This window comes from Algibacillus agarilyticus, assembly GCF_003286125.1.
In the GTDB taxonomy this organism is placed as follows: Bacteria; Pseudomonadota; Gammaproteobacteria; order Enterobacterales; family Alteromonadaceae; genus Algibacillus; species Algibacillus agarilyticus.
On the sequence record NZ_QMED01000006.1, the window covers coordinates 173,015 to 214,094 of the forward strand.

A 41,080-nucleotide genomic window follows, 5' to 3' on the forward strand; every position below is an offset into this window, starting at 1 on the left:
CTTGTACCCCACAAAACGGACACGGTTCTCAGCATCTCTAATCGCGGTAACAACACGGCCCATTTTTGAATTAACAATAAAATGACAAACAAAAAAAGCAAAGGCTAAAGCAATCGCAGTGACAATAAACAAGCCTAACTTCGTACTTTCGGATTGCAGCGAGAAGCCAACAATCTCTTTAAAGTCAGTTAAACCATTATTACCGCCGAAGCCCATTTCGTTTCTAAAAAAAGCTAACATTAACGCGTAAGTCACGGCTTGTGTCATAATCGATAAATACACGCCACTCACCCGTGAGCGGAACGCTAACATACCAAACACAAAAGCTAAAATAGCGGGTGCAACAAACACCATGACTACCATCCAAGCCACACTATCAGAACCCGCCCAATACCAAGGTAATGCATCCCAGTTTAAGAACACCATAAAATCAGGGAGTTCAGGGTTACCATACACACCCCGATCGCCAATTTGACGCATTAAATACATGCCCATGGCATAACCGCCTAACGCAAAGAATGCACCATGTCCCAAGCTTAAAATACCGCAATAACCCCAAACTAAATCAACGGCTAACGCTAGCATGGCATAACATAAATACTTACCAAACAAGGTAACGGTATAACTACTCACATGGAATATACTGCCTTCGGCAAACACTAAATTACAAAAAGTAACGTAAAAGGTGGCAATAAATAAACTGGCCACCACCCAGTGCAATGTATTGAACTTGTTTTTTAGATCTAACAAGATTGATCCGCTTTTATTTGACATGATTAATCCGCCGCTCTACCTTTTTGTGGGAACAATCCTTTAGGACGTTTCTGAATAAATAACACCAAACCAACTAACACAATAATACTGGCTAATACCGACCCCGTGACAGGCTCTAAGAACTTATTCACCGTGCCTAATGTCATTGCGGCCACTAACGTACCCCATAAATTACCCACACCGCCAAACACAACCACTAAGAACGAATCAATAATGTAAGCTTGCCCCAGGTTAGGTCCAACATTAGTTAATTGACTTAAAACAACACCGGCAATACCCGCAATACCCGAACCTAAACCAAAAGTTGCGGCATCAACCCAATCACTTTTAATACTTAAGGAACGTGCCATATCGCGATTTTGCGCAACCGCACGCACATGTAAACCTAAAGATGATTTTTTCAAGATAAGCAGTAAAGCCACAAACACCATTAACGCAAACACAATGATGTATAAGCGATTGTAGGTTAAAGAGAAAATCGGATTAATCTGCCATGATCCACTCATCCATTCTGGCGCAGCCACTTGACGATTTAACGGCGAAAACACACTACGCACTAATTGCTGTAAAATTAAACTAATACCAAAGGTGGCAAGTAAGGTTTCGAGCGGTCGACCTTTCAAATGACGAATAACCCCACGCTCAATTAAAATGCCCACAAACCCCGACACTAAAAAAGCCGCCGGAATAGCCATAAATAATGAATACTCAATCCACTGTGGAAAAACCTGTTGAATAACATAAGTGGTATAGGCACCCAGCATGATCATTTCGCCATGCGCCATATTAATAACGCCCATCACACCAAACGTGATAGCTAAACCAATCGCGGCCAATAATAAAACAGAGCCTAAACTCAAACCAAAAAATAAGTTTTCGATAATAGAAAAAATGCTGCGCTTTTGTTCAATTTTACTGATTGCCGTTTCGAGCGCTTTACGTAGTTCAATATTTTTGATGTCAGTTGCGGCGAGTGTTTTTTCTAATGCATTTTTAACACTGGGTTCTAAGCTATTTTGCAGCGCTTTGGCCGCCTCTAGTTGCAGCGCAGCGTCAGCACTTGAAAGTTGTTGAACATAAATAACGGAATTCATCAACGACAATACATCTTCGTCTTGCTCTTTTAAGCTGAGCTTTTTAACTAAAGTAACCGTTTCATCACTGGGTTTACTTAACAACTCTTGCATTGCTGCTAAACGCACTCCTTTATCAGGGCTCGTTAAATCTAGCTGCGCCAGCAGGCCTCGAATGCTCTTACGGATCGCATTGTTCGTTTTAACTTTTTTGAGTGCTGAACGCTTAACATTTGGTAATGCGGCTTTTGAAATACCGTGCCAAATTTTATAGCTGCCGTCGGTATCTTTTTCACGCGTGACGATTTGTTTGGTGGCTTTAACGTAATATAAATCACCATTCATTAATTGGGTTAGTACGTAACGTACCTTAGGATGCTCAATTTCAGCAAATTGTTTAACTTGAGCTGGCATTTTACGTAGGCTTGATGCCGCTAGTTTTTTGCTGGCTTGTATGATGAGCGCATCGTTTACAACAGAAGGGGTTTCTGTTGTTTCATGCATATTAGCTTTTGGTGAAGTGCTTACATCAGCCTGACTGGAAAACACACTTAAGCTAAGAAGGAGAATACAAAAAAATCGCATCATTGCGAGTTCCTTTAATTTGATGAAAGCCGCCAACGCTAAACTAGATAACGCTGGCAAACTTGATAGGACGGGTTGGTAGGACAACCCTAGTTACAATTTAAAGTGACAATTTAAATTTAAGTGTCCTTGTGATTAGCCCTAATAAATCAGCCAATTAGCATGACGATTTATAGGTTGAAGGCTAATCACAAGGTTTATTAACTACCTGCAGGGAGGTCAAGTAGTTAACAAAGACTGACTATTTAGAAGTTTTGACCAGAACATTTAGCCGTTTTAACATCAAAGTTGCCGCATTTAACCGGTGCTGTCCAATCTGAAATTAAGTTCTTTGAGCTTGGTAAGAAATCAGACCATGCATCACCAATAACGGTATCAGGCGTTTCCCAAACCACTTCAAATTGACCATCTTCTTGGATTTCACCAATTAATACAGGCTTAGATAAATGATGATTTGCATTCATAACGGCGGTACCGCCGGTTAAGTTAGGCACAGCAACACCAATAATGCCTTGTTCAACAGCATCAACATCAGTCGTACCGACTTTTTCTACCGCTTTAGCCCACATTTTGAAACCAATATAAGTCGCTTCCATTGGGTCATTAGTTACGCGCTTGTCATCACCGATGTATTTTTTCCAATTAGCGATGAAGGCTTCATTTTCGTCAGACTCAACACTTTGGAAGTAGTTCCAAGCCGCTAAGTGACCCACTAATGGCTTAGTATCAAAACCAGAAAGTTCTTCTTCACCCACTGAGAATGCAACAACTGGGATGTCTTCAGCTGAAATACCTTGGTTACCTAATTCTTTATAGAAAGGGATGTTTGCATCACCATTAATCGTTGATACAACCGCCGTTTTCTTGCCTGTTGAACCAAATTTCTTAATGTCAGATACGATATTCTGCCAATCTGAATGACCAAAAGGTGTGTAGTTGATCATGATGTCAGCATCTTTAACCCCTTTCGCTTTTAAATATTCTTTTAATATTTTATTCGTCGTGCGTGGATAAACATAATCTGTACCGGCTAACACCCAACGTGTCGCTCCGATATCATTCATCAAGTAATCAACGGCTGGGATCGCTTGTTGGTTTGGCGCAGCACCGGTGTAGAATACATTTTTAGACGATTCTTCACCTTCGTATTGAACGGGGTAGAACATTAAACCGTTAAGCTCTTCAATAACCGGTAAAACAGATTTACGCGATACTGATGTCCAACAACCAAAGATAACATCAACCTTTTCTTTAGCTAAAAGCTCGCGTGTTTTCTCAGCAAATAGAGGCCAATTTGATGCAGGGTCAACAACAACCGCTTCAAGCTTTTTGCCTAATAAACCACCCGCTTTGTTTTGCTCTTCAATCATCATTAAAACCGTGTCTTTTAGTGTAGTTTCACTGATAGCCATGGTGCCTGATAATGAGTGTAAAACACCGACTTTAATCGTGTCGGCAGCAAAAGTAAGGTTTGAAATAAAACCACTCGCGACAATTGAACTTGCTATTAATAGCTTTTTAAGTTGCATAATATTTTCCTATATAATTAGATAGTTCCTGAATACGCTAATGACTCTATGAAGCCAATTAGGTATCCAGGTCGATAAGAGGTTTAGATTAGAATGTTACTAATGCTTCAATGGCTAACTCGTCTACATCCGCACCAGCACCGTTATCATTCATACGGTATTCAAACACCATCAATAAGTTATCATTAACTACATAGCTAGGAGATAAGGTAATTGCGCTTTGCTCTACGAAAGTTGCACCTGCCGCGTCTTCTACTTCATAGTCGTGATATCGAACTGTAAAGCCCCAATCATTACTAAAGCCGTAATTCGCCATTAATAGATATCCGCTAGCGTCACTTCCCACGAACATACTATCTTCTGCTGTATTATATTCAGCAGCTAATGTCAGTGAATCAACAGAATAACTTGCCCAAGTGTTTAATAATTCAACATCACCGTCTTTTGAATAAAAACCCTTGATAGTGATAGAATCAGAAGGCATGAATGCAACCATTGTTTCTACCGCAGGGTGCTCAGTGTCAGTTCCTTCACCACCAAGGTCGTTAACAATAGAAACTGCAGCAGAGAAGCCGTCACCACTATATAGTGCAGATACACCTTGTTGGTAACCACCGTAGAAAATGCCGCCATAACCAGTGCCTGAATATTGGAATAAGCCCGTTGGTTCTTCTGTTTCCCAACCGCTATAACTTAAAAAGCGACCGGCTTTAATTGATACTGAATCAGAAATAGCATAATTGATAAATGCTTGTTCAATATCTACTTCTTGATTATCTTCTAAATCGTCTGATTGATCTTGGTATTCAATATCAACAGCTGCTGTTAATTTATTGCCAAAGTCATAACCGACATTGATTTCAACTTGATCAATACCTGCATCATGAGTTGAACTGCCACCGTCTGTATCAGACGCGTAATAAGACATGTCGATAAAGCCGCCAATGCTTAGCTTGTCACTTAATACAGAGTCACTTGCTTGTGCAACAGACATTGAGCCTAGAGTAAGTAAAACCATAGAGGCGATTGGTGTTAGCTTTTTAGTTAGTTTCATGTGATATACCCTTCATTTTTTTAAGATTCGAATGCTGAACAGTTCGTCGTGACTGTTTTTTAGCTGCGGTCAGTATCTGTTATTTTGATAAAGGTTCATATTCGCGAATGTGCGCACAAGACATACGCGTTTATACGTATATTTAAAAAACTAAAAATGTGTTTAGAATATTTTTTAGACGTAGGTATGATACAAGTTGCTGACTCTAGCTCAATTATTTTAGCCACTTATGATTTACCGATAAACAGTCAACAAGGCCTCTATTACTCACATGCCATCTAATCAAAAAATTCTTCCTACGCGCAGAACCTATAACAAGTTTGTTGCTAACGAACTCATGGAAGACTTTGCTTTACGTTTTACTTCAAAGCGAGCTAGACAATGGTCATTAGGCTGGATAGCCAATACGGCACTCGGCATTGTGTCATTTTTAGTGCTCGAAGCGATTGGGGGGGCCATTACCTTAAATTATGGTTTTACTAATTCGGCTTGGGCTATTTTAGCTATCGTATTTGTGATCTTTTTTAATGGCTTACCCATTAGTTATTACGCGGCTAAATATGGCGTTGATATTGATTTACTCAGTCGCGGAGCCGGTTTTGGCTACATAGGCTCTACTATCGCTAGTTTGATTTATGCCTCATTCACTTTTATCTTTTTTGCACTCGAAGCGGCCATTATGTCAATGGCACTTAAAATGTCATTGGGCATTCCGCTAGCGGTTGGTTACGTTATTAGCGCGCTCATTGTTTTACCTTTGGTTACGCATGGTATCTCGTACATCAGCCGTTTTCAGGTTTGGACACAACCCATTTGGTTAATTTTACAAGTCGCCCCACTTATTTATGTTTTTAGCCACCCCGAAACCGATATAAAAGGCTGGTTAAATTTTACGGGAGTGAGTGGTGAAAATAGCCAAGGGTTTGATTTATTATTATTCGGCACGGCTTCGGCTGTACTTTTATCACTCGTTGCCCAAATTGGTGAGCAAGTTGACTTTTTACGCTTTTTACCTGAAAAACCACAACAAAAACAATGGCATTGGTGGTTAGCGCTAACCGCGGCAGGCCCAGGTTGGATCATTTTTGGTGCGGCAAAATTATTTTTAGGTTCTTTTTTAGCCTATTTAGCCTTACAACATGGCTTAGCACCCGACGTCGCAGATGATCCTGCGCATATGTATCAAATTGCCTTTGGTTATTTAACCAGTAATCAAAGTTTAGCCCTTATATTAACCTGTAGTTTTGTGGTTATTTCTCAACTAAAAATTAATGTCGCCAACGCATACGCCGGTTCTTTAGCCTGGTCTAATTTTTTCTCGCGCGTGACCCACAATCACCCCGGACGCGTCGTATGGATGGTTTTTAATGTCGGGATCGCATTATTGTTAATGGAACTCGGTATTTATCAAACCATAGAAAACATGCTGTCGGTTTATTCCGTTGTCGTATTGGCTTGGTTAAGCTCGGTTGTGGCTGATCTTATTATTAATAAACCGCTAGGTATTAGCCCTAAACATATTGAGTTTAAACGTTCGCATTTATACGATATTAATCCAGTGGGTGTGGGCTCTATGCTTATTGCTTCATTTTTTGGTTTTACTGGGCATTTTGGTTGGTATGGTGAAACGGTTGAAGCATTAGCGTCTTATATTGCGTTTGCATTACCTTTTATTACCGTGCCCATTATTGGCTATATAACCCAAGGTCAGTTCTACTTAGTTAAAAAAGAGTCACCCACTCTCGCTAAAATCACGCACTGCTATATTTGCGAAAATGCGTTTGATCATGAAGACATGACCTATTGCCCTGCTTATGCTAAAGCTATTTGCTCACTTTGTTGCAGCTTGGATGTACGTTGTGGCGACTTATGCCGCCCCGAAGCAACACTACTGGCACAATCACATCACTTTTTTAATCGTTTTTTAACCACGTCATTGCTCAAAAAATTAACCACACCTTTAATGCAATTTATCACCGTAACATTAGGGCTTAGTTTAATTGGCGCAGCCATCTTATTTTTGATTTATCTGCAAATTCCGGTAGAAGATGCAAACCTAAAACACGTTTTTGCCAGCACGCTCATCAAAATATTTTTCTTGTTAATGATTATTATCGGCATTATTAGTTGGTTATTTATTTTGGCGCGCAGCAGTAACCGCTCAGCATTAAAAGAACTCCGGTCGCAAGCTCGCACATTGGCACACGAAATTAATGCCCACGAGCAAACCTCTATGGCATTACAAGATGCCAAAAATGTAGCCGAATCGGCCAATGATGCTAAAAGTCGTTATTTAGCGGGTTTGAGCCATGAGTTAAGAACCCCGCTTAATGTGATGCTCGGCTATGCTCAATTGCTCAGTCAAGATAGCTCGATCCCAGAAGACAAACGCAAAACGCTCAGTATTGTTAAACGCAACGGCGAACATTTAGCTGATTTGATAGAAAGCCTGCTCGAAATTTCAAAAATTGAAGCAGGTCGTATGCAATTACATCGTGACGAAGTGCGTATTAAAGTCATTATCGATCAATTGGTCGATATGTTTAAAATGCAAGCCAGTAAAAAAGGCTTAACCTTTATTTATGAATGCAGCCCTTTTTTGCCCGATTATGTCGCGACTGACAAACAGCGCTTTAGACAAATTTTGATGAACCTGCTCTCTAATGCCATAAAATACACCGAGCAAGGTCAAATTAAATTAAGTATTATTTACCGCAATGAAGTTGCACAATTTATCGTTGAAGATTCAGGCGTCGGCATTTCGCAAGACCAGCAAGATTTAGTGTTTAAACCTTTCGAGCAAATACGAACAACCCATACCCAATCGATTGGGGGGACTGGCTTAGGTTTAACTATTTCACGCTCTTTGGCTGAGCTAATGGGTGGAGAGATCACGTTAAAAAGTACGATTGGTCGTGGCAGTACATTTACTTTAAAATTAATGTTAGCCAAAATAAAACAGACATCAACAGAACCAGAACACGTAACTAGTAATGCAATTGGGTACGATAAAAATGCCCAGCATATATTAGTTATTGACGATGACGATGTACAACGCCAACTCATGTTAGATATATTGCAGCCCAAAGGCTTTCGCATGCATTTAGCCGCAAACGCATTAAAGGGGTTTGAGTTTTTAGCGCAGCATCCGGTCGATTTAATTTTGCTCGATGTGCGTATGCCTGAAATGAACGGCTGGCAAATGCTAGAACAACTAAGGAACAATAAAATATCAACGCCGGTTATTATGGTTTCGGCTAACGCCCGAGAAGAAGCAACTAGTCAGCAATCTCAATTACAGCACAGCGGCTACATTGCTAAACCGATTAATATTGATAATTTATTAGAAAAAATAGGGGCGACGCTCAATTTAGATTGGCAATATCAAGATACTCTAAGCGATAACAAGGCAATGATAGAACAAAAGCAAACACAAGTGTTAGGGCCAAGCAAAAGCCAATATCAGTCTTTAATTGCCCTTGCCGAAATTGGTTATTTATCGGGTTTTAATCAGCAATTAGACGAGATAAAATCGAATTGCAAAGTGCCTCCTGTTGTCGCATCCCAATTAGATGATTATGTGCAAAGCTGTAATTTTCCTAAAATTTGTCAGTATTTAAGTGAGTTAATAGATGAACAGCACAATTAACAATGTAGTACTCGTTGTCGATGATTCACCCGAATCACTCGGCATGTTAAATGTCGCCTTAAATACGGCTGGGTATACAGCTCTTGTCGCACTTAATGGTTTACAAGCACTTTCGATAGCCGAAAAAGTAACACCGGATGTGATATTGCTCGATGCCATCATGCCCGAACTAGATGGCTTTGAAACCTGCAAACGTTTAAAGGTATTGTTACCTAACACGCCCATTATTTTTATGACAGGTTTAACCGACGTAGAAGATGTTGTAAAAGGGTTTGCCGCTGGTGGTATCGATTACGTCACCAAACCTATTAGCCCAGATGAAGTGCTCGCCCGTATTAAAAGTCATATTCAAACGGCTAAATTAGCGCTAAGTGCGCAACAAGCTTTGGATCATGCCGGTAAAAACGTTTTTTGTGTTAGCTCGCAAGGTATGCTGGCGTGGGCGACACCACAAGTGCATCAAATAATTGATGATATTTCGCAACAAGACACGACGCCTTGGGCGACGTTAGCACAGGCAATTTCACAGTGGTTAATCATTGATCACTCGCAACCTTTGCGCCTTAACGTATTTTCACAACCGATAGAAATCGTTTACGATCGCCAACAAGACAATTTGCACCAATTACATATACACGAAAGCAAAATAGACAAGAGCCCAGCAGATTTAAAAAAAGCCTTGCCGATCACCAAACGCGAATCTGAAGTTTTATATTGGGTATCGCACGGTAAAACGAATTGGGAGATTTCACAGATCTTAGAAATGAGCCCACGCACCGTTAATAAACATTTAGAGCAACTGTTTAAAAAGATTGGCGTGGATAATCGAACAGCCGCCGCCGCTATTTCGATTAGAATCTTAGAATCTTAACAAACGACACTAAGCAAAAATACGCGAATATAATAAACAAAGAGAGCTTAATGAAAACCGTTCAACAAACTGAACGGTTTTATCATCAATGCCTTAATGATTCATTTATACATTCAAATAATCTTTTAACGGTAAATCACGATATCGCTGACCCGTTGCAGCAAAAATAGCATTTGTGATACTCGGGGCAACAGGCGGTACGCCTGGTTCGCCTACACCGCCAGGGTAATGGTTACTTTTAATAATATTCACGTTCATCGTTGGGCATTGATTCATTCTAAGCAATGGATAATCATGAAAGTTAGATTGCACCACCGCCCCCTTTTGAATATCAATACGCCCCGATAAGGTAAGTGAAAGGCCAAATATCATCGCGCCTTCCATTTGAGATTGCACCCGATCAGGGTTAACAGCCACGCCACAATCAACAACACATTGCATATCGAGCACGTTTAAACGGCCGTTTTTAACTTCTACTTTCGTGGCTACGCCAACATAACTAACAAAACTGCGATGAATGGCTAAGCCCCACCCTTGCCCTGCAGGTAATTCAGCATTGAAATCAACTAACGTGGTTAGTTTATCTAACACACCTTTAAAACGTGCGGTGAGGATTGGATGTTTTTTAAATTTCTCGCTGTAGTTGCCGTACTTTTTAAAATTAAAATCGTTAAACGGATTAACTTGACGGTTTTTACCATAGGCTAAACGCAAAAAGTCAGGCGTTTTCATCTTTTGACTATGGGCTAACTCATCAATAAAGCTATGCAATGCAAAAGCATGTGGAATATTTAACACCGAGCGCATCCAACCAATACGTACCGGCGTTTCAGCCCCTGTTGCTTCACTTTGCAAGGTTTCAATATCAAACGGTAAATCGTTAAAGCCCATAGACAATTCAAAGTTTTGTGGCGCAAAGGCTTTAGCATTAAACGTAGAACCAATGGTTGGAATAACCGTGCGCTGTAACCAAGCCACTATTTTTTGTTTGTCATCTAAACCGGCTTTCATATATTGTGCGGTTCCCGCATGAAAATAGCCCGATTGAATATCATCTTCACGGGTCCATACCACTTTTACCGGTCGGCCTGATTGCTTAGATAAAAATGCCGCTTCTAATGCAAAATCGGCTTTCGCTTTTCGGCCAAATCCGCCGCCTAACAACGTTACATTTACTTTTACTTTATCTTCAGTTGTGCTTAATAATTTGGATACGTGCTTCATCACCGCTTGTGGGTTTTGTGTAGCAGCCCAAATTTCACATTGATCACCTTGCACCCATGCTGTAGACGCGGGGGGTTCCATCGGTGCATGCACCTCAAATGGCACACTATATTGTGCTTCAATAACCTGTTTAGCTTTTTTAAAACCTTCGGTTACATCACCTTTGTGAGCGACACGCTTGGCTGGTTGAGTCACCCTTTTAGCCATGGCTTGCATTGCTTGATTAGAGGCATAACCGGCGTTTTCGCCTAAATCCCAATCAATATTAAGTGCTTCTCGCCCTTTTATTGCGGCCCAAGTATTCGTAGCGAGTACCGCCACGCCACTCACGGGGTTAAATAATACGGGCTTGGTAGTAGCCGACATTTGAATAACATCAACCACGCCCGGTATTTTTCGGGCTGCGCTGTCATCAAATGATTTGACTTGCCCATGCAAAACAGGGCAACGCGCAATCACGGCAACCACTAAATCAGGAAATTCAACATCAATACCATAAGTTGTGTTACCCACGCTTATATCGTGCAAATCAACAATAGGTACCGGTTTATTAATAAAGTTAAAATCTTTCGGTTTTTTAAACGTTAAAGTTTTAACATCCGGAACGGCTTGCTTGGTCGCCAATTCTGCTAAGTCGCCATACGCCAGTTCAGCGCCGGTTTGCTTGTTGCGTACCCTACTGTTTTTTGCACTGACATCAGCTAAGCTCACTTGCCAATAATCAGCCGCGGCTTGCTCTAACATGGTACGGGCTAACGCGCCTACTTGACGCATTTTGGTATAAAAACCCCGAATACTGCTTGATGCATCTGTGTTTTGACTGCCATAAGCTTTATCACCCAAACCTTGGATCACATTAACGTTTTGCCAATTAGCTTCAAGCTCATCCGCAATTATTTGTGCAATACCGGTTTTACTGCCTTGCCCCATTTCAGAACGATGATTGATAATATCAACCGTGTTATCAGGCCGTATCGACACAAATAAGTTTAAAGTTTGAGGATCGTTATTTTTGCCAAATTTAGCCACGTCACTTGAGCTAGGGCTTGAACTAAGGGTTGAGTTACACCCAAGTAATAAGCCACTGCTTGCGACTCCGGTAAGCGTTAAAAATTCACGACGATTGAGTTTTAATAAGTTCATGATTGCACTCCTTCATCAGCTGACAATTGATTAACGCTTATTTTTTCATTGTTTTTGGCTAGGATAGAAGCAGCTTGCTTGATTGCTTTTTTAATACGAGGGTATGTACCACAACGGCATAAATTACCTGACATGGCATTGTCTATATCGCGATCAGATGGCGCAGCCTTGTTTTCAAGTAAGTTAATCGCGCTCATTATTTGCCCTGATTGGCAGTAGCCGCATTGCGGTACGTTATTTTCGCGCCAAGCAATTTGAATAGCATGTTCGCCTTGTTCATCAACCCCTTCAATCGTGGTTATTTCAGCGCCTTTAGCCACCATTACAGGTGTAATGCAAGATCGTATTGGTTGGCCATTTAAATGCACCGTACACGCCCCACACTGCCCAACACCACAACCAAACTTAGTGCCTTTTTTATTCAATAAATCACGTAACACCCACAAGATAGGCATGTCGTCTGGCGCATCTACTTGATAGGTTTGGTTATTAATTTTTAGATCAATCATGATATAAATCTCACGTTAGAGTAATAGGCTGTGGTGTAAAATGATTTGTCGCTGTGAATATAAAGCTAACAAATAATAAACCTATGCTACCGCAATAAACATCACTTTTAAATAAAGATCATATGTTTTGTTAATATTTTGTTTAAGCCTATAAAATCGAGAAGTGTAAATTTAGCTTAATAAGGTCGTGGGACGACCTTGGGTATACAACCTGAACAACACCGAAAGCCGGAAGCGGATGGGTGAAAAGAGGGTAAAACAATAAGGAATACAAAAGCGCAGTGCGTTGTGAGTTGTGCGCCTTTGTTTCGTTATTTATGATGTGTTTTTAATATTGATTATTCCCAAGCAAAGACCCCTTGTTTGGTCTCGCACTTTTCAAGTAATTCACTGGCGTTTTCTATGTAAATTTGTTGGGCATCTGAAACAGGATACGTTAAATATTCTGAGCACTGTGCGCTTTGGCCTGTTCCTAACACCACTTTAACACCGGCTTTTAATGTGCAAGTTGACATGACATCTAAAGGTGACCATTGATAGCAAATTTCGTAATCTTGACGATAATCAGCCACTAAACCCGTCGGTTTGCTATGTGCCCACCAACGGCCAAGTTGGCTATTAGGGTTAGTGCTGTTCCATGCTCTAAACAGGGTTATCGCTTGAGTTGTTTCATATACCTGACCTTGGCATAACTTACCCGCATTAGGCTCACCGATTGAATTATTCAGTAAAGTGGTATCTTGAGCTTTGACCATTGAATTTTTTAAATGAGCGGGTAAACCCACACTGCCAATACAAGCTTGAGTGACCTGAGTTTCGGGCTCATTTTCAGTAATCAAGCCATGAGTCGAAATAGTTGATTCATTAGTTAACACACAAGCCGTTAACGTTGTACTGATCAAACCAAGCATTAATAAGCGCATTGATAAATCCTTTATTTTATTTATTAGTAGGGGTATTTAATGAGATTAATTGACCCATGCTTTAAGAGCTAAGGGTTAAGGGTTAAGCGATATAGCACAACACCGATTTATGGACTGATAGTTTAAGGCAGAGCGCGCATTTTGTTAATCATAATTTCATTTTATTTCAGTGGTTAATTTAGGTTAAACAAAATAATTTAACAGGCGACTACACAAGCGTAAAAATGATGTTATATTATTACATTTAATTATGCTTGAAGGGTTGACATTGAACTGTTACATTATAACATAACACGCAATTGAAATTTTATTGTGTACTGTTATGCCTTTTGTAAAGCCCAATTTTTTAACCTTATCTATTGCGACCGTCTTATCTTCAGGTATCGCCTTACCCACGCTAGCGTCTTCAATCACGGGTACGGTTTTAGATCAAAAAAACAACCCAGTCAGTGATGCAACAATAAAACTCGAAGGCACAACCAAAGTTGTGAAAACCGATGAAAATGGACGCTACGTTTTAAAATTAAGCGAACGCGAACTGCAAGACCATATCCATATTCATGTGCATTCAAACAATCATTTACACGATGATCATGATTTTGGTTATGTTAAAGCTGACCAAGTTCTCGACTTTTCGTTAGTCCCGGTTATGTTCGAAAACGTTTTGGTAACAGCGACAATTTTAGAAACAACCACGATGGAATCAATCACGCCCATTTCGGTATTGGGTGCTGAAACACTCCGTAAGCGCCAAGCAGCAACGCTGGGCGAAACATTAAAGATGACACCCGGCGTGCACAGCACGTATTTTGCAGGTGTTGCAGCAAGCCCTGTCATTCGAGGCAATGATGGCCCCCGCGTTAAAATTGTACAAAATGGGTTAGATACAGCCGATGTGTCTCGTATTGGCCCTGATCATGCAGTAGCCAGTGATGCCAGTAGCGCGACACAAGTTGAAATATTAAGAGGACCTGCAACATTACAATATGGCAGTGGCGCCATTGGTGGGGTTGTTAATATTGTTGATAATCGCATTCCGGCTTATGTGCCATCTGAGCTTGAGGGCGAAGGAGAGTTACGTTATAGCAGTGTAAACAATGAACGTTTTGGTAAAATCGATTTAACCACGGGCAGTGATAATCTCGCTTTTCATTTAGATGCGTTTAAACGTGAAACTCAAGATGTAGAGATCCCTGGTTTTGCTGAATCAACACCTCACGATGGCGATACCAGTGGCATAATTGAAAACTCTGCGGTTAAAACTGATAACGTGGTAGCCGGTTTATCTTGGGTTAACGATCAAGGCTATATTGGTTTTTCTGTTCAAAAGATGGATAACGTTTACGGGGTGCCAGGCCACGCAGCACACGCGGATGATCATGACGAGCATGATGAGCATGATGAGCATGATGAGCATGATGAGCATGATGAGCATGATGAGCATGATGAGCATGATGAGCATGATGAGCATGAAGAGCATGAAGAGCATGAAGAGCATGAAGAGCAGGTTAATATTGATTCATCATTACAGCGTTATCAACTCGCTGGTAAGTTGCATACACCTTTTCACGGTGTATCAGCCATTGAATTTAGCGGAGCATACTCTGACTATCAACATACCGAGCTAGAAGGTGATGAAATAGGCACCACTTTTGCTAATGAGGCGATAGAAACACGCTTAGATTTTCATCTTGAAGATATGGCCGGTTGGCACGGTGTTATTGGTTTGCAAGTAAGCAATAATGAATATAAATCAGTCGGTGCTGAAGCCTTTTCTCCGCCAGTAGAATCAAGCCAATACGCTTTATTCATTTTAGAAGAGCAAAAACGAGAAGATTTTACCTTACAATTTGGTGGCCGCATTGAAAAAGTTGAATACACTACCGAACCAATGGATGTAAATTTATCGCTGACTCATCATGACGCAGATGACCATGACGACGATCATGGTGATGACCATGACGACGATCATGGTGATGACCATGACGATGACGATGACCATGATGAAGAAACAGTAGAATTCCACTTCGACAAATATGAATTCACGGCCTTTTCATTATCATCTGGTGCTAACTGGCACTATAGTGATCAAGCATCTATAGCCTTATCATTATCTTACGCGCAAAGAGCGCCTAGCCAACAAGAGTTATTCTCGGGTGGTGCGCATTTAGCAACCAGTACTTATGAATTTGGTTTAGTATTTGATGCAAACGATGAAGGTGAGTTATTAACGACTCTTCGTGATGTAAATGAAGAAGTGAGTAAAAATATCGATATCACCTTTAGACAGTTTTCTGCAGACTGGGGGATAACGGCTTCAGTATTTTATAGTGATGTGGATGATTACATTTATCAAGAAGATACTGGATTAACCTTTAACGCTGAAGATGTTCACAACCATGGTGCAGATGATCATGACGACGATCACGCTGATGAAGCCCATGTTGAAGATGGTCACGATGAAGATGGTCATGATGAAGATAATTTCCCAATTCTTCGTTTCCAACAAAGCAATGCTAAGCTTTACGGGTTTGAATTTGAAGCTCATTATCAAGTAAACAATGAATTACGTGTAAACGTATTCGGTGATTACATACGAGCGAAAATAGACACTGAAAACTTACCGCGCATTCCGCCTTTACGTTTAGGTTCAGGCTTGCAATATCAGTGGAATAAGTGGGAAGCGGACGCTGAAGTGGTTTGGTATGACGACCAAACAAAAACCGCAAAACTTGAAACCATGACCGATGGCTATACGTTAATTAATATCGGCTTAAATTATCAAACCCAGATAGCGGATATGGACTGGCGAGTATTCACTCGAATTGATAATTTAACCAATGAAGAAGCACGTGTGCATACCTCATTTTTAAAAGACCAAGCACTTTTACCAGGTCGTAATTTTCAACTTGGGATCCGTACTTATTTTTAATCACGTTTAATTTGCACGCTAGTTGAAAGCATTAAGATCTAGAGAGTAAAAACGAGAAAATAAATCGCGAGCAATAAAAATGCCGAGCTATCATTGCTCGGCATTTTTGATTTAATCAGGTTTATTTAGCAATCTTTAGTACAACAATATTTCATTAAACAACACATAATTCCGTATTTTCATATTGTCAGCCATGCAACTTAATCTTACTGAGCTTATGTTGCTGAACTTGCATTTAATACCAATCCATATTAATAAGTGATCTCTCAGAATGCATCCAGCGGTTTTTGAACAAGGCGTCGGTGTACAGGAATGGTTGTTCCCTTTCAAATACCGATAACACAGGTCAAAAGCCGCTGGTGCATTCCTTTCAGGCGAGTTTTAAATGCGCTTACTCTGTGTTGCTCGAACTCAAAAGAGCACCACTATTCTTTCATTCAAGCGCCTTGATTAAGCGCATTTAAACGCTCGCTGAGTGGGCACTTATTATTACGGATTGGTATAACAAAAAACCTAGCCTAACTATAGTCAAAGCGATCGGGGTTTAGGGGCAGGTTTCTAGTTCCAGACGAAACCTCAGTACTTACATCCATGTAAGCAAAGCCGTCAAAGCTACCGCGTCCTGCTCTCGCCCCTTACCTGCATCCATGCAGGCAAGCTTCGAGACCCCATGAGCATATGCTCTATTATGTGATTGGGGCCGCCTAAATGGATTTAGGTGTTAGAACGACGCAGGAGCCAAAGTCGAGAGTAAGCGCTGACAATGAACCATAAAACCTGAGCGAGAAGACTATATTTGTGAACAGCCAATCAACATAGCTGTTCACCCATATGCCACATAAATTAATGTTGTAGCGTTACGGTTTGTTTAGTCGGTTTAACCTTAATTGTTTTTTGCTCACCCGTTGGCCACACCACTTTGAGTTCATGTGTTTCAGCACATTGGCCCACGCCAAACTGCACATGCGGGTTAAAACTAAACGAATAAGCTGCAGACGTAGCGCCAATACGTTGCATTTGTGATTTATTACAGCCTGTTAAATATACCATTGCGCCTAATGCCGAAGCTTGTTTAGCTTTTGACGAACCGATATCAACACGAATAAAATCATTATTAAGCGCTTGGGCTGAGGTATTTTGCATTAAATGCCATTTACCGCGTTCATCCCCTAATACAAGATCAACACGACCATCAAGATCAAAATCGACCGGTTCAATACCTAAACCAATAGCACCTAATTCGGTTGTAACCACACCTGAGCTAGCTTGTCGTTCAAACGCTTGGCCATACTGATTTAAATAGACTTGCGCGTGGTTATCATTAACCAAATCGCCACGCTCACGCACAACCAAGTCACTAAATCCATCATTGTTAACATCAAGTATAGCGACTGACGTGCTATGCGCTTGACGCTCCAATCCCACCTTACCGCTCACATCGCTAAACACACCTTGATCATTATTCAACATAATATTCGTTAAACTTTCTGCATGTTTAGACTCTTTAGCCGCCTTAATACCTTGAATAACGCCAGTTGCGGGTGACCAAGTATTCACCACTAATTGCCATTCTTTGTTGCCAATATAACCTATGTAAACGCCTTTTTCGTCTGTTGAATCCGGAAAACCAAGCGCATCACTATTTACCATGCGTATGTCGCGACCCGAATGCGTTTCACCCGGAAACGCATATTCATAAGCCGATTCGCCCACGAATAACGTTTTATTTGGCCATTGTGTTTGCAAGTTATTTATATTAACAATATCACCGCCTTTTAATTTATCAAAAGTCGATTGACCTCGCTTAGAATAAAAACCGAATAACTGTTTTTCGCTATTATAAAAAGTTTCACCGGCCGTAAACTCATGGCCACGAGTAAAAAATAAATCCAAATCACCATCGTTGTCATAATCAATTTCAGCAATGCTGGTTACATCTTTTATCGGCTGTGGAAAGACTTTATCGGTTACATCGGTAAATTTAAAACCACCTTGGTTTTGGTAAGCGGTTACCGGTCCTCTGCCATAAATAACGAGATCAACTTGTTGGTCATGGTTAAAGTCTGTCAAAAGCGTTTTTTGACCATCGCCTTTAATGGCCGGTAAAGTTGAAGTTAAAACAAGGTTGCCTTGGCCATCATTTTTATACAGATAATTTTCAGTTTTACCTTTTTTCTCGTTCGACGGAAAAGCAAAGTTAACTAAATCTAAAAAACCATCATTGTCTAAATCAATAAACTTAACAGTGCGGCCACGCATATACTCAAGTGGAACCGCAAAATCTGGCAAGGTAGTAAATTGACGATCTTTAGAAACCGTCACCATTTTTGCATTACGCGCATTAGAGCCCGATCCGCCACCACGTGATAAAATAATATCTTGCTGGCCATCTTTATTAAAATCACCAACCGAAATACCATGAGCATCGCCCATTAATAAATCATAAGGTGCAGCGTATTTACCTTGGTTATTCCACATAACTCGAATGCTAAAACCATGGTCGTTAAGTAACAAATCAGGGTAACCATCTTGATCAAGATCAGCGACCGTTGCGGTATCCCACTGACGTAAATATTTTTCTTCTCGTGGAAATACGTTATGGCTAACCGGACTATATAACTGAGTTGTCGTGACGTTCGTGTTTGCATTTTCAACGGCAACAGAGCTTTGACAGCCCATTAAAGCAGAAAGACTAAACGCTAATACTGTTTTGATACTTAATAGTATTGATTGTACTTTCATGTTTAATACGCACCTGCTTTTATATTTGGTTTTTTCTGCCAGACTCGAACGTATTCAATTTCAAAATCGACAATACCATCTTCTTTTTTGCCTTCTGGGCTATTTTTCTCTAAATCTTCAAGGCTATCGGGCACACCATGCCAAGGAAATGTTTCTTGGTCTAACCACAAATTTAACGGTTTAGTCGCCACATAACCTTTATCGACACCACGATGTTCTTTAGCAAATGCATCTACTTTTGCTGCTGGCACATCACTTAATAATTTGCCATCGATATAATATTTAAAACCGTCTTCATCCCACTCGATGCCATAAACATGAAAGTCGTCAGCCACCCTAAAACCAAGGTCTTTATATTCTGTGTATGTTGGTTTACCTTTTACAGCTTTACTCCAATCACGAATAGACCACCATAATTGACGATCGATATGATCTTTGTTTTCGCCTCGGTGATCGCCAAATAACTCAAAAAAATCAACTTCAAGTTTTTTACCCATAGACCAAAATGCGCTTGATACTTCGGCATCAGCCGCTTTGCTCTTTATTTCAATGTAGCCATATTTAAAATCACGACGCCCAATAATGCAGGCTGTGGTTAGGTTTTCGTATGGCAATGCATCGCCAAAAACAGGTTTATGAATTTCACCATAAAAAGGAAAATCAGGCTCCCATCGTGTTTCTAAAATGAGCTTTCCGTCTTCTAAACGATAATTTCGACCCGAGAATTGAGAAGGCGCGCGACCTTTCCAGACTTTTTTATTTGGCTTATCAGGGTGTTTATAAACAGGCTTGCCATCTTCAAATTTACCTACGATGTACCATCTGTCTTCATCTAAAGAAGCGCTTTCAAATTCATCACTGACTTCTGTGTTGTATATCCACTGGCTTTCATTATTTGGATCACTCAGTGGCAACACACTGATTGGTTGCGCTGACAGAGCGGTAAGCCCACTTTCTTGAATTTGCTCCGCTTGTGGGTTCAAACCACACGCAACTAAGCTGCTAGCTAAAACAGATAAAGTGATCTTATTCACAAGGCTTTTTTTCAGGTTAGCGATCATAGGATTCTCAAAAATTAACATTAGATATTATTTATTAGAACATATGATCTTTATTAATTAAAGCCAATAACGCACTATTTACGTAAATTTACATTCAGGTAAATTTAACCAATTGTTTACATACGTAATAAAGTTAAACATTTAGCAATTACAATTACGCAGTCCTTTGTTACAATAAATTAACACCTTAAATAAAGCGTTTTAATTATATTGATGCAATAGGATTTACATAAATGGATCACGAAACTATATTCCCCACAAGAGCGCACACGGTTGATACGGCTTATGGCAAAATCGACTGTAATAAGCTAACGTTAGATAAGTTTGTTGATGCGCACGTGTATCCAAGCGTTGATGATTCCGGTCAACCCGCCATCTTTAGAGAACGTGATCCCTATCGCTTTGTTTTAATGGCCGCAGTCGCCTTTGGTGAAATGTCGATTAAAAGCTTGTGTCATTCGAAGCGAATTTTAGATGTAGGCTGTGGCGGCGGACAACTATCAGCTTGCATGGCGCAAGAAGCAAAAGGTGTTTGGTTAGCCGATCCAGATTGTGCCAATAAACAAAACCCAGTACATCAATTGTTTAATCCACAATTTATTATTGATGATAAAATACAAGATGCTTTAACTTATCTTCCTGAGCTACAAGGGGCTTTTGATTTAGTGACGTCATTTGCAACTCGCCCTATTCCATTATATGTATCAACACCTAACGAAGCGCAATATCAAGATAGCTTAGCTTACTTTAAAAGCATGATTTCAGCTTGTAAGCTCGGAGGTTCAATCATTATTATGCCGATATACGAATATGATTTAGGCTTAAAAGGCGGTATTCAAGAATTAACCACGTTGCTGAAACCGTCTTTTTTTCATGTCGACATTTACAAAATAACACTCGATAAACCGATAAATCAGCCTTTCTTTTCTGTTTTTGTCGTCGCAGAAAGGAAGCATACAACCTAAGTCATGACACTTATTTATTAATCGTTTTTTTAGCGTGTTTACCATCCGGAAAATACATATCATTGCGATAAAGTATTTTTTCCGGTCTCAACAGGTTAATGCCTTGAATATTAGCCTTGCTATAATCAACGGCAAAAAAGCCTTCTTTGTCGGATTGATCCCCGATTTCGGTAGCCGATAATTGTGAATTCGCTAACACAGGTGCAGTAGGTTGAATTAAATACCAACGCTTACCTGATTTATTACGCGGTAAATCGAGCCAATTTATCTTGCCGTCTTTATTTTTATCAATTAATTTGGCTCGCTCAGAAGGTGCTAAAAAATTAGTCGCGATCAAACCAACTTCTGCAACCGCTTTATCTTTGATGGTTCTTTTTAAAATAATATCCCCGGTGATTTTTACGTTCTCCATCCAACCCCGAGTTAAATCTCGACACTCACGGCATAACGTTCCTTTTTCAACAAGCAATGCCGTCGCGCTGTCGATTGCTAATATATTGTGCACGCTAATGTTTTTAATAATCTTGCTATGGGCTTTTAACCAAACACCAGTAAAACCATTGGTTACTTTAACATCAGAAATTTCAATGTTATTTATCGACGAATTATAAGGCCCGCAGCGGTTGACGTTGTCATTAGGTGCGCCATTACCCGCTTCTATTCTCACGGCAATGCCATTGAATGCTTCTATGTTACGTATTTCAACCCAATCGGCACCATAAGCTTGTACAACGCCATAACCAGTATGTGAGTTAAGCGCTTTGATGTTTTTTATACTGCCTTTTATGGGCGTACGACCATAGGTAGGGTTACGCTGTATCGCAAACATATCCGGAATAACCTTGCCTTGTTTATCGATAAACTCACCTTCTGCATTCTGCTTTAAAGGCTTGCCCCGCTTACCATCAAGAAATACATCATCTGATCTTTTTTTGCCACGTTTAGCATACGCACCATCTTGGTAATCCGTGTCTGGATACATTTGCACTGAAACAGATTCAGTATGGTTATCAATGATAGTCACATTAGAAATCGCAAAGTTTTTTGCGTAGAAAAAACCAACCGGAATTGAGCGGGTTGTATTGACTCCGGTTTCGGCAGTGCCGCCTTGATTATATACGATCGGCATATTGGTTTTAGAGTCAATGGTAAAATTACGATAAGGATCCGTTGATCTGATTTCGACATTCTCAATGTAATGTTTCATCAGCTTTTTAAGTGATTTACTCCGGCCAACCAAAAATAAGAATCGGCCCTTTTGTTTGCCCTTTTTTAAATTTCCCATCATTTCGAGTGTCACACTGGGGTCTATTTCTAAACGAATATTAGAAGGCACATCAATTCGGTCTAAACGAAAACGTTTGTTAATCGACTTTTTTGCTGGACGCAAAATAACCACGCCCCCTTGAAATTCTTTAGACGCTTTATTTAACGCTTGCTGTAATCGCTTTGTATCGTTTACCTTAGTTGTATACTTTTCTTGAGCAAACAAGATATGAGGCTTGTCGTCAAAAACTTTATTTTCGAAAAATTGATGACTGTTAGAAGGGAGTGTTTTAGCAATAATAGGTAAGGAGGTTAGTGAAATGAATAAAACGACTGATAGTATTATTTTGCAAACAAAAATTAGGGAATTAAAAACGGTAAAGCTAGCACGTGCTATCTGACTCATATCTTCTACTCAATCATGTTAATAACATAAAAAGTATAACGATAAATACGAATAACACCGCATTATGTCTATAAATTATAGTCAAAGCGATCGGGCTTTAGGGGCAGGTTTCTCGTTCCAGACGAAACATAAGTACTTACATCCCTGTAAGCAAAGCCGTCAAAGCTACCGCGTCCTGCTATCGCCCCTTACCTGCATCCATGCAGGCAAGCTTCGAGACGCCATGAGCATATGCTCTACTATGTGATTGAGGCCGCCTAAATGGATTTAGGTGTTAGAACGACGCAGGAGCCAAAGTCGAGAGTAAGCGCTGACAATGAACCATAAAACCTGAGCGAGAAGACTTTATGTGTATAAAAAAACGACTAATTAACTATCTCATCGCCGTTAATGACAGATCTTCTTAGCGGGTTAACACAAGCACGCACTTTTATTGTTTATTAGCTTATATTTTTAGCTACCAACAAACATTAAGGGTAAAGCAAAAACGGTTAAATGAATGACTTTTGGGTATCGATAGCCTATCAAACCAACGATAACGCCTAACAGAAACCCAACTAAATAAGGAAAAGGGAATAGTAAATGACCGTTTTCTATAGCAAGTGAATCGGTATACAAAAAACCAAACAAGAAGAATAAGACAAATGAAATACCCGCAGTAATTCGCTTTTCATTTTGATTGTAATCAGCATTCTTTTTTCTGAATATAGTTAACATAAGTTCATTAATACCATTTAACACATCACGAGAAACAACCGATCATAACTTATCAAACTCTCGATTTAGGGCATATTGTTTATCAGTAATAATCGTCTCTAATGCCTCAACTCTGTGTTTTAATTTTTCTATTTCTTGGGTTAACTCATCTTCATTTGCATCCTGCTTTTTACTACTAACATAAGTAGCATAAGCACCAGCACTGATCCCTGCAACACTTACAATTGTAATCATTTCAAATACGCCCATTGATACATCTCCTTGGTTTAAGCATTAACGTTAAACGTTGTTTATAAAATTATGAATTTATCATTGGGTTAATAATAGCAACTTATAAGCCAATTATATAAAAAACAGCTAAAACAAGTACTTATACAAAAAACAAAAACAACACTTGGTTTATATAACCAAGTGTTGGTTAATTTAACGCATTATTTATACATATTACCCTAAAGCTAATATCGCCTTTTTAAGTCGAGTAATAGCCTCTTCAAGATGCGAACGTGGGCAGCCAAAATTTATACGCGCAAATTGAGGTTCACCAAAGTCTCGTCCTGGCGATGGGCCTATACCTGCGTTTTCCCAAAAAGCTTGTACATCGTCGAGACCTAAACCTGAGCAATCAATCCAAGCTAAGAAAGTCGCATCAGCCTTAACCATACTTAGACCTTTAAGCGCATTAATTTCGTTATAGAGGTAAGCTTGATTCGAAAGTAAGTATTCTATTAATGCTGAATGCCAAGCGTGCCCTTGCGCAAAAGCCGCTTCGGTTGCCACCAAACCTAATACTTGCGCCCAAGGTACGATACCCATCGCTGCATTGCGAAAAGCGTTACGCAGTTTGCTATTTGGGATCACTGAAAATGACACCCCTAAACCCGCAATATTAAAGGTTTTACTCGCGGCCATTAAACTAAACGAGTTATCTTCAGCCCCTTTTATTGTTGGCATTGGAATATGCGGGGTATTTTCATTTAAAACTAAATCGCAATGGATCTCATCCGAACAAATAACCACATTATTAGCCGCACAAATATCGGCTATTTTTTGTAACTCTTGTTCTGTTAGTACAGAACCACAAGGGTTCATTGGATTACAAAATAAGAATAGCTTCGTTTTGGGATCAGCAGCTTGTTTTGCGAGTGCATCCAAATCAAGATAGTAACGTCCATCGGCTAATAAACTCGGCACACGAACCAATTCACACTTATTCAACTCTGGCGCTTTAAGCATCGGAGGATAGTTTGGCGTTTGTACTAAAATACGATCGCCTTCTTCACAAAAAGCTTTGCAAGCAATATTAAATGCGGGCACAACACCAGGATTCCAAACTAACCATTCTGGCTTTATATCCCATCCATGTTGATCTTTTATCCATTTTACGGTTGTTTTATTCAAACTTTCATAAGGTAACGTGTAACCTAACGGACCATGTTGTGTGCGCTCAATAATCGCGTCTAATACAACTTGTGGTGGTGAAAACTCTGTATCGGCGACCCACATTGGCAAAATGTCTTGGCCTTTGTATTTATCCCATTTAAATGAATGAGTTGGTTTACGATCTATTTCGTGATCAAAATCAAACGACATGTTAGCCCTTTTTTAAACTTGTAAATAATAAGTAGATTATACCCAAACGAATGCAAGATACGATATTTCAACGACAGATAAAACATTTAATCAAAGTTGAGAGGATGGGCACAAAAATAAAGTAACGATAAGGTAAAGACACTAATGCTAAGAGAAATAAACACGCCAAACCGATGAGTTTGGCGCATTACTCTTATATTTTAATAAACAAAATCATATCAATAAAATTATGACCGTTTACCGATTTCAAATGGTTCTGGCTTATAAATAAAGCCTTGGTAAGCATCAAAGTGATATTCTTTTAGTATGTTAAGTTGTTCTTCATTTTCAACGCGTGTTGCTATTACATCAACATCTAAATTATGGATAGTTGTGCACAGTGACCCGACGAAGTAAGCGTCGTTATCACTACTTAGCGCCATTTGCGTGTAAGCATGATCTATCTTCACATAATTAGGATGCAGCGATTGCAAATAAGATAAAGACGAGAAATTACGGCCAACTCGATCAACTCCAAATTGCACGCCAAGTGCCGCAAATTGTGCACACATAAACTCAATTTTTTCACGATTATAAATAACGCTTTCTTCGGTAAACTCAAAACAAATTTGGTTAGCGTAAGCGGGGATAGATCTAAGGGCATTAATCATCCAAGCGATAAACTCATCACTCTTTAATGCTGATGCGGTTAAATTGACTGCATAGACTTGCTCTGAACCACTTTTTAAATGCTGGATAACTAACTCGATCACTTTTTTATCGAAACGGTCACCTAAATCAAATTCGTCTAATACGGATATAAACATCCCGGCATTTACCGACCCCATATCTTCTAAATTGAGTTTGGCATAAGCTTCAAAATGCACTGGTTTTTTATTTTTTTCGAAAGAATAAACAGGTTGCCGTGTAAAACCTAAAGCAGAAGATTCGATGGCGGTTTCAATGGCTTGTTTTATGTCTAATTTAGCCATTTTGTCTTGCTGTTGATCGGTTTGCTCAAGAACAAAAATGCCAGAATTTTCCGTTCTGGCTTGCTGCATCGCATTATCCGCTAAGGATAATACTTCGCCATTATTTGCTTCAGCCGTAATATGCACAGCACCAATGTTAAAGATACGTTCTTGATAAAAGTTTTCACGGTAACTGGCGGCTTGCAAGTTTGCCGCAAGCCCAGTTAGTTGGGTGACAATTTGCGACTCATCTGAACCATCAAGAATTAAAGCAAATTCATGGGCTGATAATCGGCACTTAACCGCTCCCGATTCATCATTAAAAGTCGTGTCGATAAAGTTAGCCGCACTTTTAATCACGTCATCACGTTTATTCCAACCATCTTTTTTATTGATTTCATCGATACCTAATAATTCAATAAAAACAACGCCACCACTGTGATCATCCGATAACCAAGCTTGTAACTGACGATTAAAAAAAGCCCGATTACCAAACCCTGTCGTCGCATCTTGGAAAGCTTGTTCTTTCAACTTATTGTGTAAACGAGCTTCTTCTTCAAATTGCTCTTTTAGTTTGGCTGTCATTTGGTTAATCGCATGGGTAACTGCACTTAGCTCACGCGTTTTAGGCAGTTTTAATGGCTCACCAAATTTACGTTCTTGAATTTCTTGCGCTTTACGACGAATTGATTCTAACGGTTTTAAGATTAAATTAAGTCCTACCGATGCAAACATAATTAATACTAATGACAAACTGCCTATCCAAGATGACATGGCTAAAAAAGCATCCCATAACTGTTTGTAAGCAAAACCGGGATGCCCTTTAATACTCAACACTCCGGCTTGTAACCAACCATCAGTAATAGTTGTTTCAATAGAAGGTACTTCAATTGAAATCAAATCGACAAACCAACTCGGCACGCCATTGATCTTGACTGGAATTTTTTTAGTGATTGTTTGTTCAGTTGTTAAAATCTCAACTTTAATTTCTTCATAATAACCACCATCAAAATAAGCATTAATCGTCGACTCAACTAAAACCGCATCGCCATCAGTTAAATAGGGAGTTAATGCCATACTTAATGACGTCGACGTATTGTTTAAATCAGATTCTAATTGGTTCGTTAAATAGTCACGAGTTGATTCAAACTGCAACCACAGTACACCAATCAAATTAGCCATAAAGCTAAGTACAATAACCATTAGAAGTTGTCGGAACAGTGTCATAAATAAGTACCTTTATTCCATAAATTTATCAAGTTGATAACGCTTGCCAAGATTATCCCAATTGTCGATCCGCTCTGATCCACCAACCACTTCACCTTTACCTTTTTGTTTGTTCAACCATAATTTTTGACCATTAAACGAAAAAATAGGTAATAAGTCTTTGCGTTTATGGGCAGGTTTGATTGCCCCATCAATGTTATCGAGGATCATCGGAATTGATTTAGGTTTTGGATAATAAGCCAATACCATGTGAAATTGATTCAGTTTTACCGCCTTAACGTAAGTCAGTCTTAACTTATCAATAGGTATGCCTAATTCTATTAATGTGAAATATTTAGCGACAGAAAAATCTTCACAGTCACCGGCTTTAGTGCCAATAAATTCAATCGGGGTTGCCCAGTAATCTTCTTGACCCCAGTGCTTTAAGTCGTCAACAAAATCAAACAAATTAAAAAAACGATTCACTTTTTCCAGTTTTTCTCTTTCAGATAAGTGTTGGCTGTTATCAACAATATTACGCCAAGCTACCACGCGTTTTTGTGCCATGTCGCCATATTCAATGCCAACAAATTTAAGTAGCTTATCTAGATTTAACTTAGGTTGTGCAAGGGAAAGGGAAATTGAAAAGCAGACAATCGCCAACACGAGTAACTTGCATAAGCTATTCATTGCATGATCCTCGTGGCGATTTTGTCATTACGTCTAATTCATCAACTAAAATATAAATTAATTATAGTGCAGTTTAAGCTATCATCATGATTATTCGGTTAACGCAATTTGTGTTTCAGGTGTGTCCGTCCAATACCGATCAGCTTGGATCCTTAAACTCGTCAGCAACTCACCTGTTGAGTTAAATAACCGGTATTGAGCTTGTATATAAGCAGTTTCAGCATTAACAAAATTGCGCCGGGCTTCAAAAAGCTCGTTCTCGGTATCAAGTAAATCAAGTAAAGTTCGGCGACCAAATTCAAACTGCTCTAGGTAAGCTTCGCGTGTTAAAAAGCTTTGCTCAACATGCAATTCTAAATACGTAAGTTGTTCTTTTATAAAACTAAATGCATTCCATGAAAAACTTGCGCCTTCAATGACTTGCCGCTCAGCTGATTCTTTAATTTCATTAGCTTGTGCCAGCTGATAATGGCTTTGGCGTATTTGTGCAGCGTCTTGGCCACCACGGTATACATTATAATTACCCACTAAATCTGCACGCAATATATCTCGCTCAATCAGTTCATTATTTTTATCTTGCGTCATTCTTTTAGATACGTCTAAATTAAGACGAGGTAAATAATTACTTTCACGCGTTGCGATTTGTGCTTCAGCGGCTTTAATATCGGCAATAGCTGATTTAACAATTGGGTGATTTAGCATCGACTTATCAAGTAATAATGCTTTAGAAGCTGGCAGCATAACTTCATCTGGCACGGGTAATACTAGCTCTTCTGGTTGTTCACCAACTAATCGTTGATAGACAGCCGTTGAATCAGCTAAATTGTTTTGTGCACTTAATACGTTAGCTTTAGCTCGAGCTAAACGCCCTGTCGCTTGAGATAAATCAGATGTAGACCCCAAACCATTTGTCATTCGATCATGTATTTTTTGATGAATTAGCTGATGCGTTTGATGGTTTTTTTCAGATAATTTAGTTAAAGAAATATCGCGCAATACATTTAAATAAGCGGTAACGACTTCCAACGCTTTATTTTCTGCTGCAGCGCGTAGTTGAAACAATTCTGATTGCGCCTCAAAATCAGCTCTATTGGCATTTTCAGTATTAAAAAAGCCATCAAATAAGATTTGATTAAGAGTTAAATCAATATTGACAGGCTTAATGCGTTCATTTTGCGAGCCTAAGCGTGTTTCAGGAGTATCTTGCTTACCAACACCCATACGGGCTTGCAAGTTTATATCTGGATACCAACTTGATCGCGCAATATGGTAGGCTTCAATGCTGGATTTATACCGATGGTAAACTTCTTTTAAATCTGGGTTCGTATTAAACGCAACCGCAACAGATTGTTCTAAAGATTTAGCATGTATATTAAATGATACTAAGCAACTGAGGCTAAGTAAGGCAAACATCCAAGTTTGTCTTAAAGAGTTCATGACCATTCTCTTAAATTTTTGCTAGAAATAATGCAGTAACGGTAAATAACAATCACTGCTTTAAATAAAGCTACCAACCTGCAGCTTCTGAATTTTCATCAATGTCTTGATATTCCCATTCACTCGCATCGCTACCCACCGCTTGCTCGTTATTCTTTTTATTTTCCATAATAAAAATATGCCAACGGTCTTTAAACTCCAACTGTGAAGACTGGGCAAATACGACTACACGTCTATTTAATTCATCTGCATCAGCAATACCTAAGTTGCGTTTAATCTCAACTTTTAACGTTTCAGATAACGTAATTTCAACCCGGCGATTAAGCACATTTGCTTGTTTGGTTTGCGCGGTTTCAAGTAGCTCACTTTCACCTTTACCAATCGGGGTTAATTTTTTTGCATCAACGCCATATTCATCAATTAACATTTTAACAACCGATTTAGCCCGTTTTTCACTTAATCGCTGATTAAATTTAGCAGAACCAGGCGCTGAGGTATGACCAAAAACGTCGACTTTTTCAACGTCATATTTAGCAATATAATCAGCTAATTCTTTCACTTTAGGCTCATAGATAGGATCGATCGCTGCACTGCCTCTTGGATAACGTACCGTGAGTGTGTGGGTTGTTAATTTATTTTCATAAGCCGTACAACCGTGTAAATCAACAACGTAACGGTAATCACTGTTTTCGCATTTATCCTGAGAATCGAGCACACCATCGTTATCAGCATCATCAGTTGCATCTTCACTTACACTCGCTGATGTCGATTCCTCACTGACTTTTTCACCATCCAGCAATCTTGACTTAATATCATTTAAATCCTCACCTAGTTGGCTACTGATTTGTTTAGCAACCCAAGTCATTCTGCGTTTAGCCATCACCTTGTTATAAAGCATGTCGCCGCTATTATGTGTATAACCTTGAATTAAAATATTCCACTTTTCTGATTTATCTAAACTTTCAATGAAATAATTAAATTCTGGTACTTGCGAGCCAAGTAACTCTGTTTTACCCTGTAAAAAATCAACATTATGTTCAAATAAAACATCTTTTGTCGATTCAGGCGAGCAACCATCGTTATCAACATCACGGCCCGTTGTGGTTAAATCACAGGTATCACGCGCCATAATCACACCGTCGTCGTCGTGATCAACTAATTTTTTGGCATTTTCTTCAGTAATAGGCTGCCAATTATCAATTTTAGGGGTACTTAAGCAGCCCGCTAATACAAAACCGATAACGATTATTAAAATTTTATTCATTTGCTGCTATCTCTTCTTCAATCAAACTTTCATTCGCGGCATCTTGCCAGTATTCCTCACCTCGAATACGTAAACTGGTGAGTAAATCGCCCATGGCATTAAATATGCGATAGTGAGCTTGAATATATTCTTTTTCAGCCGTTACAAAGTTGCGTCTCGCTTCAAACAGCTCATTTTCAGTATCGAGTAAATCAAGTAAGGTACGACGACCCAACTCAAATTGCTCTTTATAGGCACGTTGCGTTAAAAAACTTTGTTCGACATGTAACTGCAAAAACTCTAATTGTCTTTTGATAAAGTCATAAGCATTCCAAGAAAACTTAGCCCCTTCTATAACCTGACGTTCAGCCGAATATTTAATATCTTTTGCTTGTTCGATTTGATAGGCATTTTGTTTTTCACGAGCACTGTCTTGCCAGCCTCGGAACAAATTGTAACTAACAACAATATCCGCTCTTAACTGGTCGCGTTCAATACCGTCATTAGCTCGGTCTTCGGTATGTGATTGGCCCACTTCAAGTGAAACACGTGGCATATAAGAGCTTTGATTACTGCTTAATTGAGCTTCAGCGGCTTTGATATCTGCAATGGCCGATTTTACGGTGGGGTGCTTCAACATCGCTTTATCAAGCAATAAGCCTTCTGATGCGGGCAACATGACGCGATCAGGTACAGGAATAGTTAAATCTTCAGCGGGCTCACCCACTAAACGAATAAAGGCTGACTTGGTATCAGCCGCATTGTTTAAAGCACTGATTAAATTGGCGTGAGCACGAGCCAAGCGACCTGTCGCTTGCGACAAATCAGAAGCTGAACCTAAACCATTTTCTGTGCGTAACCTAATTTGTTCATGAATTTCTTGATGCGATACTAAGTTCTTTTCAGCTAACTCAACCAATTTTAAATCGCGTAATACATTTAAATAAATATCTGTTATTTCAAGCGCTTTATTTTCTGCACTTGCTTGTAATTGAAATAACTCAGATTGCGTTTCAAATTCAGTACGATTGATGTTTTCTGATGTAAAAAAGCCATCAAACAATATTTGGCTTAATGTAATACCGTAGCTTAACGGTTTAATGCTTTCGCCTTGCGAACCTAAACGTGATTCAGGTGTATCTTGTTTACCCGCACCAATACTGGCATTGATATCAATGGAAGGATACCACCCCGATTCCGCTATTTTTTGCTCTTCAAGTGTCGACTTATAACGATGAAAAACCTCTTTCAATTCAGGATTAGTATTGAAAGCATAGGCCACAGTTTCTTCTAATGATTTGGCATTTACTTGTAAAGGGGCTAAACAACATGCACCCAGTAAGGCAAACATCCCCGTTTGTCTTAACAATGTCATCATATCTCTCTAATTTATGTGTTGTAGTATGTTGTGTTGTGCTGTCATTATTTTTCACGCAGAGCATTTTGCTTTGCTCTAATAATCGGTTTTAATAAATAGTCTAAAACCGTTTTTTTGCCCGTAATGACATCAACCGATGCGGTCATACCGGGAATAATAGGCAAAGGTTCATCATTTTTATCGAAATATGAATCTTCGGTTCTTACTTTTATATAATAATAGCTTTCATCAGTTTCATCATCTTTGATTGTATCGGCGCTGATGTGTTCAACTTTGCCTTTTAAACCACCGTAAATAGCAAAGTCATATGCAGTTAATTTAATAACCGCCGTCAAGTCAGGTCGCAAAAAAGCAATATCTTTAGGTAGTATTTTTGCTTCAATTAACAAGCTATCTTCAATCGGTACAATTTCAATTAAATCCATACCCGGCTGTATAACACCGCCTACCGTATTGATATTAATCGTTTTAATAGTACCATGTACAGGCGATGTTACCAATGTTCGGGTGAGCCTATCTCGCAGTGAAATAAGGGTTTCATCTAGTCCCCCAAGTTTACCTTCTACTTCTTGTAATCGCTCTTGTGTTTCATTGCGATATTTAAGTGCAACCTCTTCACGTTTATTGGTTACTTCTTTTATTTCAGCGGCAAGTTTAGGCTTTGATATTTTGGCTCCTTCAAGCTGACTTTTAACTTCATTAACTGAGCGTTCAAGTTTTATCAGTTCAACTTCAGACACAACACCTCTGCGAGCTAAAGGTCGGGTTAAACTAAGTTCTTTATTAACGAGTTTATAACTTTGCTCTAAATAACCGACTTGTGATTCTAATTCAGCTAAAGCAGTGCGCTTTTGATTAACCTGCTGCTCTAATATTTGCAGTTGGTTACGTAAATTACGAATGCGCTCATCATAAATGGATTGTTGACGGTTAATTAAATCTGCATGTTTACTGGGATCAAGATTAGGGAAGGACAGTTTCTCGTCATTAATTTCAACAATCGACTGATTATTGATAATTTTGATGACAACACTATTAAGCTCTTGTCTTAATCGATATTCTCGTGCACCTAAAGTAAAACGTTGAGTTTCTTGCTCTCTATAGTCAGATAAAAAGCGTGTTTCATCAATTGTCAGTAATTGCTCTCCAATTTGAACTATATCGCCTTCTTTGACATATATATGTTTTAAAATTCCACCTTCTAAATTTTGTACCACTTGGATTTGCTGTGAAGGGATCACTTTACCTTGCCCCACAGTAACTTCATCAATTTTGGCAAAGCCGGCCCATATAATAGCGCATACAATAAACAAACCGATGCTGTATATTACATGCTTAGAATTATGTGGAGTCCGCAATAAAATAGCGGCATTAAGATCATCTACATATTTTAGTTCGCCTTGTTCTATTGGTGACTGGCTATCGTGCTTAGTGAAAAACAAGCGAAAAAAGGTACGAATAGATTTGCGATCAATCATGATGGCGCCCTCACCTTTCCTTCTCGTAAGGCTTGCATAACTTTGTCTTTTTCACCATCGGCCACAATATTGCCACGCTCAAGCACAATAATACGATCAACTAAATCCAACATACTAAATTTATGTGTAATAAGAACAAGCGTTTTATCTTGTGCCAATATGGAAAGTTTTTGTTTAATAAATTGCTCTGACTGATTATCCATATGGCTTGTCGGTTCATCTAAAACCAATACAGGCGGGTTAAATAGCAACGCTCGAGCAAGCGCTACTGATTGGCGTTGTCCACCTGACAAAAAAGCACCACGCTCACCTACTTGGCGATCTAACCCTTCTGGATCAATATCAGTAAAAGCGGTAACTCCCGCTAAACGAGCAGCACGCAATATGCGATCATCATCAACATGTGGCACACCTAAGGTAATATTATCGCGTATAGAACCATAAAAGAGGTTAATATCTTGTGGTAAACAACCAATTTTTTGGCGTAAATCAGCGGGGCTAATTTGGTTAATATCAATTCCATCTAAACGAATAGAGCCTTCTGTCGGTTGATAAAACGCCAGTAGCAATTTTTCAATCGATGTTTTACCCGCACCAATACGACCAATAATGGCGACTTTTTCTTTAGGTTTAATATTAAAATTTAAATTATTTAACACTCTGTATTCAGTATTGGGGTAGGTAAAATTAACCTGACTAAATTGAATTGAGCCATCAATATAAGGACGATGTAAATAACGTTCAAAATTTTCGTCCGGCTTTTCCATTACTTCATTTAACGCAACTAAAGCCGATTCAGCTTGGTTATAACGAGTTGCGAGCAAAGACACTTGCCCAAAAGGTTGTAGCGCTCGACCCGTTAACATCACTGCCGCAATCATTGCCCCCATACTGATGTTACCCTCAATTATTTGGTACACACCAACAACAACAATAAAAACGGTGGATAATTGAGTAACAAAACCACTAACAGCGGAAACAGAAGTTGCATAGCGTCGAATATTTAAATTCCAATTTGCTATATGGCCAACTAAGTCTTCCCATTTTTGTTGGAATTGACTCTCAGCACTCGACAATTTCAACGATTCAATACCGCCTAAGGTTTCAATCAAATGTGCGTTTTTTTGCACAGAGAAGCGACTGCCTCTTTCGACTTCGACTTTTATTTTGCCTTTTACCCAAAACGAATAGCTCAGCATGATCACGATCGCGACAATGGGTACAAGCGCTAAAGGCCCCGCAACTAATGCAATAATAAGTAAAAAGATAATTGAAAATGGCACATCGATTAACGCGGCAATTGTCGCAGATGTAATAAAGTCCCTGATTGAATCAAAATCTTGAATATTTCGAGCAAAAGCACCAACAGATTGAGGTCGGTGTGCCATCCCCATATTTAGCACTTTTTCAAATAATTTAGCGGATAACAAAACGTCTGATTTTTTTGCTGCCAAGTCCAGTAAATGAGAACGCAGCTCTTTTAATGTAAAATCAAAAACCATTACAATTAACATGCCTATAGTTAATACCCATAGGGTGTCAACAGCGAGATTAGGCACAACGCGATCATAAACATTCATCACAAAAAGTGGTGAAGCTATCGCAAATAAATTAATAAACAAGGCGGCAAAAAGCGCATCGCGATAAATAGGAATTGATCGGCGTAACGTATCCCAAAACCAATGGCCATGTGTTGTTTCTAATGTTTCTTGGCTTCGCTCATCAAAGCGATATTTTTTACGCACATAAAAAGCATAACCAACGTAAAGCTCTGTCAGTTCAGCTAATGTTATTTTATCTTGGCTGCTTTCTAATTCAGGCCAGGCAATGGTTGCCTGTTCATCATCACATGATAATAAAACACAGTTACGCCCATCCTTAAGCATTAATATGCAAGGCAACAACAGATCGGGAATAGCACTTATTTCTTTCCTAACTAATTTTGCATCTAAGCCCGCTCTTAATGCTGCGCGAGGAAGTAAATCAGGTGTTAGCTTACCATCACTTAAAGGCAAACCAGCAACTAAAGCCTGTGCAGAAAAGGGTTTCCCATAATATTTAGTCAAAAAAACCAAACTGCTCAATAGCGGATTTTGTAGTTCAGTCTGTAAATCTAACTGTTCGTTAAGACGAGAAGTATTATCCATATATTATTAAAAACTCCAGGCAGGGAACGTAGTTGAAATTCACATAGCAACTACGCCCTACACTTTATGAATTATCGGTATTTAACTGATTATCGTTGAGCAAACGCGTAATAATTTCAGCATCTGTTCCACCATAATTGGTTAAATCAACATCTTCTAACCGAATTTTCATCTCTGTTTTGTTATCATCAGAGCTATCTTCAGTAAAGTTACCATTAATACTAACCGAGATAACAGTATCATCACCATCCTTGGTGAAGTTTAAATATTTATCCAAATTATCAGCATCTTCAGTCACGCCTTCGAGTAAATCAGCCAAATCTAAAATATCAGCATTGGCATTAAAAGCAGAGGTATCAGCCCCAGCAACCGCACTGTCGTCGGTGTTACCAAGAGTGAAATCGGTAATAAAATCTTCCGCTAACTGCAATGTATTTTGATTATTTGTATCACCGGTATCAACTTCATCACCCTCTGTCCATAAGAAGATATCTTGTCCATCACCACCCGTTAATAAGTCCCCCTCTCTGCCACCTTGAGTAGCACCAGAAGTTCCATGCCCATTTGCACCACCGATAAGCACATCGCTTTTATCTGTTCCAGTCAAATGATCATAACCGGCTCCACCCGCTACATATAGCCCTTTAGTATCATCATCAAATTGTATGCCAAATACAGGTTGACCTGCGGTTCCCCAGTTATCATGTATCGTAGTGATAGTTCCGTTTGTGCTAACATCCGATAAGTCATTTGTTGTGCCGGTTGCCGCGCCTCCTAAAGTGACATAAACATCATACCCTGCTACATCTAATGTTAACGAATCATCAGCATCAGATGATCCTATGTAGAAGTTACGCCCACTTAATAACCTTTCAGCTGAACTTTCAACTACATTAACATAAACACTCACAGTCGCAGTGTCAGTACCACCTTTGCCATCACTAATTGTGTATTGGAAAGTTTGAATCCCCGTTGAAGTCGCGACAGGTTTGAAAATAACTTCATTACTACCATTTATCTCAACTGTGCCACTAGAAGGGTTACTGACACCAGTAATAGTTAATGAGTCACCATCGATATCGGTATCATTATCGAGTAAGTCAGCAAAAGCAATTTTAAACCCAGTAGAACTTGACTGGTTGACCGCATAATTGGTACTCGCTGACACTTGTAAATTAGATAGGAAATAATCTGACGAGTCATCTGAATCAGCTCTTTGGCCAGCGGTTAACTCTACAGCCTCAAAAACAAGTTTATTAAATGCCAGATCATTAGTATCGATAGTAAATGAACCTGTATTACCCGTGGCATTATAGAATGTATCACTTCCTACTTTGACATCATCCATGTAAGCGGTCCATTTGCCTTGTTCATGACTCCCTGAACCGCCCTCATCTGCATACATATTGGCTACGCTAAACGTACCTGTATTAGCGGCAGAATCTAAGTTAATGATTAGCTGTTCAGATTTATTAGTTAACGTATTGTATTGTATTTGCTCATCAGGACCACCTGCAACTCCATCCCCTTTAATACCAACTTTATAACCACTATAATAAACAATATTGCCATCTTCAGAGTTACTCCCTGCATCAACGGCTGTTATCGTTACATCGTTCCAATTAAGGTTTGAACCACCGACACTACCCTGTGACAAATCATAACCTTCAGGATCGTCAACCGCATCAGGATTAGTATTAGTGACTGTGATCGTTATTGTTGCACTATCATCGATATCACTTACAAAGTTATTTGTATCACTGGTATTAACATTAAGGTTATAAGTGCCCGCCATTAATTTGCTTGAATCCAATACCGTAATTTCACCTGTGCCACTATCAATTGTAAAGATGTCTGTATGGCTTGTAAGTTGATACGAGAGAGCATCACCATCTGTATCTTTATCATTACCGGTATTACTTTCATTAACATCATAAACCGCAGTGCCATTAGTACTATTAGCGGCAAGAGTCGCGGTATCATCATTTATGTTGATAGAATCATTCAACCCATTAATAGTAATCTGTAATTGAGCTGTCGATGTATCCCCTGAATTATCTTCAACTTTATAAGTAAAAATTTCCGTTAATGTTTCACCATTTTTAAGTTGCTGCACAGAGGTATTAGCATTATCAAGTGTATAGGTATAGCTACCATCAGCGTTGATGACAACACTACCATAACTACCCACAACAGCTTGAGATACCCCCGCATTACCAACCGAACCACTACCAGCAATTACGCCAGTCACAGGCTCTGTGACATCAAAACCAATGTGATCATTTGTAACAACATTTCCACTCACTTCTGCATCTGATGGATTAGCAGGTGTATCGCCATCAGACTCAGTTATAGATGCAGTGTCAACATTGGCAACAGCTGTTAAATCATACGAACTTAAAGGGAACTCAGTTTTAAGTATCAAGGTATCAGAAGCCGGGTCACCATCACCATCTTTAATATTGACTGTTAAGCTCTCAGTTAATACCCATTTAGTATCGTTCGATTTATCCCAAGATGAGGCATTTGAAGCATCCTTACCCTTTTCAACAGCCGACAAATCAATTTGATATTGATAATCACCAGTAGAGAAGTTAAAGGTTAATTCACCTCCATTATCCGTATTAATAACAACTTCATTATCCGTCGCATCTGATGGGGTATAAGTTGTACTACCAATAACAACAGACTCGATCAATGCACCGTCTGTATCCGCCCCATAATAAATACTACCACTACCGTTTAACGTTCCTACACTACCTTGCGATGCTAATTCAACAGAAGATAATAAGGCCGTTAACATAGCATCGGCAGTCGTAACAATTTGAGAGTTGTTAACGGCTGGATCAGAAGAGTTACCAGAGGAATTGTTAGCATCTGGTTGAGCAACCATATTAAGATATTGATTACTGACACTATTACCAATACCAATAACTTCAACACTTAAACTACCTACTTTATCATCAGCTATAGCATCATCATTGCTATTATTAATATAATTTAGCCAAGTTTGCTGATAAGCCGTTATCTGATCTTGCGCTTCAGTGCCACTACTACCTTCTTTAGGTACCCCATCTGAAACAAAATACACTTTCGTCAGGTTAGCGCCGGCTACATCTGAATTACTAGAATTACTTAATTGACCATCATCAACCAACGCTTTAAGTGCATCATCATAGTCAGTCCAACCGCCAGGGGTAACTGCATTCACAGCTGTTTTACCCGCTTCAGTTGTCATCCAACCTCGATCAGTAGCCGTCGCATCAAATTCAATTAACTTAACATTTACATTACCTAAATTTTCATAGGCATCTAACATTTTATTAATCGATTCTTGAGCAATTTGAATACGCGATTTTTCTCCTGAAGATGGCGTATTACCATCCATATCATCATCCATAGATCCTGAAGAATCTAACATAATAACGACATTGATAGTCTGATCAGTGAAGGTCAACGTATCAGGCTGAGTAATAGTGATCGTAGGTGTATCATCGGTAATGGCGATCGCTAATGTACCGGTACCCGTTGAGCCCCCCGCACCCGTCACACTCAGCGCGATACTGTCAGTGATTGACGTGTCATTCGTATTCTTATCATGGGTTTGCGCTGCACTTAACGTGTAGCTGTAACTCACCACACCTGTATCAGCAGCGTAATCCGTTAACGTGATATTGCCTTCGCCAGTATTAATCACTTGCGGTGTACCGCTTAACGCATTTAACTCAGCTAAACTAACATCCGTCCCGCCCACATTAATGCTCGCCACACCATCCGATGCACTCACCGTGAAGCTGCCAGTCGCCGTTTCACTCGTGTCACCCGCTGATGTTAAGCCCGCTTCAGCAACCGTACTGCTCGACGCGATCACGCTCGCACTATCATCCGTGCCATTGATCGTAATAGTCACATCATGGGTCGTGCCATCCGTTGCCGTTACTGTGTAAATCTCGGTAACGGTATCGCCATTATCAAGGTATTGTACTTTGGTGTTATCAACTTCATACGACCACTCGCCGCCACTGGTGATAGTTAATTTGCCTAACGCCGTGCCATTTGTTGAGCCCACAGCTTTAAAGGTGCCATTGGTGTTAAACGCCGGGCTGTCGCCGCTATCTGCATCGCTTATCGACAAGGAGCCTGTGGAGCTCAGTTTGCCACTGTTGACGCTAATATCTTCAGTCACAGCGCCCGTATCACTATCACCCGACCCTACGGTGATATCAGATGCATCATTCACGCCGGTGATCACTACGTTAACCGTGTGCTCGGTGCCATCCGCCGCTTTCACCGTGAAGGTTTCGGTTTTGGTTTTGCCCGCACCTAAATATTGAACGTTGGCATTCGCCACGCTGTAGCTCCACTCGCCCGCTTCGGTAATGGTTAAATCACCTAACGTGCCTGCCGCTTTCACGACGCTGCTGGTATCAAATGTCGCTTCGCCCGTATCCGCATCGCTGATGGTCAACGTGCCAGTATCGGTTAAGTTTGGTGTGCTCGCATCTTCGGTCACCGCGCCGGTATCATCACCCGCAATGACCGCTGCATCATTCACGCCGGTGATCACTACGTCAACCGTGTGCTCGGTGCCATCCGCCGCTTTCACCGTGAAGGTTTCGGTTTTGGTTTTGCCCGCACCTAAATATTGAACGTTGGCATTCGCCACGCTGTAGCTCCACTCGCCCGCTTCGGTAATGGTTAAATCACCTAACGTGCCTGCCGCTTTCACGACGCTGCTGGTATCAAATGTCGCTTCGCCCGTATCCGCATCGCTGATGGTCAACGTGCCAGTATCGGTTAAGTTTGGTGTGCTCGCATCTTCGGTCACCGCGCCGGTATCATCACCCGCAATGACCGCCGCATCGTTCACTGCACTAACATTGACATTCACCGTTTGCGTCAAGCTTTCACCTGAATCCGCATCGGTTACGGTATACGTAAAGCTGTCATTGCCGGTGTAATTACTGTTTGGCGTGTAGCTGAACGTACCATCGGTATTAACCGTCACCGTACCGTGACTTGGATCGCTTGCTTTCACAAAGCTTAATGTGCCACCGGATGTGGTGCTGTCATTCCCAGCCACTGAGCCGTTTAATACCGTATCTTCAGTTGCATTGAAGCTGTCATCCGCAGCGGTTAAATCCGTTACCGCGGCGACCGTCACACTGACCGTTTGTGTCAAGCTTTCACCTGAATCCGCATCCGTCACCGTGTAGGTGAAAGAATCTGAGCCCGTGTAGTTACTGTTTGGCGTGTAGCTGAACGTACCATCGGTATTAACCGTCACCGTGCCATGACTTGGATCGCTTGCTTTAGCAAAGCTTAATGTACCACCCGAAGTCGTACTGTCATTACCGGCCACTGAGCCGTTTAATACCGTATCTTCGGTTGCATTGAAGCTATCATCCGCAGCGGTTAAATCCGTTACGGCGGCGACTGTCACACTCACGGTTTGCGTCAAGCTTTCGCCTGAACCCGCATCGGTTACGGTATACGTAAAGCTGTCATTGCCGGTGTAGTTACTGTTTGGCGTGTAGC

At 39.9% G+C, this 41,080-nt stretch carries 25 protein-coding genes (1 of these 25 only partly in view); 4 read left to right on the forward strand and 21 right to left on the reverse strand.

Going from position 1 to position 41,080, the window contains the following annotated elements; genetic code table 11:
• The 4 genes from urtC to DPX34_RS07370 all read right to left on the reverse strand — a co-directional run.
• Positions 1 to 774, reverse strand: the 5' portion of a protein-coding gene (gene urtC / locus DPX34_RS07355; RefSeq protein ID WP_111977760.1) for an urea ABC transporter permease subunit UrtC. Its footprint begins 390 nt before the window's first position; 774 of the gene's 1,164 nt are visible here — the first part of the coding sequence; its start codon is at positions 772 to 774; the stop codon falls past the left edge of the window.
• A gap of 2 nt (positions 775 to 776) precedes the next feature.
• Complete coding sequence (gene urtB, locus DPX34_RS07360; RefSeq protein WP_438938511.1) at positions 777 to 2,435, reverse strand: urea ABC transporter permease subunit UrtB; 1,659 nt, start codon at positions 2,433 to 2,435, stop codon at positions 777 to 779.
• A gap of 242 nt (positions 2,436 to 2,677) precedes the next feature.
• Positions 2,678 to 3,961 carry an urea ABC transporter substrate-binding protein gene (gene urtA / locus DPX34_RS07365; RefSeq protein ID WP_111977761.1) on the reverse strand — a complete coding sequence of 428 codons (1,284 nt, stop codon included), beginning with the start codon at positions 3,959 to 3,961 and terminating at the stop codon, positions 2,678 to 2,680.
• Between the two features lie 88 nt (positions 3,962 to 4,049).
• The gene (locus DPX34_RS07370) at positions 4,050 to 5,015 is read right to left on the reverse strand and encodes a porin (protein WP_111977762.1); all 966 of its coding nucleotides are present in this window, start codon (positions 5,013 to 5,015) and stop codon (positions 4,050 to 4,052) included.
• 271 nt (positions 5,016 to 5,286) lie between these two features.
• On the opposite strand from DPX34_RS07370, the gene DPX34_RS07375 reads away from it, so the two are divergent.
• Together DPX34_RS07375 and DPX34_RS07380 are read left to right on the forward strand one after the other, a co-directional pair.
• Positions 5,287 to 8,664, forward strand: coding sequence for a hybrid sensor histidine kinase/response regulator (locus DPX34_RS07375; protein ID WP_111977763.1), 3,378 nt, complete (start codon positions 5,287 to 5,289; stop codon positions 8,662 to 8,664).
• Positions 8,648 to 9,535, forward strand: coding sequence for a response regulator (locus tag DPX34_RS07380; protein ID WP_111977764.1), 888 nt, complete (start codon positions 8,648 to 8,650; stop codon positions 9,533 to 9,535). Before DPX34_RS07375 ends, DPX34_RS07380 begins: the two co-directional genes overlap by 17 nt.
• A gap of 105 nt (positions 9,536 to 9,640) precedes the next feature.
• On the opposite strand, the gene DPX34_RS07385 is transcribed toward DPX34_RS07380, so the two are convergent.
• The 3 genes from DPX34_RS07385 to DPX34_RS07395 all read right to left on the reverse strand — a co-directional run bounded on the left by DPX34_RS07385 (position 9,641) and on the right by DPX34_RS07395 (position 13,334).
• Positions 9,641 to 11,902 carry a xanthine dehydrogenase family protein molybdopterin-binding subunit gene (locus DPX34_RS07385; protein ID WP_111977765.1) on the reverse strand — a complete coding sequence of 754 codons (2,262 nt, stop codon included), beginning with the start codon at positions 11,900 to 11,902 and terminating at the stop codon, positions 9,641 to 9,643.
• Complete coding sequence (locus DPX34_RS07390; RefSeq protein WP_111977766.1) at positions 11,899 to 12,411, reverse strand: (2Fe-2S)-binding protein; 513 nt, start codon at positions 12,409 to 12,411, stop codon at positions 11,899 to 11,901. Before DPX34_RS07390 ends, DPX34_RS07385 begins: the two co-directional genes overlap by 4 nt.
• Before the next feature lie 338 nt (positions 12,412 to 12,749).
• The gene (locus tag DPX34_RS07395) at positions 12,750 to 13,334 is read right to left on the reverse strand and encodes a hypothetical protein (RefSeq protein WP_111977767.1); all 585 of its coding nucleotides are present in this window, start codon (positions 13,332 to 13,334) and stop codon (positions 12,750 to 12,752) included.
• Positions 13,335 to 13,656: 322 nt separating this feature from the next.
• On the opposite strand from DPX34_RS07395, the gene DPX34_RS07400 reads away from it, so the two are divergent.
• Entirely contained in the window at positions 13,657 to 16,266 is a 2,610-nt protein-coding gene (locus DPX34_RS07400; protein WP_111977768.1) for a TonB-dependent receptor, read from the forward strand.
• An 843-nt stretch (positions 16,267 to 17,109) separates the two neighbouring features.
• Here DPX34_RS07400 and DPX34_RS07410 read toward each other — a convergent pair.
• Positions 17,110 to 19,008, reverse strand: coding sequence for a CRTAC1 family protein (locus tag DPX34_RS07410; RefSeq protein WP_232824688.1), 1,899 nt, complete (start codon positions 19,006 to 19,008; stop codon positions 17,110 to 17,112).
• Positions 19,009 to 19,010: 2 nt separating this feature from the next.
• Positions 19,011 to 20,042: a family 16 glycosylhydrolase gene (locus DPX34_RS07415; RefSeq protein WP_232824689.1), complete on the reverse strand. Its 1,032-nt coding sequence runs from the start codon at positions 20,040 to 20,042 to the stop codon at positions 19,011 to 19,013.
• Between the two features lie 260 nt (positions 20,043 to 20,302).
• On the opposite strand from DPX34_RS07415, the gene DPX34_RS07420 reads away from it, so the two are divergent.
• Entirely contained in the window at positions 20,303 to 21,034 is a 732-nt protein-coding gene (locus DPX34_RS07420) for a class I SAM-dependent methyltransferase (protein WP_111977769.1), read from the forward strand.
• Between the two features lie 10 nt (positions 21,035 to 21,044).
• Here the strand turns inward: DPX34_RS07420 and DPX34_RS07425 are convergent, their stop codons facing one another.
• From DPX34_RS07425 to DPX34_RS07480, 12 genes are all read right to left on the reverse strand, one after another.
• The gene (locus tag DPX34_RS07425) at positions 21,045 to 22,706 is read right to left on the reverse strand and encodes a hypothetical protein (RefSeq protein ID WP_111977770.1); all 1,662 of its coding nucleotides are present in this window, start codon (positions 22,704 to 22,706) and stop codon (positions 21,045 to 21,047) included.
• 453 nt (positions 22,707 to 23,159) lie between these two features.
• Positions 23,160 to 23,423: a hypothetical protein gene (locus DPX34_RS07430; protein ID WP_157964645.1), complete on the reverse strand. Its 264-nt coding sequence runs from the start codon at positions 23,421 to 23,423 to the stop codon at positions 23,160 to 23,162.
• 42 nt (positions 23,424 to 23,465) lie between these two features.
• Positions 23,466 to 23,657, reverse strand: coding sequence for an OPA3 family protein (locus DPX34_RS07435; RefSeq protein WP_157964646.1), 192 nt, complete (start codon positions 23,655 to 23,657; stop codon positions 23,466 to 23,468).
• Between the two features lie 210 nt (positions 23,658 to 23,867).
• Positions 23,868 to 25,013, reverse strand: a complete 1,146-nt coding sequence (locus DPX34_RS07440; protein ID WP_111977773.1) for a MalY/PatB family protein — start codon at positions 25,011 to 25,013, stop codon at positions 23,868 to 23,870.
• Positions 25,014 to 25,240: 227 nt separating this feature from the next.
• On the reverse strand, positions 25,241 to 27,190 hold the full coding sequence (locus tag DPX34_RS07445; protein WP_111977774.1) for a bifunctional diguanylate cyclase/phosphodiesterase: 1,950 nt from the start codon (positions 27,188 to 27,190) through the stop codon (positions 25,241 to 25,243).
• A 12-nt stretch (positions 27,191 to 27,202) separates the two neighbouring features.
• Positions 27,203 to 27,859, reverse strand: coding sequence for a transglutaminase-like cysteine peptidase (locus tag DPX34_RS07450; protein ID WP_111977775.1), 657 nt, complete (start codon positions 27,857 to 27,859; stop codon positions 27,203 to 27,205).
• Between the two features lie 90 nt (positions 27,860 to 27,949).
• Complete coding sequence (locus DPX34_RS07455; protein ID WP_157964647.1) at positions 27,950 to 29,296, reverse strand: TolC family outer membrane protein; 1,347 nt, start codon at positions 29,294 to 29,296, stop codon at positions 27,950 to 27,952.
• A gap of 70 nt (positions 29,297 to 29,366) precedes the next feature.
• Positions 29,367 to 30,560, reverse strand: a complete 1,194-nt coding sequence (locus tag DPX34_RS07460; RefSeq protein WP_111977777.1) for an OmpA family protein — start codon at positions 30,558 to 30,560, stop codon at positions 29,367 to 29,369.
• A complete protein-coding gene (locus DPX34_RS07465) occupies positions 30,553 to 31,917 on the reverse strand; it encodes a TolC family outer membrane protein (protein ID WP_111977778.1) in 1,365 nt (454 codons plus the stop codon). Before DPX34_RS07465 ends, DPX34_RS07460 begins: the two co-directional genes overlap by 8 nt.
• Positions 31,918 to 31,961: 44 nt before the next feature.
• Positions 31,962 to 33,395: an HlyD family type I secretion periplasmic adaptor subunit gene (locus tag DPX34_RS07470; RefSeq protein ID WP_111977779.1), complete on the reverse strand. Its 1,434-nt coding sequence runs from the start codon at positions 33,393 to 33,395 to the stop codon at positions 31,962 to 31,964.
• A complete protein-coding gene (locus DPX34_RS07475; RefSeq protein WP_111977780.1) occupies positions 33,392 to 35,542 on the reverse strand; it encodes a type I secretion system permease/ATPase in 2,151 nt (716 codons plus the stop codon). Before DPX34_RS07475 ends, DPX34_RS07470 begins: the two co-directional genes overlap by 4 nt.
• A gap of 64 nt (positions 35,543 to 35,606) precedes the next feature.
• Positions 35,607 to 41,080, reverse strand: a 5,474-nt coding sequence (locus DPX34_RS07480) for a cadherin-like domain-containing protein (protein ID WP_157964648.1), incomplete at its 5' end; no start/stop codon positions are given.

Bases quoted from the DNA above. Each gene is read 5' to 3' on its own strand.
- urtB (WP_438938511.1), bottom strand. From the start codon at position 2,435: ATGATGCGATTTTTTTGTATTCTCCTTCTTAGCTTAAGTGTGTTTTCC.
- urtA (WP_111977761.1), bottom strand. From the start codon at position 3,961: ATGCAACTTAAAAAGCTATTAATAGCAAGTTCAATTGTCGCGAGTGGT.
- DPX34_RS07370 (WP_111977762.1), bottom strand. From the start codon at position 5,015: ATGAAACTAACTAAAAAGCTAACACCAATCGCCTCTATGGTTTTACTT.
- DPX34_RS07375 (WP_111977763.1), top strand. From the start codon at position 5,287: ATGCCATCTAATCAAAAAATTCTTCCTACGCGCAGAACCTATAACAAG.
- DPX34_RS07380 (WP_111977764.1), top strand. From the start codon at position 8,648: ATGAACAGCACAATTAACAATGTAGTACTCGTTGTCGATGATTCACCC.
- DPX34_RS07385 (WP_111977765.1), bottom strand. From the start codon at position 11,902: ATGAACTTATTAAAACTCAATCGTCGTGAATTTTTAACGCTTACCGGA.
- DPX34_RS07390 (WP_111977766.1), bottom strand. From the start codon at position 12,411: ATGATTGATCTAAAAATTAATAACCAAACCTATCAAGTAGATGCGCCA.
- DPX34_RS07395 (WP_111977767.1), bottom strand. From the start codon at position 13,334: ATGCGCTTATTAATGCTTGGTTTGATCAGTACAACGTTAACGGCTTGT.
- DPX34_RS07400 (WP_111977768.1), top strand. From the start codon at position 13,657: ATGCCTTTTGTAAAGCCCAATTTTTTAACCTTATCTATTGCGACCGTC.
- DPX34_RS07410 (WP_232824688.1), bottom strand. From the start codon at position 19,008: ATGAAAGTACAATCAATACTATTAAGTATCAAAACAGTATTAGCGTTT.
- DPX34_RS07420 (WP_111977769.1), top strand. From the start codon at position 20,303: ATGGATCACGAAACTATATTCCCCACAAGAGCGCACACGGTTGATACG.
- DPX34_RS07425 (WP_111977770.1), bottom strand. From the start codon at position 22,706: ATGAGTCAGATAGCACGTGCTAGCTTTACCGTTTTTAATTCCCTAATT.
- DPX34_RS07430 (WP_157964645.1), bottom strand. From the start codon at position 23,423: ATGTTAACTATATTCAGAAAAAAGAATGCTGATTACAATCAAAATGAA.
- DPX34_RS07435 (WP_157964646.1), bottom strand. From the start codon at position 23,657: ATGATTACAATTGTAAGTGTTGCAGGGATCAGTGCTGGTGCTTATGCT.
- DPX34_RS07440 (WP_111977773.1), bottom strand. From the start codon at position 25,013: ATGTCGTTTGATTTTGATCACGAAATAGATCGTAAACCAACTCATTCA.
- DPX34_RS07445 (WP_111977774.1), bottom strand. From the start codon at position 27,190: ATGACACTGTTCCGACAACTTCTAATGGTTATTGTACTTAGCTTTATG.
- DPX34_RS07450 (WP_111977775.1), bottom strand. From the start codon at position 27,859: ATGAATAGCTTATGCAAGTTACTCGTGTTGGCGATTGTCTGCTTTTCA.
- DPX34_RS07455 (WP_157964647.1), bottom strand. From the start codon at position 29,296: ATGAACTCTTTAAGACAAACTTGGATGTTTGCCTTACTTAGCCTCAGT.
- DPX34_RS07460 (WP_111977777.1), bottom strand. From the start codon at position 30,560: ATGAATAAAATTTTAATAATCGTTATCGGTTTTGTATTAGCGGGCTGC.
- DPX34_RS07465 (WP_111977778.1), bottom strand. From the start codon at position 31,917: ATGATGACATTGTTAAGACAAACGGGGATGTTTGCCTTACTGGGTGCA.
- DPX34_RS07470 (WP_111977779.1), bottom strand. From the start codon at position 33,395: ATGATTGATCGCAAATCTATTCGTACCTTTTTTCGCTTGTTTTTCACT.
- DPX34_RS07475 (WP_111977780.1), bottom strand. From the start codon at position 35,542: ATGGATAATACTTCTCGTCTTAACGAACAGTTAGATTTACAGACTGAA.